Source organism: Acidimicrobiales bacterium (assembly GCA_035531755.1).
Taxonomy (GTDB): domain Bacteria; phylum Actinomycetota; class Acidimicrobiia; order Acidimicrobiales; family UBA8190; genus DATKSK01.
The window spans coordinates 1-40,491 of record DATKSK010000047.1 but is presented as its reverse complement, the minus strand read 5'-3'; the positions used below and the strand labels follow the sequence as shown (position 1 = coordinate 40,491).

Sequence of the window (40,491 nt, the reverse complement as noted above, 5' to 3'; positions counted from 1 at the left end):
GCTACCGGTCGTGGTGACGGTCCCTAACCACAGCTCGACGTCTCGGGCCTGGGAGGAGTCGACCGAGTTGGTGAGCTTGCTCCATGTGGCCCCGCCGCCGGAGACCGACGACACCGTGATGCTCCCCGAGGAGACCTCTACGCTAAGCACTTCCGCGTCACCGACGGCCTGAGGGGAGACCGAGAGCGTGGTCAGGCCGTTGGCGCTGTTGTGCACAAAGGAGCCGACAGCGCGGATGGAGGTGTAGGCGTACTTGTCTACTGCGTTCGTGGCGCTCGTGCCGGTCGAGCCTGCCGACGTGGTTGTCGAAGCCACGTCGCCGTAGGTGTCGTAAGTGTAGGTGGTGATGTGCCCGTCGGGGTCCTGGACCTGGGTCAGGTCACCGTTGTGGCCGTCACCGTAGGTGTACGTGGTCGTCTCAGTGGGAGAACCTCCGACCCCTTTTACGACCTTGGTCAGTGCGTTGCCATCGGCATCGTAGGTGTAAGTGGTGACGATTCCCATTGGGTCAGTAACGGTGAGCGGCTCGTTCAACGAATTGTAGGTGTCCGTCGTGGTCTTGCTCAGGGCGTCCTTGGACGTGAGGACATTACCGTTCGCATCGTAGGTGTTCGTTGTGGTGTGCCCGTTTGGGTCGGTAACGGTGGTCTGACCGGCAACGACTGGATCATACGTATACGTCGTGGTTGCCGCGATCGACGTCCCCGACGCCTTGGTGGACGAAGTGAGCAGGTTGTTAGCGAAGTGCTCGACCGTCACGTTGCCGTGCGGGTCGGTGATGGTGGTGGTACCCCCGCCGACGGAAGAGTTGACCCCTGCGTAGGCGTAGGTCGTGGTCAGTCCCGCCGGGTCCTGCTGGGTGAGGATCCGGCCACTCGAGTCATACGTGTTCGTCACGTGGGTGCCGGCGTTCGGGCCCCCGGTTTGGCCATTGGGCCGCGTGACCGTGAGCAGCAGATGTTGACCCCCAGTGTCGTAGGTGAAAGACGTCACCTTCGTAGCCGCGTCGGTGATGGAGGTCAGGTTCCCCGAGGTATAGCCCAGCGTAATGCTCCGGCTGGGGTCGGACACCCCCGTGATGAGGCTGCCCGTGTAGGTGAAGATCAGCTGGCGTCCGGCGGGATCGGTGACGGTGGAGAGCTTCCCTGAGGTGTAGCTGAGGCTCGTGACGTAGCCGTTTCGGTCGGTGATCGAGCTCAGCTGACCGGTCGACGAGAAGGCAAACTGTACGTCGTCTTGAAGCCGGGTAAAGGTGTAGGTGCCGTCGCCGTTATGCACCAAGGTGGCGGGCGCCCACGACGGGGCGAGGAACCCACCCCCGCTCTGGGCGACGAAGGGAACCGTACTGCCGTTGTCTTCGGTTACGGTCGCGTTGCCAAGGGCGTCGGTAGCCAGGCTGGCGCCGTAATTGAAGGTCCAACCCGACCCCACCGCCGAACTCTGTGCGGCCGCGAGGGAATTGTACGACATCGAGAAGCTGAGAGGTATGCCCCGCCCGGGCACGGACAAGAGGTTGTAGGTCTCCCAGAAGTCCCCCGTGGCACAGTCGATGGGGTCGCCCTGGTTGCACACTTTGACCTGCTTTGAGACCAGGTTCGCTCCTCCGTAGCTGTTCGAACCCACGCTCGGTGCGGAAGGGCCGCCGCTGATCGAGCGGACGGCGTCGTTGTAACTGTCCCCTACCAGCAAGTTGCCTTCCCCGTCCAGGGCCACGCCTTCAGGAGAATAGAGCTCCGCGGAGGTGGCGGCTCCGCCATCGCCGGTGTAGCCGTAGTTGCCGTTGCCGGCCACGGTGTAGATGTCTCCGGCGGTCATGGCCACGCCGTAGAAGCTGGCTGTGGATTCCGCCACCACACGAATGGCGTCGTTGAAGGTATCGGCGATCACCAGGTTGCCCTGGCCATCCACGGTCACCGCGTACGGCAGGCTGAGCTTTCCCGATGTCGCCGCGCCGCCGTCGCCGGAATACCCCTGGCTGCTACCGGCCACGGTATAGATGTCACCGGCGGTCATCGCCACGCCGTAGAAGCTGGCCGTGGACTCCGCGACGACCCGAATTCGACTGTTGTAAAAGTCAGCGATCACTAGGTTGCCCTTGGCGTCGAGGGCTACGCCTTCCGGGAAGTCGAGCTTGGCCGATGTCGCCGCGCCGCCGTCACCGGAGGACCCTGACGTGCCGGTGCCGGCCACCGTATAGATGTCGCCGGCGGTCATCGCCACGCCATAGAAGGTGGCCGTGGACTCCGCTACTACTCGGATCACGTTGTTGTCGGTATCGCTCATCACCAGGTTGCCATGTCCGTCGACGGCGACGTACTGTGCGTTGTGGAGCTTGGCCGATGTGGCCGACCCGCCGTCACCGGAGTACCCAAAGGTTCCCGTACCGGCGACCGTGTAGATGTCACCGGCGGTCATCGCCACGCCATAGAAGGTGGCCGTGGACTCCGCTACCACTCTGATCACGTTGTTGTTGTCGTCGGCTATCACCAGATTCCCCTGTCCGTCAATCGCTATTCCCTGGGGGAAGTCCATCTCCGCCGAGGTGGCCGTGCCGCCGTCGCCCGAATAGCCATAGGCGCCATTGCCCGCCACGGTGTAGATGTCGCCGGCGGTCATCGCCACGCCGTAGAAAGTTCCCGTGCTGTGGGCCGCAGCGCGGATGACATTGTTGTCGCCGTCGGCGATCAACACGTTGCCGTGGGCGTCAACTGCCACACCCATGGGGAACCACATCTGTGCCGAGGTGGCGGTCCCTGAGTCACCCGAATAACTCACCGTGCCGTTGCCGGCCATCGTGTAGATATCCCCGGCGGTCATGGAGATGCCGTAGAAGGTGCCGGTCGAACCGGCCACGACCCGGACCCGGTTGTTGGCAGTGTCAGCGATAACGAGATTACCGCTGCCGTCGACCCGGGCGGTCTGAGGTGACGAAAGCTTGGCCGAGATGGCCGCACCGCCATCTCCTGAATATCCAGCGGTACCGTTGCCGGCCACCGTGTAGATGTCACCGGTGGTCATGGACACTCCGTAGTAGGAGCCCGTGGCTTCGGCCACCACTCGAATCACATTGTTGCCTCTGTCGGCAACTACAAGGTTGCCGTGAGAATCCGTGGCGACATCTTCCGGGAGGTACAACTTTGCGGACGTCGCCGCACCGCCGTCGCCGGAGTACCCAGAGCTGCCCGTGCCGGCCACGGTGTAGATGTCGCCCGCAGTCATAGATTGCCCGTAGTACGTGGCGGTCGTCTCCGCCACCACGCGAATGCGGTAGTTGAATGTATCGGCGACGACGAGGTTGCCGTTAGCGTCCAACGTCACGCCCTTTGGCTGTCCCAATTCGGCCGAGGTCGCAGCACCGCCGTCTCCCGAATATCCGGCGGTACCGTTGCCTGCCACGGTGTAGATGTCGCCCAAGGTCATGGATATCCCGTAGAAGGAGCCCGTGCTCCCAGCCACGATGCGGACACGGTCATTGTAGGTGTCTGCGATGACGATGTTCCCATTGGCATCGACCGCCACCGAATAGGGGTAGCGGAGCTCTGCCGATCTGGCCGCGCCGCCGTCGCCCGAGTACCCAAGAGTGCCCGTCCCGGCCACGGTGTAGATGTCACCGGTGGTCATCGAGACCCCGTAGAAGCTCGCCGTGCTCCCGGCGACAACCCTGATCGCGTGGTCCGACGTGTCTGCGATGACCAAGTTCCCATGGGAGTCGATCGCCTGGGACTGAGGTGTCGTCATGTTCGCAGATGTCGCCGCACCTCCATCACCGAAATAGCCGGTGCCACCGTTGCCTGCCACCACTGTCTCGCTGCCACTGGCTGGATCCACCCGGCGGATGAGATTGGCGTTGGAGTCGCCCACGTAGACCCGACCACTGCTGTCGAAGGCGACGCCCAATGGTTCTTGCCCGAGCGATGTTGCCGGTCCCACTCCAGGACCACCGGCAACGGTTGAGATCGTTCCCGACGCTGATGCAAGGGTAAAATGACGCAAGGCTTTGCGCGCATTGCTCTGAGGAGAGGCCTGCAAGGGCGCGACCTGCAATGCACCCACTAGGACCGTTAGAGAGCACAGAAGGCCGACAACCCCGCGTGCCACCGAGTTGTGGCGCAGCAGAGTCCGCTCAACGTGAGATGCTCGCCGAAAGTGATTGCCTTTGGCTTTCACCTGTCTGATCCCCCGGTCTGGTGGCACAGCTCACCCGGGCGACTCTCGCGAAACCGGCGACTTGAGCTCTGAGGCTCAACTCTCCGACCAGACAGCGAGTGCTTGGATCAGCCGACTACCGCTTGATGTGGTGCTCGCGCCACTCTGTGCGTCTATTTGCTACGCGGTCAACCACCATCTCCCCAACAGAGCTAATGACTTCTCAACAGGTATCCCAACGACCCCGCCTGACTCATTGACCTCAAGGAGATTCAATCGAGCTCGAGCCAGACGCACTCCCACGTAGACGTTGCATTTGCCGGCCTCGATCTTCCGTAAAGAGAGTCCTCACACACCCTGACGAACGGCACCTGACGAACGGTCCTGACGAACGGTCTCCCGCAGGTGCCCACCCTGCCGGGCGTTCGACCTCTTGTGCGGTGCCGCCGGCCGGGCGCCGTAGAGCGCCCGGCCGGTAACGGACACCAGACATCAGGAAAGTGGGATTCCTGAAATGATCATCGGACTTTGGCCTCGAGGATCTGAGAGCCCCGAGAAACCGAGGACCACGAGCTCTCAGCTGTCGACCAAGATCCTGGTCCGTTCAGCCAGCACCAGGACACTGAGGGCCAACTCGCCGACGGCACTGGTCGCCCCGCCGGCGAAGAGCTCCCGGAGCTGGTCATGGGCGAGGAGCAGCTCGTCGAAGGCCACGGCCACAGGCCCCGTCGTCGCCCCGGACCGGGTCTTGGCCTCCTGGACCCCCATGACCGCCAAGGCGGCCTCCCCGTACGCCAAACAGGCATCGAGGCCCCCAACTTCGAGCTCACCTGCCATTTCCGCATCCTCCACCCTGGACGTCGCGCTCTCGGGGACCGGAGCGACGGTCCCCCGTCGCTCCCTACGAGCCAAAGCGCCGAGGAGGCGGTCGGGTCAAGGGACAGGCGCAGCCTGAGCGAGGGGGCCGGTCCATGCCCTCGGCACCGCCATCTCCGGGATCAGCGGCATGGAGCGGCGCCGGAGCGTGCCCTTGAGGCGACCGGGTCCTCGGTGCACACCTCACTCGACTCGGGTCCAAAGCCCCAAGGCGAAGGGGGATGCCCGAAATCGGGTCCGACGCCGCCCAGGTCAGCGGGTGACTTTTCCCAGATGAGGTCCCAGATGAGGTTTCGGATGAGGTCGGATTGTCATCGTTCGGCCAGTGAAACCAATCCGCACCCGGTTCCGGGCCGACAATATGGCAACGTCGTCGCAGGTCGGAGTACAACTTTTCGCGTGTGACGTTTCATGTGACGTTTCGTGTGACGGTCGGTCTTCATAGTGCGGCCCATGACGCCGCAAGAACCCGACACCGTGCTCGGCGATCCCCGGATCGACGACATCCTGGCCCGCATCAGCGCCCCCGGGGGCTACCAGGCCTTCGCCGAGACCGTGAAGCGAGCCGGGTGCTGCCGGCGCCCCGTCCGGCTCAAGGGCCGCATCACCAAGGTCGGGGGAGCTGTCCCGGTGGTGAGCTTCGCAACCAGGGACCTCCCCGACGGCGTGCTCCTGAAGGCCTGTGGGTCCCGACGGGAGACCCTGTGCCCCCCGTGCGCGTCTGTCTACCGCGGTGACGCCTTCCAGCTGGTGGCGGCCGGGCTCAGGGGCGGCAAGGGCGTCGCCGAGTCGGTGGCCGAGCACCCGGCCGTCTTGGTGACCCTCACGGCCCCGAGCTTCGGCGCCGTCCACCGCCGGGGCCACGACGGTCGGTGCCACCCCCGGAAGCGGCGCTGTCCGCACGGGGCCATGACCTGTGCGAAGCGTCACGGCGAACACGACGGCATCCTCGGCCAGGCCCTGTGCCCGGCCTGCTACGACTACGAAGCGGCGGTGCTCTTCAACCTGACCGTCTCCGAGCTGTGGCGGCGCACGTCGATCTACGTGCTGCGAGCCGTGGCGGAGCTGGCGAGCGTGTCGGTGCGGGAGGTGGGGCGCCTGGTGCGGCTCAGCTACGTGAAGGTCGTCGAGTTCCAGCGCCGGGGATCGGTCCACGTCCATGCCGTCATCCGCCTCGACGGGGTCGAGGGACCCGAACAGCCCGTGCCTCCCGGCTTCGACGCGCACATGCTCGGCCGGGCCGTGGCCATCGCCGTGGGCAAGGTCCACGCCCCCGTCGCCGGCGACCGCGGACCGCACGCCCGCCGGGTCCGCTGGGGGAGACAGCTCGACGTGGCCCCGATCACGGAGGTCGCCAACCGCCGGGCCCGGGCGGCGGCCTACCTGGCCAAGTACTCCACCAAGACGAGTGACGGCCGGGGCCTGCTCGACCACCGGCTCCGGGCCGGGATCCCCGAGCACATCGGCCTCCCGGCCCAGCTGCTGCGTCTGGTGGAGAGCGCCTGGACTCTCGGAGGACACGAGCGCTATCGCGAGCACCACCTGCGAGCCTGGGCCCACACGCTGGGCTTCCGGGGTCACTTCGCCACGAAGTCGCGGCGGTATTCCACGACCTTTGGGGCACTTCGCTCCGCCCGACAGGCATGGCGCGTCGCCCGGGAGGACGCCCTCGAGGCGAAGGCCGACCCCGACCCCGAGGACGAGCTCGTCGAGGTCAGGGCGTGGGAGTTCGTCGGGATGGGGTACGCCACCGAGGGTGACGCCTGGCTGGCGGAAGGCCTCGCTGACAATGCCCGGGTCGCTCGCCGGGCCATGTACGAGGACCGGGCATGCGAGTGGCGGAGGGTGGCGTCGTGACGATCGATCACCGCGACACCAACTCGAAGCACGCGGAGAGCGTCTCGGATGCCTGCACAGAGGAGACCCTAGAGTTCATCACCATCCCTGAGTGGTGTCGGCGAGTGGGATGCTCCATCGACACGGGATACCGAGTCGCCCGCCGCGACAACATTCCGGGGTTGTTCCGCATCGGGCGCCTGATGAGGGTGAACTGGTCGGCCTTCGTAGCGACGACAGATCCGGCGCAAAGGGCGCCCGAAGTCGAGGGTTTGTCACTGTGCGGTGGTCGTCCGGAAATCGAGGGACGACCGAGCCCACGCCGATAACGAGAGCCAGTCCGGCGTCAACTGCTCTTCGGCAGCGCCTCCGGAACCATGAGCTGGCCGAGTGTGGCAGCAGCCTGACGGTCCCGCTCCTGCAGCGCATGGGCGTAGACGCGCAGGGTGATCGTGGGGTCCCGATGGCCCAGTCGCCCCGCCACGATGGCCAGGTCGTAGCCGGCGGCCAGAAGATTGCTGGCCACGGCGTGGCGCAGATCATGGAAGCGCACGGTCGGATGTCCCAAGCTTTTGGCCAGGCGGCTGAAGCGATGCGTCAAGGTGTCGGGCGCCAGTGGCGTCCGACCGGTCGGATCCTCGGTAAGGATGTACCCGTCGTCACGGAGCTTCACGCGAGCGGCGGCGGCCCAGCCCTCGGCTCGGCGGCGGTGCGTGTCGATCACGGCCAGTGTCACCGGATCGAGCGAGATGCGCCGGTCCTGGTGCGTCTTGGTCGGGCCCACAACGAGCTGGCGGCGCTCCTCGGCCCGCTTGATGGCGCGCTCGACGTGGAGGAACATCCGCTCACGGTCGACGTCGGTCCATCGCAGGCCCATCAGCTCGCCCCGTCGGCAGCCCGTCAGGGCCGCCAGCATGATGGCCGCGCTGAGGACGGGGTCGGACTCGTCGGACTGCTGCACCAGCATCCGCACCGTCTCGACGTCGGGCACGGACATACGCCGATTGGGCACGGTGGGGACCGTGAGGAGCGGGGCGATCGACGCTCCCACGAGGCCCCACTTGACGGCCTGGTTGAGCGCCGCGCTCAACACCGCATGGTGGGCCTTGATCGTGGCCGGCGACATCCCGCTGTCCAGCCAACGCCTGTAGGTGTCGTCGACCTGATGAGGACGGAGCTTGTCGAGCCGCGTGGTGCCGAACGCATCGGTCAGGCGCCGAACCTTGACGGCGTAGTTGCGGATCGTGTCGGGCTGACGATGTGCCCTGACGTGCTGCATCCAACGCTCGAGGTACACGGCTACCGTCGTACCCCCGACGAGCGGAGCCGTCGGGTTCTCGGCTTCGGCGATGAACTTCGAGAGTTCGGTGTGTGCCTGTCGCCGTGTCCCGCGGAACGTCCGGGACGCCTGTCGAGGCTGGCCGTCCGGCCGGTACCCGACGACCACGCGCAACCGCCACACGCCGGACCGCGTCTCGGTCATCGTCCCCTTCACGGAGAGGATTCTAGACGCGTCCTAGTCCCGAACCCTCCAGCGGAGCGAGGCGTTCGACAAAAGCCCAGCGTATCGGGCTATTTGTCGATGGCAAATCTAGATGTCGTAGTAGAGCATGAACTCCCACGGGTGCGGCCGGAGGCGCACCGCGTCGACCTCGTTGAGCCGCTTGTAGTCGACCCACGTCTCGATCAGGTCGTCGGTGAAGACCCCGCCGGCCTTCAGGAAGTCGTGGTCGGCCTCGAGCGCGTCGAGCGCCTCGTCGAGTGACGCCGGGACCTGGGGAACCTTCTTGAGCTCCTCGGGCGGCAGGTCGTAGAGGTCCTTGTCCACCGGGTCCGGCGGCTCGATGCGGTTCTGCACACCGTCGAGCCCGGCCATGAGCATGGCCGAGAACGCCAGGTACGGGTTGCACGAGGGGTCGGGGCAGCGGAACTCGACGCGCTTGGCCTTCGGGCTCTGCGAGTACAGCGGGATGCGGCACGCCGCGGACCGGTTGCGCTGCGAGTACACCAGGTTCACCGGCGCCTCGTAGCCTGGCACGAGCCGCTTGTAGGAGTTGGTGGTCGGCGCCGCGAAGGCGAGCACGGCCTGAGCGTGCTTCAGCAGCCCACCGATGTACCAGCGGCCCATGTCCGACAGCCCGCCGTAGCCTTCGCCGTAGAACAGCGGGTTGCCGTCCTTCCACAGCGACTGGTGGCAGTGCATGCCCGAGCCGTTGTCCTGGAAGAGCGGCTTCGGCATGAACGTGGCCGTGTACCCCGCGGCGCGGGCCACGTTCTTCACCACGTACTTGTAGAGCATCAGCTTGTCGGCCATGACGAGCAGCGTGTCGAACTTCATGTCGATCTCGGCCTGGCCGGCGGTGGCGACCTCGTGGTGCTGCACCTCGATCTCGATGCCGAGCCGCTCCATGGTGAGGATCATCTCGGAGCGCAGGTCCTGGAAGTGGTCCGCCGGCGGGACGGGGAAGTACCCCTCCTTCGGCCGGATCTTGTACCCGAGGTTCGGACCCTCGTCCCTCCCCGAGTTCCAGTGCCCCTCGACCGAGTCCACCTGGTAGAAGGCGTGGCGCTGGTCCTGTGAGTAGCGCACGTCGTTGAAGATGAAGAACTCGGCCTCGGGCCCGAAGTAGCAGGTGTCGGCGAGCCCCGTCGTGCCGAGGTAGGCCTCGGCCTTGCTGGCCACGTAGCGCGGGTCGCGCGAGTAGGGCTCCAGGGTCACGGGGTCGCGCACGAAGCAGTTGACGTTCAGCGTGCGGTGCTCGCGGAAGGGGTCGATGACGGCCGTGTTGGGGTCGGGCATGAGCAGCATGTCCGACTCCTGGATCTCCTGGAAGCCACGGATCGACGAGCCGTCGAACCCGAAGCCCTCCTCGAACACGTCCTCGGTGAGCTGGTGCGTGGGGACGGAGAAGTGCTGCATGAGGCCGGGCAGGTCGACGAACCGGACGTCCACGATCTCGATGCCCTCGTCCTTCACCAAGCGGAGCACTTCCGCCGGGGTCCGCTGCTGCACTGGTCCTCCTCGTCCTCGGGTCTGCTGGTCTGGTCGGCGGCCGCCCGGCTCGAAGGCCCGGGCCCGCCACGGCGGCACCATCGTGGTGGCTGGCACGCCGACTCACAAGTCCGCGCCGGCGCGGCGACCCGGCCGAGCCCGGCACCGCCCGGCACCAGCATCCCACCGGCCGGTTTCCCCCGGTTTGCCCCTGTGTAAACGGCGTATGAACTGGTCCGCAGTCCCCGTCCACCCCTGCGACACTGGAGGGGCGGGCCGGGCCCTCCGGGGGCGGCCCGACGGACCTCGACCCACCCGGCACACGAGCCACCCAGTGGAGGCGACATGCGGAGCCAGCAGGAGTACGTGCTCAGGACGGTCGAGGAACGGGCCGTGCGCTTCGTGCAGCTGTGGTTCACCGACGTGCTGGGCACGGCCAAGACCTTCGCCATCACCCCGGCCGAGCTCGAGAACGCCCTCGAGGAGGGCATGACCTTCGACGGCTCGGCCATCGACGGGTTCTCCCGCGTGCAGGAGAGCGACGTGCTCGCCCGGCCCGACCCGAAGACCTTCCAGATCCTGCCGTGGCATCCCGACGAGGCGCCCGTGGCCCGGGTCTTCTGCGACATCTTCAACCTCGACGGCACCCCGTTCGAGGGCTGCCCCCGCCACGTGCTGCGCCGGACCCTCGACCGCGCCCGCGAGCGGGGGTTCACGTTCTTCGCCTCGCCCGAGATCGAGTACTTCTACTTCGCCAAGCCCGACGCCGGCGGCCCGCCGGTGCCCCTCGACAGCGGGTCGTACTTCGAGCTCACCGCCACCGACGTGGCCAGCACCCTGCGCAAGCGCAGCGTGCTCACCCTCGAGGAGATGGGCATCCCCGTCGAGCACGCCCAGCACGAGGACGCCCCGAGCCAGCACGAGATCGACCTGCGCTACACCGACGCCCTCACCATGGCCGACACCGTCATGACGGTGCGCCTCGTGGTCAAGGAGACCGCCCAGCACGAGGGCGTGCACGCCAGCTTCATGCCCAAGCCCCTCGCCGGCGTGCAGGGCTCGGGGATGCACACCCACCTGTCGCTGTTCGAGGGCGACACCAACGCCTTCTACGACGCGGACGACCCCTACCGCATGTCGAAGGTGGCCAAGGGGTTCACCGCCGGCCTGTTGCGCCATGCGCACGAGATCACCGCCGTGACCAACCAGTGGGTCAACTCCTACAAGCGCCTCGTGACCGGGTACGAGGCGCCCATCCACGTGTCGTGGGCCCGCAACAACCGCTCGGCCCTGGTACGCGTCCCCGTGGTGAAGCGCAACAAGCACGAATCGACCCGCGTGGAGTACCGCTCACCCGACACGGCCTGCAATCCCTACCTGGCCTTCGCGGTGATCCTGGCGGCCGGCCTGAAGGGCATCGAGGACGGCTACGACCTGCCCCGCGAGGCGGCCGCCAACCTCTTCACCATGACGGCCGAGGAGCTCGCCGCCGACGACATCCGTCCCCTGCCCGGCAGCCTCAACGAGGCCGTGGCCGAGATGGAGCGGTCCGAGCTCGTGGCCGAGACGCTGGGCGAGCACGTCTTCGAGTGGTTCATCCGCAACAAGCGGGCCGAGTGGGCCGCCTACAAGACCCACATCAGCCAGTTCGAGCTCGACCGCTACTTCCCGCTGCTGTAGCGCGGACCGGCCGGGCGCCAGGAACCGGGACGAGGACCGAGGACCGAGGACCGAGGAGAGACACGACAGCCGATGGAGCCGTTGCTGTGCTACCCCGAGCCGTTCCCGCCCGAGCTGGCGCTCGTGCTCGAGCGCGCCGGGTACCCGTGGAAGGCGGTCGCCCGGCCCGAGCACGCCGAGTCCGACGAGCCCGAGGACGGGTGGGCGGGCGCGGTGGTGTGCGCCGAGCCCGACGCCACCGGCGCCTTCGCCCTGTGCCGGCTGGTGCGCGCCCGCGACGTGCCGCTGCGGCCGTTGCTGCTCGTCGTCGGGCCCACCCAGCTCGCCGACCTGCAGCTGCGCGAGGACCACTTCGACGACTTCTGCGTGCTCCCGGCGCGCGGCGAGGAGATCGCGGCGCGCCTCGCCCACCTCTTCTTCCGCACCGGCCGGGGGTTGCGCACCGAGCTCATCGAGCACGGGCCGCTCGTGCTCAACCTCGAGACGTACCAGGCGGCCGTGGCGGGCCGGGCCCTCGACCTCACCTACATGGAATACGAGCTGCTGCGGTTCCTGGCGGCGCGACCGGGCAAGGTGTTCACGCGCGAGACGCTGCTCAGCCGGGTGTGGGGCTACGAGTACTACGGCGGGGCCCGCACCGTCGACGTCCACGTGCGGCGGCTGCGGGCCAAGCTCGGCGAGGAGCACGCCCACCTGATCGAGACGGTGCGCTCCGTCGGCTACCGCTTCGGCCACGGTTCGTGGGCGCCCTGAGGCTCATCCACTCACCGACGCACCACGCACCGGGTCACGACCCCACGGCTCTGCGAGGCTCCGGCGGTGCCGCCGGCGCCGGGGTCACCCCGGGCTGAAGGCCTCCCCGGCGTAGGCCCAGGCCTCCACCTCGACGAGCGCTCCCATGGGCAGCGCGGCGACGCCCACCACCGACCGGGCGGGGCGGTGCTGGCCGAGGGCCCCGAGGTAGACGGCGTTGAAGGCCGCGTAGTCGGCCATGTCGGCCAGGAAGACGGTGGTCTTCACCACGTTGGCCCATCCGAGGCCGCGCCCGGCGAGCAGCGCGCCCACGTTGACGAGGGCCTGGCGGGCCTGCGCGTCGAACCCGCCCTCCACCAGCTCGGGGCCGTCGTCGCCCTGGTGGATGCCGAGCTGCCCGGAACACACCAACCACTCGCCGGCGCGAAGCGCGGGCGAATAGGGACCGACGGGCGTGCTCACGTACCACCTCCTGGATCGACGGGCCACCGCGGGGCGAGCCCGGCCGCCAGCCACGCGGCCGCGGCCACGGCTGCGAAGACGGTATCCCCGGCGGGCAGCGCGGGCCGGGGATCGTCCTCCACGACGACCTCGACGGCGGGCATGTCCCGGGCGGCGATGATGCCGAAGGAGCGGATGGTGAGGTCGAGCACCGTCCCGGCGTCGTCGACGGCGATGCCCTCGGTGCGGACCCAGCCGAGCGCCTGGTGCACCGCCCCCACCGCGTAGGAGCGCAGCACCACCTCGTCGAGCACCTCGCCGGCCGCCACCGACACGTGCACCGACCCCGAGGCGTCGACGGTGGCGGTGGCCCGGGCCCCGGCCGGCGACCGCACCGTCACCGGATGGCCGGGCCCGACCGCGCCGGCGTCCCGGGCGCCGAGGGCGGCGAGGAGCACGGCGGCCTCGGCCCAACCCGCGGCCCGCAGCTGCGCCGAGACGGGCGGTCCGGTGACGGCGACCTCCTCCACCACCAGGGCGGGCGCCGCCGACGTGAGCGCCTCGACCCAGGCGCCGAGACCGGGGGACCCGGGGGTGCGGCCCACCCGCACCACGCCCGACCCGTCGGCGCGGACACCGGCGGCGACGGGGGGCCGCTTGGGCCCCAGGCGCACGACGTCCTCACGGGAGAACACGACGCGCACCGGTCGGCCGTGCTCGTCGGCCAGACGGCGCGCCGCGGCGGCCGCCACCGACGACAGCTTGCCGCCGAAGGCACCGCCGTTGGCGAGGGGCGAGGCCGGCTCCCCGCCCGGCGCGCACCACGAGGCGTCGGGCTCGAGGTACGCGGGCTCCACGAAGGTGGTCTGCAAGGTGAGCGCCCAGTCCCCGGGCGCGAGCTCCACGGGATGGCGCAGCGCCACCGTCGAGTTGCGACCCTGCACCTTGCCGGCCAGCGCCCGGGCCGCGCCCAGCGTCTCGGCCACGGCCCAGCCCCCGTCACCGTCGGGCACGGCCACCAGGGCATCGGCGGGTGCGCCGTCGTCGGCGAAGCCCCCGCCACCCTTGGCCACGTCGGTCCCCACCACCTGCGGCGTGCCGCCTTCGAGGGTCGCCCGCCGGGCGGCGGCCGTCAGGTCGCGGCCCGCTCCCCCGGCCGGTGCCAGCGCGCGGGCGGGTGCGGCCGGTGCCAGCGCGCGGGCGGGCGCATCAGGCGCGGCGGCCGCAGCCGGTGACGCGGCGTCGTACACGCGGCGCGCGGCGTCGAGGATGGTGCGCCAGCCCGTGCAGCGGCACAGGTGGGCGAGCAGGGCGCGCTCCACCGCGGCGTCGTCGGGCGAAACGTGGCGCGCCCCCAGCGCGGCCAGGCGCATGACGATCCCCGGGGTGCAGAAGCCGCACTGGCTGGCCCCCACGGCGGTGAACGCCTCGGCCCAGGCGTCCAGAACGGCGGGGTCGAGACCGTCGAGGGTGGTGACGTCGCGGCCCGCCACGCGCCGGGCCGGGGTGACGCACGCCACGCGCGGGGACCCGTCCACCCAGACGGTGCAGCACCCGCACTGGCCCTGGGGGCTGCAGCCGTCCTTCGGCGAACGGTTGCCGACGCGGTCGCGCAGGACCTCGAGGAGCGACGCTCCGTCGTCGGGAACCTCGACCTCGGAGCCGTCGAGGCGGAAGGAGAGTGTCGGCGCCGGGCCCGGCGCGAAGGGGTGGGTCAGCTGAAAGAGGAGCCGCAGCCGCAGGTGCGGGTGGCGTTGGGGTTGGAGATGTGGAACCCGGCCCCCTGCAGGCCGTCGGTGTAGTCGAGGCTGGCGCCCTTCAGCAGCTCGGCGCTGGCCGTGTCGACGGCGACCTTCACCGTGCCCTGGGTGGCCACGACGTCGTCGTCGGTCAGCTCGGAGTCGAAGAACATCTCGTAGCTGTAGCCCGAGCAGCCGCCGGGGCGGACCGCCACGCGCAGGACCAGGGAGTCGTTGCCCTCCTGGGCGATGAGGTCGGTGACCTTGGCGATAGCGCCGTCCGTCAGCGTGATCGCGCTCGGCTTCCTGCCGATGCTGACCGAGCTCGTCGTGGTCACGGCGCTGCCTCCCGTCGCTCGTCGTGGCACCCGTCGGCCACCCGTGGCCGGCGTGGCGAGCCCGCACCGGCCTCCCACCACTGTACCCGGCAGGCTGCTCCGGCAGATCCCGCCCAGGTGAACGGTAGGATCGGGGGGGTGCCCGACCCGCTCCCGCCGCCCGACGAGGAGGCGGTGCGCGTCGCCCTGCTGGGCGTGATCGACCCCGAGCTCGGCGACAACATCGTGGACCTCGGCATGGTCCGGCGGGTGGCCGTGGCCCCCACCGGGCGCGTCGAGGTGGAAGTGGCGCTCACCGTCGCCGGCTGCCCCCTGCGCACCCAGCTCCAGACGGACGTGGTGGCCCGGGTCGGGAGCCTCCCCGGTGTCGACGCCGTCGACGTGGTCATGGGGGAGATGGACGCCGACGAGCGCCGGGCCCTCATGGACCGGGCCCGCAGCAAGGCCCAACAGGACCGGGCCCTGTCGACCGACATCCCCGCCACCGCCCGGGTGCTGGCCGTGTCGTCGGGCAAGGGCGGGGTGGGCAAGTCCTCGGTGACGGTCAACCTGGCCGTGGCACTGGCACGGCGGGGGCTGACCGTGGGACTGCTCGACGCCGACATCTGGGGGTTCTCGGTGCCCCGCCTGCTCGGGATGCAGGGCGAGCTGCGCGCCGAGGGCAAGAAGATCATCCCGCTCGAGAAGCCGGTGGGGCCGGGCGTGCTCAAGGTGGTGTCGATGGGTTTCCTCGCCGACGAGGACTCCGCCATCATGTGGCGCGGCCTCATCCTCAACCGCGCCGTCCAGCAATTCCTCGAGGACGTCCGGTGGGGGGACCTCGACTACCTGCTCATCGACATGCCCCCGGGGACCGGCGACGTCCAGATGGGGTTGGCACGGATGCTGCCGCGCACCGAGGTTCTCGTGGTGACGACGCCGCCGCTCGCCGCCCAGAAGGTGGCCTCGCGCGCTGCCGACATGGCCCGCAAGGGGCATCTGCGCGTGGCGGGCGTCATCGAGAACATGTCCTCGTTCACCTGCGACCACGGCACCACCTACGCCCTGTTCGGCGAGGGCGGCGGGGCGCGCCTGTCCGCCGAGATCGGCGTGCCGCTGGTGGGCACCGTGCCCCTGCACCCCGCCATGGCCGCCGCCGGCGACGCCGGCACCCCGGTGGCGCTCGACGGGGACGTGATGGGTGCGGCCTTCGACGCCCTGGCCACCCGGGTGGCGGACGACATCGCCCCGGTGGTGGAGTTGGCGGGCTGCACCGCCCGCCTGCTCGACCGGGTGGAGGCCGCCCTCGGCGACGCCTAGCCCTTGCCTGGCCCCGGCCGTCAGATCCGGTGAGCCGTCAGGGGACGGCGGCCCAGGCGGCGGCGATGTCGGCGGGGTCGTCACCGTGGGCCCGGCCCTCGTCCCCCAGTTTCCGGAGGTGGGCCCACAGCGAGTAGCGGGCCACGGGGTAGAGGGCCTCGTGCACATCCGCGTAGACGGTCGGGACGAGCTCGTCGACGGTGGCGCGCCCGGCGGCGTCGAGAGCGCCGACCACCACCGCTTCCCGGCCCAGCCGGTGCTCGACGATGCCCTGCAGCGCCGCCGCGGGCTCCGGCAACAGCGACCCGTGGCCCGGGGCGATGGTGGCGATCGGCGGGTCGAGTGCCAACAGCCGGCGCAAGCTGGCCAGGTAGTGGGCCATGTCGCCGTCGGGGGGCGCGATCACGACGGTGGACCCCTGCATGACGTGGTCACCGGAGAAGAGCATCTGCTCCTCCACCAGGAGCCAGCACAGGTGGTTGGAGGCGTGGCCCGGGGTGTGCAGGGCGCGCAGGGTGAACCCCTCCCCGGCGAGCGTGAACCCGTCCCCCACGTCGCGGGCGGGGACGAAGCCGTCGCGCGCCGAGAAGCCCAGCACCTCGGCGCCGGTGCGCGCCGCCAGCCCGGCCGCGCCCGGCGCGTGGTCGGGGTGGGTGTGGGTGACGACGACCCAGCGGATGCGCCCGTCCCCGAGCTCGGCCAGGGCGTCGAGGTGGCCGGCGTCGTCGGGCCCGGGGTCCACGACGGCCAGCTCGGTCGTACCCACGAGGTAGGTGTTGGTCCCGGGCCCGGTCATCATCCCCGGGTTGGGGGCCGTGGCCCGCGCCACCAACGCCGACAGGGCGACGGGCCGACCCGGCTCGGGGGCGGCGGCGGGCTGGCGCGCCAGCGCGGTGGTCATCCGCCCGGCCCCGCGGGCGGGGCGACGTCTGCAGGCCCCCCGGGCCCGGTTCCGGATCCGGTCGACTCGGCGCCCGCAGGCCCGGCGGGCTGGGCCCGGTCGGCGCGGCCATCGGCCCCGACGGTGCGCACGATGGCCCCCACCTCCGACGGCGACAGCGACCGGCCGGCCTCCGACGTCGCTGCGCCCGCCCCCACCGCCTCGTCGTACCCCGGGTCGCCGGGCAGCAGGATGCGGAACCCCCGCTCGTCGGACACCACCCGGGGGAGCACCGTGGGGACGCGCTCGACGGCGGCCGCGGCGGCGAGCAGCTCGCCGCTGGTGGTGAAGCGGCTGATCGCCTCGAGGTTCTTCATGGTGGGGAAGATCAGGTCGAACTCGCCGGCGGCGGCGCGGGCCAGCGCCTCGTCGGGTCGCACCCACACGGTGGCCACCGTCTCGTAGTCGTCGTGGATGGGCTCCTGGCCCGGGGGGAGCGCGGCCACGAAGAACCGGGTGTCGTAGCGCTTCGGCGCGGGCTCGGGCGTGATCCAGTGGCTGAAGTAGTGGACCCGGTCGGTGGCCAGGCGGAGCCCGGCGTGGCGGCAGGCGTCGAGGAAGCGCACCTCCCCCGCGTTCAACGTGGCCCGCATGGCGGCCAGGCGGTCGCGTGCCGCGGGGTTGGCGGCGACGAGGGTGGCGTCGTCGCCGACGCCGTCCCCCCGGTAGGCGAGCAGGACGCCGGCCTCCTCGAAGCACTCGCGCAGCGCCGCCACCCAGAACGCCAGGCCGCCCGACGGCACGCCCAGCATGGCGCTGGCCTCGGCGTCGCTGCGCCGGGCGCACGCCTCCTCGGCCGCCACGGTGCGGTCCTCGTCGTCGACCTTCCCCCCGGGGAAGACGTAGGCGCCCCCCACGAAGTCGGAGTCCAGGTGGCGCCGGAGCATGCACACCTCGAGCGCGGGCCCCGTGTCGGCCGTGGCGTCGCGCACCAGCATGATGGTGGCGGCGTCCCGGGCCGGCACCACCGGGGGCGGCGGCGCGGTGGCCGGGTCGGCGTCGGTCACGAGACGGTGGCGGCGACCGGGGAGCGCCGGCGGGCGAGGGCGTGCTCGACCACGCCGGCGTCCACCATGGCCCGCAGCACCACGTCGGCGAGCCGCCACGGGTCGGCGATGAGCCAGCTGTGCGTCCCCGGCACCACCTCGCCGCGGACACCGGCGGCGCGGCACAGCGCGGCGAAGGCGGCATGGGGGACGAGCCGGTCGCGGTCGGACCACACGATGGTCAGGGGCACGCCCCGCGCCGCCACCGCGGCGGCCTGCCCGAGCAGGTCCGCACGGCGCGCCACATGGGCCACCCGCCACATCGCCCGCGGGTTGTGGACGAGGTTCGGCAGCGCGCCACCGAGCACGGCGGGGACGACGCGCGTCACCGCCGACAGGGCGAAGAGGTCGGCGCCGAGGTCGCGGCCCCATTCCCAGATGGGACGGTCGGCCATCGGGCGGTACTCGGGGATGCTGCCCCGATGGGGCCCGCCGACGGCGTTGCACAGCACCACGCCGCGCACGAGCTCGGGGAAGTCGTGGGCCAGCTGCAGCGCCACCCCGCCCCCGAAGGAGTGCCCCACCACCATGACGGGCTCGCGGACGCCCCCGGCGTCGAGGTGCTCGGCGGCCCAGCGGGCGTAGCCGGGGAAGGTGGTGTCGTCGGCGCCCAGGGCGGGGGTGCCGCCGAAGCCGGGCTGGGCCGGCGCCACCACGGCGCAGCCGATGTCGGCCAGGTGGCGCACGGCGCCGGTGTAGGCGAGCGGGCCGACGCCCCACCCGTGGAGGAACAGCACGGGTGAGCCCTCCCGCACCTCCCCCCCCGCGCTCCCCACGGCGAGAAATCTACGTGCCCGAGCCGGCCGGCACCATCGCCGAGCGTCGGATCCCACGAATGGTCCGTTCCCCGGGGGGCGCCTGTGAGCCCGCCCGGCGCGTGGATAGGCTGTCACCTCCTCGGTCCGGGCGTGGCGACGGCAACCGGCGCCCCGGCCGAATGCGCGGGCACCTCGACGATGGCGACAACGCAGGTCAACGGCACCGACGACCAGTCCCCCGCCGCCCCGACGCGCCATCGTCTCCCCATGGCCCTGGTCACGTGGGTCTTCGTGCTCCTGATCCTGCTGGTCGTGGTGGTGCTCCTCGTCGTGAAGGTCACCCGGGGGACGACCACGGTCACCCCGCCGCCGGTGGCGCCGGCGTCGTCGGCGGCGGTGCGCGCCGTGGTGTCGGTGCCGGCCGCGGTGTTCGACGCCGTCGGCGCCCCGGCTGCGGGCGACCCCGGGGAGGCCGTCCTGTCGGGCCAGGCCCCCCTGACCATCGGCGGCCGACCGGCGGTGGTCTTCGTGGGCGCCGAGTTCTGCCCCTACTGCGCCGCCGAGCGCTGGGCCCTCGTCGCCGCGCTGGGCCGGTTCGGGACCTTCACCCACCTGGGGGCCACGTCGTCGTCGAGCGCCGAGGTGTTCCCGGGCACGCCGACGTTCAGCTTCGAGGGCGCCACCTACCGCAGCCGCTACCTCACCCTCGCCAGCGTCGAGGAGTACAAGGGCGAGCCCTCGGGCACGGCCCCGGCCGGCTTCCCCCCGCTGCACGCGCCCACCCCGCTCGAAGCGGCCCTCGTCCGGCAGTTCGACGGGGCGCCGTTCGTCCCCGGCACGGGCACGCTGCCCTTCGTGGACGTCGCCAACCGGCTGGTGGTGTCGGGGGCGGGCATCGGGTTCTCGCCCGGCATCTTCCAGGGGTCGTCGCTCGAGCAGATCGCCCAGGGGCTCACGAGCCCCACCAGCCCCGTCACCCAGGCGGTCCTGGGCGCGGCCAACAGGCTGTCGGCGGCGATCTGCGCGGCGACGGGGGGCCGGCCCGCGGCCGTGTGCAGCTCCCCGGGCGTCGAGGCCGGGGCGCGCCGGATCGGGCTGCAGTGACCCGCTGACCAGGAGATCGTCGCGTCAGCCGGCGCGACGCTGCAGGACCTGCTTGCGCTCGTTCTCGTTCAGGCCACCCCAGATGCCGTGCGGCTCACGGATGCGGATGGCGTACTCGAGGCAGTCCTCCTGCACGGCACAGGCCGTGCAGATCTCTTTGGCCCGGTTCTCCCGCTCGACCTTGTCTTCTTTGCGCTCGGCATGCGTAGGCGGGAAGAAGACCGCGGCCTGCGGCCCCCTGCAGGCCGCCCGAGCCTGCCACGCTTCGCCCAACGTTCTTGTCGCCACTCCCCCTCCTAGGCGTGACGCTACTCCCGAGCCTCCGAGGCCGACAAGGGGTTTGACCAGGATGTTCCTCGGGTTTACCTGCCCCGGGGGCTCCTCCCGGGGCGCGGGCGGCGCCGCTGGCGGCCGGAGGGCCCGGGCACCGGGACCGTGGGCGGCGGCGAGGGGCAGGCGGATACGCTCGCCCGCACATGGACGTCGCCGCCTTCTTCCGGACGAGCCGGGTCCTGGTGGTCGCAGGCAAGGGCGGGGTCGGCAAGACCACGATCACCGCCGCCCTCGCCCGGATGGCGGCCCACGCCGGGCTGTCGGTCCTCGTGGTGGAGCTCGAGGGCAAGCCGGGCGTGCCCGCCGCCTTCGGCCGGTCCGGCGCCCTGGCCTACGACGAGTCGCTGCTTGCCGGGTTCGAGCCCGACGACGGCTCGGCTCCCGCCCCTCCCGGCCGGGGCACCGTCCGGGCGCGCCGCATCACCCCTGACGACGCCCTGCTCGAGTACCTGGCCGACCACGGCATGAAGAGGATCTCCCGCCGCCTGGTGTCCTCGGGGGCCCTCGACGTGGTGGCCACGGCGATCCCGGGGCTGCGCGACATCCTCGTCCTGGGCAAGGTGAAGAGCCTGGAGCGGGAACCCGCCGCCGACCTCATCCTGGTGGACGCCCCCGCCACCGGCCACGCCATGACCTTCCTGTCCTCGGCCCAGGGGCTCCTCGACGCCGCCCGCTCGGGCCCGGTGCGCACCCAGGCGGCCGACGTGGTGGAGATGCTCTCGGATGCCGAGCGCTGCCAGGTGGTGCTCGTGACCCTGGCCGAGGAGATGCCCGTCAACGAGGTGGTGGAGGCCGCCTACCAGCTGGAGGACCGCATCGGCATCTCGCTCGGGCCCGTGATCGTCAACGCCTGCCTGCCCGCCGACCCCCGGCTCGACCGCGACGCCGGTGAGGCGGCGGCCGAGGTCGGGGTCACCCTGACCGACGCCCAGGCCGACGCCCTGCGGGCCGCGGCGGCCTTCCGGGCGCACCGCTTCGGGCTGCAGGAGGAGCAGCGGGGGCGCCTCGCCGCCGAGCTGCCGCTCCCCCAGCTCGAAGCGCCCTTCCTGTTCAGCAGCCGCATCGGGCCCGACGAGCTCGACGACCTGGCCGCGGGCCTGGCCACGGCCGTCCTCGCCCTCCCCGACGACGCCGCCGCGGCCGCACGACGCCACCCGTCGTCCCAGGCCGCCCGCAGCGGCGACGATCGCGCCGGGGCCGATCGGACGCCGGACGACGGCGGCGGGGACGGCCACCCGGGGGGCGACGGCACCGGGGACGGGGACGGGGGCGGGGGCGACGGGAGCGGGGGCGACGGGAACCCTGGGCCCCGGGGGGCGGGCGCCCACGACGAGGTGCCGTCGTGACCGCCCCGCTCACGACGGGCGTCGTCGGGCTGGCCGAGCTCGTGGCCGAACGCTCGATCATCGTGTGCTGCGGGTCGGGCGGGGTCGGCAAGACCACGGTGTCGGCCGCCTTCGCGCTCGAGGCCGCCCGGCGCGGGCGCCGGGCGTGCGTCGTCACCATCGACCCTGCCAAGCGCCTCGCCAACGCGCTGGGCGTCGACGCGCTGGCCAACACCCCGAGCCGCATCGACGGTGACTGGCCGGGGGAGCTGTGGGCGCTCATGCTCGACCCCAAGGGCACCTTCGACGACCTCGTCGGCAAGTACGCGTCGTCGCCCGAACAGGCCGAAGGGATCTTCGCCAACCGCATCTACCGGAACCTCACCGGCGCGCTGTCGGGGACGCAGGAGTACATGGCCATGGAGAAGCTCTACGAGCTCTCCGAGGAGGGCCGCTACGACCTCGTGGTGGTGGACACGCCCCCGACGCGCAACGCCCTCGACTTCCTGGACGCCCCGCGCCGGCTCACGCGCTTCCTGGGGCACCGCCTGTTCCAGCTCCTGCTCATGCCCACCCGTGCCTACCTGCGGGCCGTGTCGGTGGCCACCCAGGCCCTGCTGCGCACCATCTCCAAGGTGGCCGGCGCCGACATCGTGCACGACGCCGTGGCCTTCTTCCAGGCCTTCGAGGGCATGGAGGAGGGGTTCCGGGTGCGCGCCGAGCACATGCGGCGGCTGCTGTCCCGGCGGACCACCGCCTTCGTCCTCGTCACCTCGCCGCGCTCGGACACCGTGGAAGAGGCCGGCTGGTTCGCCGACAAGCTCAACGAGTCGGGCCTGGCGGTGGAGGGCCTGGTGGTCAACCGGGTGCACCCCGCCTTCGGCGCCGGTGAGGAGCTGCCCGCCGCGCCGCCGGGGAGCGCCCTCGACGCGCTGGTCGACAACCTCCGGGGCTACCAGGCCGTCAACCGGCGCGAAGAGGAGGCCTTCGGCGCCCTCGTGGTCCAGGTGGCGCCGTCCCCCGTGGCCCGGGTACCGCTGCTCGACGTCGACGTGCACGACGTCCACGGCCTCGGCCTCGTGGCCGACCACGTCTTCACCGGTACGGTCGAGACCCGTTAGCCTGACGCCCGTGCGCACGATCCTGGTGGCCAGCGACGCACCGTCGGTGCGGGCCGAGGTCGTCGCCGTGGTCGGCGAGCCCGACACCGACATCGTCGAGGTGGACTCCGGCCAGGCGGTGGTGCCCGCGGTCGACGAGTACGAACCCGACCTCGTCATCGTCGACCTGCAGATGGGCAGCATGGGCGGCATGGCCGTGTGCTCCGAGCTGCGCCTCGAGGAGTCGATCGGCAACCTGGCCCACGTGCCGGTCCTGATGCTCCTCGACCGCCGCCCCGACGTCTTCCTGGCCAAGCGGTCGGGCGCCGAGGGCTGGCTGGTCAAGCCGCTCGACCCCATCCGGCTCCGACGCGCCACGACGGCGCTGACCGACGGCGGGACGTACCACGACGAGTCCTTCCAGCCGGTGCCCGTCCTGGCGGTGGCCGCCGGTGAGGATGGCGGCGGCAGTGCCCCCGCCGCCACCGGCGACTGAGGAGCACCTCCCCCGAGTGTTCCGAAAACGCGAGGGATCACCCGACGACCGCCCCCCAGGATCTCGTCACGGCCGCGGCAAGCGGCGGGAGGCGCCGGGCGAGAGCCAGGAGCAGCTGATCCTCGCCGCCCTCCACGACCTGCGCGACACGACCGTGCGCGAGGTGATGACGCCCCGGGTCGACGTGGTCGGCCTGCCGATCCCGCTCCAAGCCGCGGACGTGGCCCGGGCGGTCCGGCAGACGGGCCACAGCAGCTTCCCCGTCTACGACGACGACCTCGACCACCTCGTCGGGATCCTGTTCGTCAACGACCTGTTCCGGTCGGGCTGGGAGCTCGACGTGCGCAACGGCAACGGCGGAGGCGGCCTCGACAAGCCCACGCCGCTCGACATCTCCCGCCGGCTGCGCCAGCCCTACCTCGTCCCCGAGAGCCGCTTCGTCCTCGACGTGCTCGCCGACATGCGCCGCGACCGCCGGGCGTTCGCCGTGGTGGTCGACGAGTACGGCGGGGTGTCGGGTGTGCTCACGGTGAAGGACCTCCTCGCCGCGCTGGTGGGCGACCTGCGCGACGAGTTCGACCCCGGCGGCGAGCCCGAGATCGTCCGGGTGGACCGCACGCGCTGGCTCGTGGACGGGGGCACCAGCATCGACGACGTGCGCGACCAGCTCGGGGTGGACCTGCCCGAGGGCGAGTACGTGACCCTCGGGGGTTTCCTCTTCGACGCCTTCGGTCACATCCCCGAGGAGGGCGAGCGCCTGCGCCACAGCGGGTGGGTCCTCCGTGTGGCGGAGATGGACAAGCGCCGGGTGGCCAAGGTGGTCGTGCAGGCGGCAACCGATGCCACCGACGACGACGACGAGCCGGCCACCCCCTGAGGTCCTGTGTCGGCTGAGGTCCTGTGTCGGCTGAGGTCCTGTCGGGCCGCACCCGTGGCCCCGGCCGCAACCGTTCACCGGCGGCAGCGGGGAGCGGCCCAGCGGGCGGGGAGGGGCGCCGCTGAATGGCACTACGATCGGCGCCGTCGCCGGGGAGCCGCAGGTCTCCGGAGCCGCCGGGACACCGGCACGACGGGCTGTAGCGCAGCTTGGTTAGCGCGCCACGTTCGGGACGTGGAGGTCCCGGGTTCAAATCCCGGCAGCCCGACCACCAGGCACCGGGGAAGGGCTCAGCCCGTGGACCCCGTGTCCGCCAGCGGCCCGAAGGCAGACGCGCCGACGCTCTCGTCGACCGGGGTGGCGGGCCCCAGGCGGCCCATCTCTGTCAGCCTGACGCGTGAGCTCACGACGTGGCAGTGCTCGATGAGCGCTTCGCCGTCCTTGGCGGTGAGCGCGACGAGTGTCCCGCCGATGCGCCAGCCCGCGTCCTGCTCAGGCCGGCACGAGCGGACCGTCAGGCACACGCGGACCGTGTGCACCCCTCCGTCGACGGTGGGCAGCTCCAGCTGCAGCTCGACCTCCGCTCCCACGTCCATGCGATGGGCGCTGATCACGCCGGCGCCCGCGGGCGTGAGGTCGACGACCCGCACGACGGACCGATCGATCACCCCGGCCACCTCCACCGGCACGCGGTAGTGCCGGCGCGCCTGACGGCGACGGGTGACCCTCCACAGCGCGGTGCCGACGAGCACGAGCTCCCAGGCGGCGAAGAAGAGTCCGAGCGTCACAGCCAACCCACCGAGGCGCGGGAGTGCGACGTCGCCCGCCAGCGCCAGGGAGCGCAACCCGACCGACGCCACCAGGAGCCCGGCCATGATCAGCACCAGACGCAGCTGGCGCGCCGCGGCCCAGCCCCCGTCGTCGACGCCGTCCTTCGGCGTGACCCTGAACGCCGAGCGGAACGGATGGATCAGCACGAAGCCCGCTCGGACGAAGATCCCGGTCGTGAGCAGCATCATGTAGGAGCCGTCCCAGAGGCTGACCCGGCCCCGCGACAGCAACGCCGCGGCGGTCATCTCGAGTGCCATCCACGGCGCCCAGAAGACTGCGAACTGCCACGCCGGCGCGTGCACGGGGAGGAGTCCGCCGATCAGCATGGTGATGAGCACCAGCACCATCGCCACCCGCTGCAGGGGCACGAAATACGCCAGCAGGGACGCCAGGTAGCTCGCCCGTTGCCTGAGCGAGAGCCCGGGTGCCACGAAAGGGTTCTCCGGGGTACGCAGCACCGCCAGGTTGCCTCGCGCCCACCGGTCGCGCTGCAGCAGGAACGACGCCAGGTCGTGCGGCGCCAACCCCTGCACCAGCGTCTCGTCGTGGTAGCGGGTGTGCCATCCCTGGCTGTGGAGCCGGATCGTGGTGTGGAAGTCCTCGGCCACCGTCTCGGTGGCAATGCCGCCGATCCCTTCGAGCGCCTCGCGACGGATGACGGCCGCCGAACCACACCAGTAGGCGCCGTTGTGCCGGTCCTTGCCGGGCATGATCACCTCGAAGAACATGCTCTGGTCGTGGCGTCCCACCTTGAAGTGCTGGAACGAGTCGTGGTTCCCGAAGTCGTGCGGCGTCTGCACCAGCGCGACCGAGTCGTCGTCGAAGTAGCCGATGGTGGCGTCGAGGATGTCGGGCTGGGGCACGTGGTCGGCGTCGAGGATGAGGAGGAGCTCACCGTCGGTGCAACCGAGGGCGTTGTTGATATTGCCCGCCTTGGCGTGCTGATTGGTCGAGCGGGTCACGTAGCGTGCGCCGAGGCGGGCCGCCAGAGCGCGCACCTCGGGCCGCTGCCCGTCGTCGAGCACGTAGGTCGTGTGGGGGTAGGAGATGCAGTTGCACCCGACGAGCGTGGCCTCGAGGAGATCGAGCCCTTCGTCGTAGGTGCAGACCAGCACATCGACGGTCGGGCGCCAACCGATGACAGGACGCTCACGGCGCGGGAGGCGCCAGGCCATGAAGGAGAAGGACGCCAGCATGGCCCACCCGAAGAGCTCACAGGCGTAGAGCACGACGAACAGCCCGGGATTCGTCCCGCGCCAGGTGTCGACCAGCCGCCATCCGAGATAGACCGCGCCCCATGTGAGCGCGGCCGCGGTCACCGCACGCACCGCCCGGTCAGGGCCCTGGTACGCGGTCTGTACCTGCCCGATCACCGACGCCACCTGGGAATCATCGTCAGGGCCACCTGATCCCTGAAGCAGGGACTCTCTCCATCGGCGGCTCCTGAGCAGATCGATTGTCACGGAAACGTCACCGTCCGCTGCTGATCCCGTCACACGAGCGGCGCAGGTTGGGTATCGAGCAGTTCCTGCCAACGCGAAGACCGTGTCGCCAGGCGATGGGGGAATGACGCAGCCCCCACGCGCCTGGCGGTCACGGCCTCGCGCCTCCGGGGACAGGCTCGAGGCAGCGGGTCCCGCTCGGCCGTCGCGGCATGGCGATGGACCCGCCGGACAGTGGGGGTGCAGGCGATGCGCAACAGAATCAAGATCCTGGTGGGGGCGCTGGCCCTCGCGGTGCCGGTGGCCTGCGTGGCCGCCGTCACCGTCCCGGCACTCCAGGCCGGGGCGTCGTTGGCGCCGGCGTACCCGGTGGTGTGCAAGATGAGCGCCACCGTGACGTTCAGCCCGGCGCTCACGAAGGCGGGGGTGGACACGACCAACAAGGCCGCGGTGACGAGCACCACCATCTCCGGTGGCACCCTCTCCAGCTGCATCTCCGCCGACCCCGCCGGCGCGCCCAGCGGTGGAACCATCGCGACGACGACCATCAAGACGCCGGCCACCAAGAGCGGAAAGGTCGGAAAGGTCATGCACTACCTGATCGGGTCCTGCCCGGCGTTCGCACAGGCAGGCACGCTGAAGTCGCTGAAGAACCTCGCCCTCACCGTCAGCTGGTCCGGCGGGCAGGGGGGCTCCTCGACCTTCACCGTCAAGAAGGCCGAGCCGGCCATCAACGACTCCGGCGAGGTGGGCTTCGCCTTCTCGGGGAAGGCGGTGCTCGGCTCTTACTCCGAGAAGGCCCTGAACCAGATCACGGCGTACCTCGCTCCCCCCTCCACGTCGACCGCCCTGGCGACCGGCTGTTCGGGCAATCAGGTCGTGACCGGAGCCACCGTCGACACGTCGTTCAGCGTCGCCGTGCTGTAGCCCGGGGACGCCCCGGGGTGCCCCGGGACGGTGCCGGTGCCCGGTCAGCCCCGGAGCTCGTAGGCGTCGAGGCGCGGCGTGGCCATCTCCTGGCGGAACCGACCGAAGGGCCACGGCCAGGCGGCGGGCACGCCGCGGTCGTCGAGGTACCAGCTGCGGCACCCCGTCGCCCACACCGTCTTGCGGGCCGCCTCCACCCGGGCCGCCTCGAACTCGGCCGTCGCCGCCCGGGAGGCGCTGATCTCGCGGCAGCCGCCGGTGTGGATGCGGTCGACGAGCTGCAGGACGTAGCCCATCTGCAGCTCGGCCACGCTGATCAGCGAGAAGTTGCCCACCGGGCCGTTCGGGCCGTTCAGCATGAAGAAGTTCGGGAACTCGGGGACCGAGATCGACAGATACGCCTCGGGGCGCGCCGCCCAGGCCTCGTCGAGGGTCGTGCCGCCCCGGCCCACCAGGGTCATGGGCCGCACGAAGGCGTCCACCTTGAAACCGGTGGCGAGGACGAGGACGTCGAGCTCGTGCAGCCGGCCGTCGGCGGTGCGCACACCCCCGGCCTCGACGCGCTCGATCGACTCCGTGACGAGCGACGCGTTCGGCTTCTGGATCGCCTCGTAGAAGTCGGGCGACACGATGAGCCGCTTGCAGGCGGCCCGGTAGTCCGGGCGCAGCCGCTCGCGTAGCACCGGGTCGGTGACGTTCTGCTCGAGGTTCGCCCGGCAGGCGTCTTCGATGTACTGCATCTGCGGTGACTCGGCGTCGACGATGGCGCCCGAGAAGCCGTCGAACAATTCCGACAGGCCGGCGTAGAGATCCGCGCCCTTCTTCGGGTCCTGACGGAAGGCGTCGATCTCCTCGGGCGTGTAGGCGGTGTTGGCGACGGGCATGACCCATTGGGCGGTGCGCTGGAAGAGGCTGAGGTGCGCGACGCGCCCGACGACGGCCGAAACGATCTGCACGGCGGTCGAGCCGGTGCCGACGATCCCGACGCGTGCCCCGTCGAGGGCGACGCCGTGGTCCCATCGGGCGCTGTGGAACGCCGCGCCCGCGAACGAGTCGAGGCCCTCGATGTCGGGCAGCTTGGGATGGTGGAGCACGCCCGTGGCAGCGATCACGACGTCGACCTCGTCACGGTGGCCGGCGGCCGTGCGCAGGCGCCACCGGCCGTCTACCAGCTCGCAGTGCACCACCTCGTCGCCGAAGCGCACGAAGCGCACCACGTCGCCGCGCTCGGCGACGCCCTCGAAGTAGGCCTGGATCTCCGGGCCCGGGGAGAAGGTGCGGCTCCACTCGGGGTTGAGCGCGAACGAGTAGCTGTAGAGGTGCGAGGGGACGTCGCACGACAGCCCCGGGTACGTGTTCTCACGCCACGTTCCGCCCACCCGGTCGGCCTTCTCGTAGACCGTGAAGTCATCGAAGCCCGCGTCCTTCAGCTTGATGGCGGCCAGGATGCCGGCCATCCCCGCACCGATGACGGCGAAGCGCAGACGCCGACCCGCGTCCGCACTCGAGACGTCCCGACCCTGCGCACCGTCCATGGCCCGCCATGCTGCCACGCGCCGACGGCCCGCCGAGCTGCCACGCGCCGACGGCCCGCCGATCAGGGCAGGCGGGTGGCGACGACGTAACAGCGGTCGGTGTCGTGCTCGTCGGCGTATGGAGAGCGCACTTCGACGGTCAGACCGGGCCGTCAGCGGTCCGACTGGTCCCACTCCTCCGACATGATCTGGACCTCCATGAGCGAGGCGATCTCGTCGGCGAGGTCCACGCAGCGGCACGGCTCCTCGGCCAGGTCGGCCTCGAGGACGAGCGACACCAGCCGGTCCACCACGCGCTGCTGGCCGTGCTCGATGAGCCGGGCGGTGAACGGGGGGAGGTGGAGCACGAGCGCCCGCTCCGCCTCGGCGTGGTGCACGAACGCCTCGAGGAGGGCCGAGGCTTCGTCGCTCAGGCGGCCGTGGTCGCCCTTGTTGGCGATCGGGCCGAGCTCGTGCGCCATGTCGAGGAGGAGTCGGTGGGCCGAGAAGTCGTCGCCGTCCCAGGCGGGCACCGGTTCGAGGGTCATGGGATGGTCTCTTCCTGGTGGGAGCGCAGGTACCGCCAGCATCCTCCCCCTCGTGCCGATCTGCAAGGGGAAATGGCCCAACGGCCGGCGTGCCCCCCGAGCGGCTCGCCGAAGATGGGCAATACGGCCCTGTCCGGGCAGGGGGCCGCTCCGTACGATGCCCAGAGGGTCACCCGTATCGGTGCCAGAGGAGCGGTTGGCCCCGGCAGTGAGGCCTCACGACCGCCAGGCCGGAGGCAGGGGGCCCGGGAGGTCGCCGGGTCATCGGGGGAGGTCGCCATGGCGTTAGCGACAGCACCGGCACCGGCTCCAGTCCCGCAGGGCCCGGCCCCCAGGTCCCGCAGCGGTCTGCGCAACGCCCTGTGGACCCGCCAGCTCACCCACTACCCCACGAGCGGCCCCCGCATGGGCTACCTCGGGATCGTGGTGCTGACGACGATCGTCCTCTACTACCTCTACTACGTGGAGGGCGCCGTCACCCCGCTGATGCTGCCCTACTACCACATGTCGTTTCTGTACTTCCTCTACCTGCTGGTGGTGTCGAACGCCATCGGCGCCTTCACGGCGTTCATCGGCGGGCTGTCGGACAAGATCGGCCGCGCCAACCTGACGATCTACGGCACCCTCACCGTCGGCCTGATCCAGCTGATCGCCGTCCCCAACATCCACTCCAAGTTCGGCTTCGCCGTGGCCTACTGCGTCATCGGCTTCGTCGAGGGCATCATCCTGGTGTCGACCCCGGCCCTCATCCGCGACTTCTCGCCGCAGATGGGCCGGGCGTCGGCCATGGGCTTCTGGGCGCTCGGGCCCACCGTGGGAAGCCTGGCCGCCAGCCTGGTGGCGACGCACACGCTGCCGCACCTGCACCCGTGGCAGGACCAGTTCGTCATCTCGGGCTTCGTGTGCCTGGCGGTCGTGGTGATCGCCTTCATCGGCCTGCGAGAGCTGTCCCCGCAGCTGCGCGACCAGCTGATGGTGTCGGACAACGAGCGCGCCCTGGTGGAGGCGCGCGCCCGGGGCATCGACGTGGAGAAGGCCACGCGCCACCCCCTGCGCTCGATGCTCCGCCCCGACCTGGTGGCGTCGTCGGTGGGCATCTCGCTGTTCCTGCTGATCTACTTCGCGTCCGTCAGCGTGCTCACCCTGTACTGGGTGGTCGTGTTCAACCGCACCACCGCCGACGCCAACGGCATCAACACGTGGTACTGGACGGTCGACGCCGTGATGCTGGTCGTGATCGGGATCCTGTCGGACCGCCTCCGGGTCCGCAAGCCCTTCATGGTGGTGGGCGCGGTGGGCGCCTTCGTCATGACCATCGTCCTGCTGATGCAGGTCGACCACCCCACGACCGGCTACTACTCCAACGTCTTCGTCGTGATCATGTTGGGTGTGTTCATCGGCACGGCCTACACGCCGTGGATGGCCGCCTACACCGAGGCGGTCGAGGCCCACAACCCCGCCCTGTCGGCGTCGGGCCTGGCGGTGTGGGGATGGATCCTGCGCATCGTGGTGGCGGCGTCGTTCGTGGTGCTGCCCATGGTGATCACGACGTCCACCACGCTCGTCGACAACCAGGGCGCGGCGGTCAACCTCCAGACCTTCCAAGCCGCGCAGCCGTATGTCCCCGCGGCCGGGAACCTCAACCCGCCCGCGGCGCCGGCGAGCGTCATCGCGTCGCTGCAGGGCATGACGCCGGCAGGTCCCGGCCAGGCCCTGGCCGCGCTGCTGGAGAACTTCGGGACGAGCCACAACATCTTGACCGCCATGGCGGCGGTACCTGACCCGCTCAAGGCGCAGGTGTCGGGGTTGCTCAGCTTCTCGCCGCTGGCCTCGTCGATCCAGGCCGGGCACCCCGTGACCGCCGCCCAGATCGCCGGCGTGCAGGCCAACTCGCCCCAGCTGGCCTCGCTCCTGCGGGTCGAGCAGAAGATCGTCCCCGCCCAGAAGGCCTCGGGCAACGAATGGAAGCGGTGGTGGTGGGTGTGCGCCGCCGGGCAGCTCGTCTTCCTGGGGCTCGTCTTCGTGATGCGGGGACGCTGGAGCCCGCGGGCGGCGAAGCGCGACTTCGAGGAGCACGAGCAGATCGTCATGGCCGAGCTCGCCAAGCTACGCCAGGCGGCGGCGCCCGCCGGGGTGGGCGCACCCGCGGCGACCTCCGACCAGGCCCTACCGTCGGCCGAGGGCGTCATGCCCTGGAACGGGGCTCGCACCGCCTGACGGTCGGGCCCGGCGACCGCCGTCACAGGGCAGGCCGTCACCGAGCGCGAGGTCGTGCCATAACCACACCAGTCACTTTGTCAACATGAGGCTGGTGGCACGCCGGGTACGTGGCCAGGGCAACGGCAAGGCTTGCCTGTGCCCGACGGGCCTTGCTAAGCAGTAGTCCCATTGTGACTGACGTCGAGCTTTCCTCGACGGTTCCGTCAAGCCATTCGACACGGTGGCCGAAGCGCGCCGCCGTCCTTGCCGGAGCTGTCGTCACAGTGCTCTCCTCCGCCCTCGTGGCGACCTCGCGCCCGGCCATGGCCGACCCGCTGGCGAGCGCCCGGGCCCAGGCGACGCAGATCACCAACCAGCTGGCCGCCGACCAGCAGCACCTCGACGCCCTCTCCCAGCAGTACGACGCCGCTCAGCAGCAGGTGCAGCAGCTGGGCCAGCAGGTCACCCAGATCCGCGGCACCATCGCCCAGGACCGCACCGAGGTCACCCAGGACCAGGGGAACCTGCGCGCCGCCGCCGTCAGCGCCTACATGTCGGGCACCACCGACAGCAGCCTGTCGACCCTGTTCGCCTCGGGTGGCGCCGAGGCGTCGGTGGCGGCCGAGTACCGGTCGGTGTCGAGCGGCAAGGTCGCCGGGGCCATCGACTCGCTGAACGTGGCCCAGACCCACCTCGCCACCCAGCAGAGCCAGCTCGAGTCGGCCCAGGCCCAGGCCCAGACGGCCGTCGACCAGGCGGGCGCCGCCCGCCGGGCCGCCGAAGCCACGATGGCCGACCAGCAGGCCACCCTCGGCCGGGTGAAGGGCCAGATCGCCAGCCTCGTTGCCCAGCAGCAGGCCGCCGCCCAGGCGGCCGCCCACGCGGCCTTCCTCGCCCGGGTGAACGCCGCGCCCGCCCCGACGAAGGCCACGGGCTCCTCCTCGGTCGGGGCCACCCTGGTCAACCTGCCCGTGGCGAGCGGTGCCGCCGGGGCCGTGGCGGCGGCCGAGAGCCAGCTCGGCGTGCCCTACCGCTGGGGCGGCGAGACCCCCGGCGTCGGCTTCGACTGCTCGGGCCTGACCCAGTGGGCGTGGCGCCAGGCGGGCGTGAGCCTGCCCCGCACCGCCGCGGCCCAGTACGGCGCCATCGCCCACATCCCGCTGTCGGACCTGCAACCGGGCGACCTCGTCTTCTGGGGGTACGGGGGCATCGACCACGTCGGGATGTACGTGGGGGGCGGCTCCGTCGTCCACGCGCCGTCGACCGGCGACGTGGTCCGCATCCAGGGCATCTGGGGCAACGGCCTCGTGGGGGCCGGGCGCCCCTGACGCCCCGGCGCGCCCGCGCCGGCGGACACGTCGGTGACATGACCCCGTAGGCTCGGGGCCTTCGCCACCACGTCTGTCGTCACGCCGACAAGGAGCCGCTGCCATGGAGATGGAGTACCGCCGACTGGGCCGATCGGGCCTCAACGTGAGCGTCCTGTCGTTCGGATCGTGGGTCACCTTCGGGCCCCAGCTCGACGAGGGCCTGGCCTCGGACTGCCTGGCGGCCGCCCACGACGCCGGCGTCAACTTCTTCGACAACGCCGAGTCGTACTCCGGCGGCGAGTCCGAGCGCATCATGGGCAAGGCCATCGCCCGGCTGGGCTGGCCGCGTCACAGCTACGTCGTGTCCACCAAGATCTTCTGGGGCATCCACGACGAGGTGAACATGCGCAACACCCTCAACCGCAAGTACCTCCTGCAGGCGATCGAGGGCTCGCTGGAGCGGTTCGACCTCGACTTCGTGGACCTGCTGTTCTGCCACCGGGCCGACCCCAACACGCCCATCGAGGAGACGGTGTGGGCCATGTCCGACATCGTGAGCTCGGGCCGGGCGCTGTACTGGGGCACGTCGGAGTGGACCGCCGACGAGATCCGGGCGGCCTGGGAGATCGCCGAGCGCCACCATCTGCACAAGCCGGTGATGGAGCAGCCGCAGTACAACATCCTCGAGCGCCGCAAGGTCGAGTGGGAGTACGCCCGCCTCTACAACGACATCGGCCTCGGGCTCACCATCTGGAGCCCGCTGGCGTCGGGACTGCTCACCGGCAAGTACGCGGAGGGGATCCCCGAGGGGAGCCGGGCGGCGCTCCCCGGCTACGAATGGCTCCAGGGGATGCTCACCGACCCCAAACGCAACGCCAAGGTGGTCAAGCTGAAGGCGGTCGCCGACGAGCTGGGGTGCAGCCTGGCGCAGCTGGCGCTGGCGTGGTGCACCAAGAATCCCCATGTGTCCACGGTGATCACGGGGGCGAGCCGCGTGGAGCAGGTCCAGGAGAACATGAAGGCGCTCGACGTCATCCCCCTCCTCGGCGACGACGTCATGAAGCGGATCGACGAGATCACCTTCTCGCGCTGACAGCGCTGGCCGCGGCGCCCCCACCCGCGCGCGGGGGGTCGGTCGGTGCGCCGGCTGAGCTCGCCGTGCTGCGGGCTCAGCCGGCCCGTTCCACCAGCAGCGTGCGCAGCCGTTCGGCCTCGGCGCCGACACCGAGGGCCCGGGCCAGCCCGTCGAAGGTCCCGTGGTCCTGGCGCACGCCGGCCAGGAACCCGGCCATGGCGTCGGGCTGCACCGACAGGATGACCGGCGCGTAGCGCTCGACCACCTCGGTGGCGTCGGGGTACTCGCGCCGCAGCCCTTCCAGGATCCGGGTCATGGGCACCGCGCTGAGCGCGTAGTCGTCGACGATGTCGGCGTCGTGCGCCCCGAGCACACCGAGGATCACGGCGGCGAGCACGCCGGTCCGGTCCTTGCCCACGCTGCAGTGGAACACGGCCGGGAGGTTGGCGGGCTCCGCGAGCAGCCGCAGCGCCTGGGCCACCGAACCGGCGCCCTCCGTCAGCATTCCCCGGTAGCGGGCCGTCACGAAGTCGGCGGCGCCCCACTCGGGGGCGTCCTCCTCGCCCGGCAGCGTGTCGGTCAGCGGCAGATGGTGGAGGCGAACCCCGTCGACCCCGGCGGGGAACCGCCCCCGGACCTCGGCCTCGAGCGGGGTGCGCAGGTCGATGACGGTGACCACGCCCAGCTCGCCCAGGACCACGAGGTCCTCCTCGGTCAGCCGGGCCAGGCCGTCGGCCCGGAAGAGGGTGCGCCAGCGGGTGTGCCCGCCGCCGGCCACCGGGTACCCGCCTAGGTCGCGGAAGTTGTGGCAGCCCGCCAGGTCCAACTGCCGCGTGGCCGCGGGCCCGGCGCCGCGGGGCCCGGCGGCGCGGGAATCGGCGTCCACCGGTCAGGCCTCGGCGGCGATGACAGCGGCCAACGCCTGGGCGCCCGGACCGCCGATCGGGAGGTGCGTGCCGTCCGCGTAGAACCACTCGGGGTGCTGGCGCGCCACGGCCTGCCAGTCGGCCAGCACCGCGGTGGGGTGGCGGGCCACGCCGCGGGCGAGGACGGCGTTCACCTGGTCCTGCCAGGGCCGGTCGACGTGCACGGTCACGAAGACGACGCGGGCGGCGCGCTGCAGGACCGTCATCATGGCGTCGAAGTCGGCGTCGGTCACCGGTCCGTTCGTGCCGAGACCGACGACGACCACCGCGGGCGGCGCCGCCTGGGCCATCACCTGGTGCAGGAGCACCTCGCCGTCGGACCACTGGCGGCTCACCGACGCGTCCACGACGGTGCCGGGCAGGCATCCCGCCAGGGCCTGCTGGGCGTCGACCATGACGGAGTCGCCGACCGCGTAGGCGCCCCCGGCAACCACCGCCGGTGTGCACGGTGGCGGGCCGCCCGCCGGGAGCGTGGTCGTGGTCGTGGAGGTCGTGGAGGTCGTTGTCGGCGGCGCCGCCGCCGTCGCCGTCGCGCCGGTGCGGCCCCGGCCCACCGCGTGGACCGTCCCGGGATCGAGCAGCGTGGCCACCACGGCCGCCGTGGCCGCCACCGTCATGACCGCGGCCACCGGGCCCGACCCGCGGGTACCCGCCAGGAGCGCGCCGGCGCGACGGGACCGGTGGTGGGGGGCCCGGGCAGCGGTGGGGTCGGGGGCGTCGGGCATCGAGTCGGGCGCGCGGCGTGAGCGGCGGAGGCCGGGCGGGCGCGGTGCCCGGATCCGGCGCTCTTCGGATGCAACGCTACCGGGGCGGCGCGGCCCGCCGGACCGGGGGCGTCAGCCCGTGCTGGTGATGCTCGCCACGACCGGGCTGAAGGCGCCGGCCAGGCCGGCGTCGAGACCGACCGGCGCCGGGTCGATGCCCAACCCCCACCGGAGCTGGGCGACGACGGTGTGGTCGATCAGCGGCCACGGCTCGGGGGGGACGACGTCCGGGGAGCTGCACCCGTCGGTGGCGATGGACCGAAAGCTCGCCGGCAGGGGGATCTCGTGGATGAACGCCACCAGCCCGCCCTGGGCGGCACCGATGGTGCAGACGTCGTCGAAGGCGTTGTGGCCCGCGCCGTCGATCAGCACCAGGCGCTTGGGCCCCTTCAGCCGCGCGTACAGCCGCTGCGTGTCCCCCGCCGGCACGACCTTGTCCGCGGTGCCCTGGATGATCATGCCGGGCTTGCCCGCCGGCGGCGGCGTCCCCGCCGCGGGCGCCAGGCCGATGTAGGTGCGCACGGCGCGGTCCCCGGCGAAGGTGATGGCGGCCCCGCCCCCCGCCGAGTGCCCGAGGGCGGCCACCCGGGTCAGGTCGAGCTTGCCGTGGAGCAGGCCGCCGACATCGTGGTCCATCGTCGTCACCAGGGTCAGCGCATCCCGCAGGTCCTGCACGTCGCTCTGCCCCGTGCCGACGGTCCCGCCCGCGACCGACTTCAGGTCGCGCGAGCGGTGGTCGGGGGCGGCCACCACGAAGCCCCACGTGGCCAGATGGTCGGTGAGGAAGCTCGACTGCTCGGGGTAGCCCCCGAAGCCGTGGCTGAACATCACCACCGGGAAGGGGCCGTGGCTGCTCACCGGCACGTTCATGTAGGCGTCGGTGGCGAGGGTCGTCGGCAGGTTCGACGGCAGGCCCGCCGGGATCGGCGCGGTCGGGGAGCCGAGGAACCAACGGATCAGGTTGACCGTGTAGGTGGGCTTGCCCACGGTGCGGTCCGCGTCGACGGGGTAGTACACGACGACGGAGTCGCCCGCCGGCGTCGTCTCGAAGGCCACGCCGGCACGGTAGGGGCCGTTCCCGGTGAAGGCGGTGTCCTGGTGGGTGGTGGGCGCCGGTGGCAGGCCGTCGGGCACCGACGCGTGCGCTCTGGCACTCGAGCAGGCGCCGAGGGCGATGCCGGCGGCCACCAGCAACGCGGCGAGCGTCGGCGTCCGCCGCCGTCTCCCACCGGTTCTCGGCACGGCCGGCACGCTACCGGAGAACGGCGGCCACGCCGGGGCGACCGGACCACGCCGTCGTAACCTTCGGAGATGACCACCGACTGGGTCACCATCTCGTCGTTCGCCACCGCCGGGGGCACGCTGGTGCTGGCGGTGGCCACGTTCGCATCGGTCCGGTCGGCCAACCAGGCGGCGCGCACGGCCCAGCAGGCCCTGCAGGTCAACCTCCGGCCCGTGCTCACGTCGTCGCGGCTGCAGGACCCCACCGTGAAGGTGGGTTGGATGGACGAGCACTGGGCGGCCGTCGGCGGCGGTCGGGCCGTCGCCGAGTACGTGGACGGCAACATCTACCTCGCCATGTCGCTGCGCAACGTCGGGTCGGGCCTCGCCGTGATCCACGGGTGGCACCCGTCGGGGGCCGCGACCGCGGGCGGCCGAGACCATGCCGACCCCGACGCGTTCCGGATGCAGACCCGTGACCTGTACGTGCCGCCCGCGGACAACAGCTTCTGGCAGGGCGCCATCCGGGACACGGCCGACCCCGACCACGCCTGGCTGGCCGAGGCCATCACGGCGCGGCGGCGCTTCACGATCGAGCTGCTCTACGGCGACCACGAGGGCGGCCAGCGGACGATCAGCCGGTTCGGCATCATCCCCCGCGAGGACGCCGACGACCAGGAGTGGATGTGCACCGTGTCGCTGCACTGGAACCTCGACCGGCCGGACCCCCGCTGAGGCGGCGCCGCCGCAGCAGCCCGGGCTCGTCCCGGGCACCGGGGGCGCACGGGCAGTAGCGTCCGGGGACGTGCGGGGGACACGGCGGCGCCCATCCGGCCCGCTCAGGGCCGGCCCGATGGCACGGTGGACGACGGTCGCGGTCGCGCTCAGCGCGGTCGCGCTCGTGCTCGTCACCCCGGCCCGGCCGGCGGCGGCCGTCGCCCGTCGCACGCTGTCGTTCTCCGGGTACACCTGGACCGTGAAGTCCAACGCGCACCGCCTCGGACCCGGGCCGAACTACTTCTCGAAGAAGAACGCATGGGTCGACAGCCTCGGGCGCCTCCATCTGGTCATCACCAAGGCCAAGCGCCACTGGACCGTCGGCGAGGTGGTCAACACCCGCAGCCTCGGCTACGGCACGTACACCTGGGTGCTCGACTCGCGCGTCGACGACCTCGACCCCGACATGGTCCTGGGCCTCTTCACCTACGACTGGACCAGCCCGCAGTTCAACTACCGGGAGATCGACATCGAGGCATCGCGCTGGGGGGACCCCTTCGACCCCACCAACGCCCAGTTCGTGGTGCAGCCCTATGCCCACACCGGCAATCTGACCCGGGTCACGCTGGGCTCGTCACTGCCCACCACGCTGTCGTTCCACTGGACGGCGAGCGGCCTGTCCTTCTCCGCACCGGGGGCGTCCCCGTCGTCATGGACCTACACCGGCGCCGACCGGCCGCCGGCCGGTGGCGAGGTCCCCGACATCAACTTCTGGCTCCGCGGCGGGCACGCGCCCATGAACGGGCACGGTGCCGAGGTCGTGGTCCGGTCGTTCACGTTCACGCCGGGATAGGGAATCCCCGAGGGGAAATCACCAAATCTTGCGATGGCACGGCCGGGGTGCCCAGACTAAGACAGCGGGGAACCAGGTGGCACTGGCACGACCTGTTCGCGCGCCGGGGGTGGTCGGAGCGGGAACGTCACACCGTCCGGTGTGACCGGAGGAGTCGGGGGGCAGGGCCGCCCTCCACTCCGGGATGCGGGGGAACGATGCGAAAAGACGACGGTTCGCCGTCGGCGGGGCACGTGCCCCGGCGACGCCTGGCATGGGCGCTCGGCGTCGCCGCCTTGTCGGCCGCCACGGTGACCGGCGCGACCGCCGGGACCGCAGCCGCCGGCACCGCGGCCGGTTCGCAGGGCTCGGGGGCGATCGGGCTGTCCGACCCGACCGGTGGCGGCCACGCCTACCGGCACGGCGCCCTCCCTCTCCGGACCGGGGCCGGGCACCTCGGGGCGGCGGCCGTCGCGGCACCCTCCTCCACCAGCCCCCAGGGTGCCGGGCAGGGGTCGAGGGGGCCACTGCGCTACCGGGGCGGCCCTGTGGTCACCGGCTCCCCCCGGGTGTACCTGGTGTTCTGGGGCTCGCAATGGGGCACCCCGAGCACCGGCGCCGGCGGTTACCAGCACTTCTCCGGCGACCCCGACGGCCTCGCCCCCGATCTGCAGGCCTTCTTCGCCGGGCTCGGCACCGACGGCGAACTGTGGAGCGCCACCGTGACGCAGTACTGCCGGGGGACGACCACGGGAGCCAAGGCCTGCCCGGTGGCCCCCGGAGCCGACCACGTCGCCTTCCCCGGGGCGGGCGTCCTCGGCGGCGTGTGGGAGGACACGTCGATCACGCCGCCCCAGGGCGCTTTCGCCGGGGATTCGAGCGTCGGGGGCGTGGACGGCACCCAGCTGGCCCAGGAGGCCGCCGACGCCGCCGTGCATTTCGGCGACTCGTCGAGCCAGGCGCAATTCGTCATCGTGTCGCCCCCGCTGACCAACCCCGATGGATGGCTCGACCCCCGCAACGGGTACTGCGCCTACCACGACAACAGCGGCGACCCCTTCTTCGCCGGCCACGTGACCGGGCCGGCGGTGGCGTACACCAACTTCCCCTACATCCCCGACGCGGGGGTGGGTGGGTGCGCCTCGACGGGGATGAACGGGGTCCTCGACGGCGTCAACGAGACGGCCAGCCACGAGTACGCCGAGACCCTCACCGACCCCGACGCCTCGACGGGCTGGCTGGACCGGCGGGGCAACGAGATCGCCGACAAGTGCGACTACGTCAGCCCGGGCCTGCCCGGGGCGGCCGTCTACCTCACGTTGGCGACCGGCACGTTCGACGTCCAGGGCCTGTGGGCCAACGACTCCGGGAGGAGCGGCGGCTGTGAGGTCGCCCACTCGGCGGTCCTCGTCACGGCCCCCGGCAACGAGCGGTCGGTGACCGGCGCCCCGGTGTCGGTGCCGATGACCGCCGTCGACGTGCGCGGCCAGACGCTCGGCTACGCAGCCGTGGGCCTGCCGGCCGGTCTGTCCATCAACCCGACGTCGGGCGTCGTCTCGGGGATCCCCATGATCCGCGGGCGCACCACGGTCACGGTCACCGTGTCGGACACGTCGTCGACGGCATCGGTCAGATTCAAGTGGGTGGTGTCGAAGCACTGACGCGTCGCCTGCGGTCGGGGATGCCGATCGGCCCGACCGCGCAACCCGCCCGCCGTGGCCACGTATCCTGTCGGTGGGCCCCCGTGCGGGCCACGGGGACGTAGCTCAGCTGGTAGAGCACCTGCTTTGCAAGCAGGGGGTCGTGGGTTCGAGTCCCATCGTCTCCACTGTATGGTCTTCACTGAAGGCTGCTCCCATCTTCACATAAGGGTGTGTTGTTCTCATGCAAGGCCGGACCCCGGGTCCTCGATCGGTCGGTGAGGTCCAGGTGTGGGCCTCGACTCCAGGCGTCACGATCGGATTATCGGATGAGCGAGGATTGAAGCGCGTCGAACAGGACTGCACCACGGCCAAGGCTCAGCGCGCCTCAGCCGGTGTCGAAGCGCCCCGTGGAGACGATGTCGTCGTGGACCGGCAGCTGTGCCAGTTGAAGACGCCGACGACG

33 protein-coding genes and 2 tRNA genes are annotated in these 40,491 nt (G+C 71.4%); 18 read left to right on the top strand and 17 right to left on the bottom strand.

Features of this window, described 5'->3' with window-relative positions; translation table 11 throughout:
• Together VMV22_09970 and VMV22_09965 are read right to left on the bottom strand one after the other, a co-directional pair.
• Positions 1 to 3,897, bottom strand: a 3,897-nt coding sequence (locus tag VMV22_09970) for a DUF6531 domain-containing protein (protein ID HUY22655.1), incomplete at its 3' end; no start/stop codon positions are given.
• An 825-nt stretch (positions 3,898 to 4,722) separates the two neighbouring features.
• Positions 4,723 to 4,983 carry a hypothetical protein gene (locus VMV22_09965; protein HUY22654.1) on the bottom strand — a complete coding sequence of 87 codons (261 nt, stop codon included), beginning with the start codon at positions 4,981 to 4,983 and terminating at the stop codon, positions 4,723 to 4,725.
• Between the two features lie 492 nt (positions 4,984 to 5,475).
• Here VMV22_09965 and VMV22_09960 point away from each other — a divergent pair, with 492 nt between their 5' ends.
• Positions 5,476 to 6,879, top strand: coding sequence for a replication initiator (locus VMV22_09960; protein ID HUY22653.1), 1,404 nt, complete (start codon positions 5,476 to 5,478; stop codon positions 6,877 to 6,879).
• Positions 6,880 to 7,204: 325 nt separating this feature from the next.
• On the opposite strand, the gene VMV22_09955 is transcribed toward VMV22_09960, so the two are convergent.
• Positions 7,205 to 8,353 (bottom strand): site-specific integrase, encoded by a 1,149-nt coding sequence (locus tag VMV22_09955; protein ID HUY22652.1) that lies wholly within the window; start codon positions 8,351 to 8,353, stop codon positions 7,205 to 7,207.
• Between the two features lie 96 nt (positions 8,354 to 8,449).
• Positions 8,450 to 9,871 (bottom strand): type I glutamate--ammonia ligase, encoded by a 1,422-nt coding sequence (gene glnA, locus VMV22_09950; protein ID HUY22651.1) that lies wholly within the window; start codon positions 9,869 to 9,871, stop codon positions 8,450 to 8,452.
• 324 nt (positions 9,872 to 10,195) lie between these two features.
• Between glnA and VMV22_09945 the strand changes: the two genes are divergently transcribed.
• Positions 10,196 to 11,530 (top strand): glutamine synthetase family protein, encoded by a 1,335-nt coding sequence (locus tag VMV22_09945; protein HUY22650.1) that lies wholly within the window; start codon positions 10,196 to 10,198, stop codon positions 11,528 to 11,530.
• A 72-nt stretch (positions 11,531 to 11,602) separates the two neighbouring features.
• Positions 11,603 to 12,283 (top strand): response regulator transcription factor, encoded by a 681-nt coding sequence (locus VMV22_09940; GenBank protein HUY22649.1) that lies wholly within the window; start codon positions 11,603 to 11,605, stop codon positions 12,281 to 12,283.
• 84 nt (positions 12,284 to 12,367) lie between these two features.
• Here the strand turns inward: VMV22_09940 and VMV22_09935 are convergent, their stop codons facing one another.
• From VMV22_09935 to erpA, 3 genes are all read right to left on the bottom strand, one after another.
• Entirely contained in the window at positions 12,368 to 12,745 is a 378-nt protein-coding gene (locus VMV22_09935) for a Rid family hydrolase (GenBank protein ID HUY22648.1), read from the bottom strand.
• Positions 12,742 to 14,262: a 2Fe-2S iron-sulfur cluster-binding protein gene (locus VMV22_09930; protein ID HUY22647.1), complete on the bottom strand. Its 1,521-nt coding sequence runs from the start codon at positions 14,260 to 14,262 to the stop codon at positions 12,742 to 12,744. The genes VMV22_09935 and VMV22_09930 overlap by 4 nt, the downstream gene beginning before the upstream one ends.
• Before the next feature lie 176 nt (positions 14,263 to 14,438).
• On the bottom strand, positions 14,439 to 14,801 hold the full coding sequence (gene erpA / locus VMV22_09925) for an iron-sulfur cluster insertion protein ErpA (GenBank protein ID HUY22646.1): 363 nt from the start codon (positions 14,799 to 14,801) through the stop codon (positions 14,439 to 14,441).
• Between the two features lie 138 nt (positions 14,802 to 14,939).
• Here erpA and VMV22_09920 point away from each other — a divergent pair, with 138 nt between their 5' ends.
• A complete protein-coding gene (locus VMV22_09920; GenBank protein HUY22645.1) occupies positions 14,940 to 16,100 on the top strand; it encodes a P-loop NTPase in 1,161 nt (386 codons plus the stop codon).
• Positions 16,101 to 16,137: 37 nt separating this feature from the next.
• Here the strand turns inward: VMV22_09920 and VMV22_09915 are convergent, their stop codons facing one another.
• The 3 genes from VMV22_09915 to VMV22_09905 are packed head-to-tail and all read right to left on the bottom strand — an operon-like array spanning position 16,138 to position 18,862.
• Complete coding sequence (locus tag VMV22_09915) at positions 16,138 to 17,001, bottom strand: MBL fold metallo-hydrolase (protein ID HUY22644.1); 864 nt, start codon at positions 16,999 to 17,001, stop codon at positions 16,138 to 16,140.
• On the bottom strand, positions 16,998 to 18,047 hold the full coding sequence (locus VMV22_09910) for a hypothetical protein (protein HUY22643.1): 1,050 nt from the start codon (positions 18,045 to 18,047) through the stop codon (positions 16,998 to 17,000). Before VMV22_09910 ends, VMV22_09915 begins: the two co-directional genes overlap by 4 nt.
• On the bottom strand, positions 18,044 to 18,862 hold the full coding sequence (locus VMV22_09905) for an alpha/beta fold hydrolase (GenBank protein HUY22642.1): 819 nt from the start codon (positions 18,860 to 18,862) through the stop codon (positions 18,044 to 18,046). The genes VMV22_09910 and VMV22_09905 overlap by 4 nt, the downstream gene beginning before the upstream one ends.
• A gap of 180 nt (positions 18,863 to 19,042) precedes the next feature.
• On the opposite strand from VMV22_09905, the gene VMV22_09900 reads away from it, so the two are divergent.
• Positions 19,043 to 19,948 carry a DUF929 family protein gene (locus tag VMV22_09900; GenBank protein HUY22641.1) on the top strand — a complete coding sequence of 302 codons (906 nt, stop codon included), beginning with the start codon at positions 19,043 to 19,045 and terminating at the stop codon, positions 19,946 to 19,948.
• A gap of 24 nt (positions 19,949 to 19,972) precedes the next feature.
• On the opposite strand, the gene VMV22_09895 is transcribed toward VMV22_09900, so the two are convergent.
• Complete coding sequence (locus VMV22_09895) at positions 19,973 to 20,236, bottom strand: WhiB family transcriptional regulator (protein HUY22640.1); 264 nt, start codon at positions 20,234 to 20,236, stop codon at positions 19,973 to 19,975.
• 188 nt (positions 20,237 to 20,424) lie between these two features.
• Between VMV22_09895 and VMV22_09890 the strand changes: the two genes are divergently transcribed.
• The 5 genes from VMV22_09890 (at position 20,425) to VMV22_09870 (ending at position 24,350) form a co-directional block, all read left to right on the top strand.
• Complete coding sequence (locus tag VMV22_09890) at positions 20,425 to 21,627, top strand: ArsA-related P-loop ATPase (protein HUY22639.1); 1,203 nt, start codon at positions 20,425 to 20,427, stop codon at positions 21,625 to 21,627.
• Complete coding sequence (locus VMV22_09885) at positions 21,624 to 22,727, top strand: ArsA family ATPase (GenBank protein HUY22638.1); 1,104 nt, start codon at positions 21,624 to 21,626, stop codon at positions 22,725 to 22,727. The genes VMV22_09890 and VMV22_09885 overlap by 4 nt, the downstream gene beginning before the upstream one ends.
• A 10-nt stretch (positions 22,728 to 22,737) precedes the next feature.
• Complete coding sequence (locus tag VMV22_09880; protein ID HUY22637.1) at positions 22,738 to 23,202, top strand: response regulator; 465 nt, start codon at positions 22,738 to 22,740, stop codon at positions 23,200 to 23,202.
• Positions 23,203 to 23,218: 16 nt separating this feature from the next.
• Positions 23,219 to 24,079, top strand: a complete 861-nt coding sequence (locus VMV22_09875; GenBank protein ID HUY22636.1) for a hemolysin family protein — start codon at positions 23,219 to 23,221, stop codon at positions 24,077 to 24,079.
• Positions 24,080 to 24,272: 193 nt separating this feature from the next.
• A tRNA-Pro gene (locus tag VMV22_09870) sits at positions 24,273 to 24,350 on the top strand.
• Positions 24,351 to 24,369: 19 nt separating this feature from the next.
• On the opposite strand, the gene VMV22_09865 is transcribed toward VMV22_09870, so the two are convergent.
• Positions 24,370 to 26,292, bottom strand: a complete 1,923-nt coding sequence (locus tag VMV22_09865) for a glycosyltransferase family 2 protein (protein HUY22635.1) — start codon at positions 26,290 to 26,292, stop codon at positions 24,370 to 24,372.
• Positions 26,293 to 26,601: 309 nt separating this feature from the next.
• Between VMV22_09865 and VMV22_09860 the strand changes: the two genes are divergently transcribed.
• Positions 26,602 to 27,279, top strand: coding sequence for a hypothetical protein (locus tag VMV22_09860; GenBank protein HUY22634.1), 678 nt, complete (start codon positions 26,602 to 26,604; stop codon positions 27,277 to 27,279).
• Positions 27,280 to 27,323: 44 nt separating this feature from the next.
• On the opposite strand, the gene VMV22_09855 is transcribed toward VMV22_09860, so the two are convergent.
• Together VMV22_09855 and VMV22_09850 are read right to left on the bottom strand one after the other, a co-directional pair.
• Complete coding sequence (locus tag VMV22_09855) at positions 27,324 to 28,814, bottom strand: NAD(P)/FAD-dependent oxidoreductase (GenBank protein ID HUY22633.1); 1,491 nt, start codon at positions 28,812 to 28,814, stop codon at positions 27,324 to 27,326.
• Positions 28,815 to 28,966: 152 nt separating this feature from the next.
• Positions 28,967 to 29,341, bottom strand: coding sequence for a hypothetical protein (locus VMV22_09850; protein HUY22632.1), 375 nt, complete (start codon positions 29,339 to 29,341; stop codon positions 28,967 to 28,969).
• Between the two features lie 3 nt (positions 29,342 to 29,344).
• Here VMV22_09850 and VMV22_09845 point away from each other — a divergent pair, with 3 nt between their 5' ends.
• From VMV22_09845 to VMV22_09835, 3 genes are all read left to right on the top strand, one after another.
• The gene (locus tag VMV22_09845) at positions 29,345 to 31,558 is read left to right on the top strand and encodes an MFS transporter (GenBank protein ID HUY22631.1); all 2,214 of its coding nucleotides are present in this window, start codon (positions 29,345 to 29,347) and stop codon (positions 31,556 to 31,558) included.
• Positions 31,559 to 31,842: 284 nt separating this feature from the next.
• Complete coding sequence (locus VMV22_09840; protein HUY22630.1) at positions 31,843 to 32,868, top strand: C40 family peptidase; 1,026 nt, start codon at positions 31,843 to 31,845, stop codon at positions 32,866 to 32,868.
• 103 nt (positions 32,869 to 32,971) lie between these two features.
• Positions 32,972 to 33,943, top strand: a complete 972-nt coding sequence (locus tag VMV22_09835) for an aldo/keto reductase (GenBank protein HUY22629.1) — start codon at positions 32,972 to 32,974, stop codon at positions 33,941 to 33,943.
• Positions 33,944 to 34,019: 76 nt separating this feature from the next.
• On the opposite strand, the gene VMV22_09830 is transcribed toward VMV22_09835, so the two are convergent.
• The 3 genes from VMV22_09830 to VMV22_09820 all read right to left on the bottom strand — a co-directional run bounded on the left by VMV22_09830 (position 34,020) and on the right by VMV22_09820 (position 36,857).
• Positions 34,020 to 34,811, bottom strand: coding sequence for a tyrosine-protein phosphatase (locus tag VMV22_09830; protein HUY22628.1), 792 nt, complete (start codon positions 34,809 to 34,811; stop codon positions 34,020 to 34,022).
• Positions 34,812 to 34,814: 3 nt separating this feature from the next.
• The gene (locus tag VMV22_09825) at positions 34,815 to 35,576 is read right to left on the bottom strand and encodes a hypothetical protein (protein HUY22627.1); all 762 of its coding nucleotides are present in this window, start codon (positions 35,574 to 35,576) and stop codon (positions 34,815 to 34,817) included.
• Between the two features lie 111 nt (positions 35,577 to 35,687).
• Positions 35,688 to 36,857, bottom strand: coding sequence for a dienelactone hydrolase family protein (locus VMV22_09820; protein HUY22626.1), 1,170 nt, complete (start codon positions 36,855 to 36,857; stop codon positions 35,688 to 35,690).
• 69 nt (positions 36,858 to 36,926) lie between these two features.
• Between VMV22_09820 and VMV22_09815 the strand changes: the two genes are divergently transcribed.
• The 4 genes from VMV22_09815 (at position 36,927) to VMV22_09800 (ending at position 40,213) form a co-directional block, all read left to right on the top strand.
• Positions 36,927 to 37,571, top strand: a complete 645-nt coding sequence (locus VMV22_09815; protein ID HUY22625.1) for a hypothetical protein — start codon at positions 36,927 to 36,929, stop codon at positions 37,569 to 37,571.
• A gap of 118 nt (positions 37,572 to 37,689) precedes the next feature.
• Positions 37,690 to 38,406 (top strand): hypothetical protein, encoded by a 717-nt coding sequence (locus tag VMV22_09810; GenBank protein ID HUY22624.1) that lies wholly within the window; start codon positions 37,690 to 37,692, stop codon positions 38,404 to 38,406.
• Between the two features lie 197 nt (positions 38,407 to 38,603).
• Complete coding sequence (locus tag VMV22_09805; protein ID HUY22623.1) at positions 38,604 to 40,046, top strand: putative Ig domain-containing protein; 1,443 nt, start codon at positions 38,604 to 38,606, stop codon at positions 40,044 to 40,046.
• A gap of 94 nt (positions 40,047 to 40,140) precedes the next feature.
• Positions 40,141 to 40,213, top strand: a tRNA-Ala gene (locus VMV22_09800).
• Positions 40,214 to 40,491: the final 278 nt, after the last annotated feature.

Bases quoted from the DNA above. Each gene is read 5' to 3' on its own strand.
- VMV22_09965 (HUY22654.1), bottom strand. From the start codon at position 4,983: ATGGCAGGTGAGCTCGAAGTTGGGGGCCTCGATGCCTGTTTGGCGTAC.
- VMV22_09960 (HUY22653.1), top strand. From the start codon at position 5,476: ATGACGCCGCAAGAACCCGACACCGTGCTCGGCGATCCCCGGATCGAC.
- VMV22_09945 (HUY22650.1), top strand. From the start codon at position 10,196: ATGCGGAGCCAGCAGGAGTACGTGCTCAGGACGGTCGAGGAACGGGCC.
- VMV22_09940 (HUY22649.1), top strand. From the start codon at position 11,603: ATGGAGCCGTTGCTGTGCTACCCCGAGCCGTTCCCGCCCGAGCTGGCG.
- VMV22_09915 (HUY22644.1), bottom strand. From the start codon at position 17,001: ATGACCACCGCGCTGGCGCGCCAGCCCGCCGCCGCCCCCGAGCCGGGT.
- VMV22_09900 (HUY22641.1), top strand. From the start codon at position 19,043: ATGGCGACAACGCAGGTCAACGGCACCGACGACCAGTCCCCCGCCGCC.
- VMV22_09890 (HUY22639.1), top strand. From the start codon at position 20,425: ATGGACGTCGCCGCCTTCTTCCGGACGAGCCGGGTCCTGGTGGTCGCA.
- VMV22_09860 (HUY22634.1), top strand. From the start codon at position 26,602: ATGCGCAACAGAATCAAGATCCTGGTGGGGGCGCTGGCCCTCGCGGTG.
- VMV22_09855 (HUY22633.1), bottom strand. From the start codon at position 28,814: ATGGACGGTGCGCAGGGTCGGGACGTCTCGAGTGCGGACGCGGGTCGG.
- VMV22_09850 (HUY22632.1), bottom strand. From the start codon at position 29,341: ATGACCCTCGAACCGGTGCCCGCCTGGGACGGCGACGACTTCTCGGCC.
- VMV22_09845 (HUY22631.1), top strand. From the start codon at position 29,345: ATGGTCTCTTCCTGGTGGGAGCGCAGGTACCGCCAGCATCCTCCCCCT.
- VMV22_09835 (HUY22629.1), top strand. From the start codon at position 32,972: ATGGAGATGGAGTACCGCCGACTGGGCCGATCGGGCCTCAACGTGAGC.
- VMV22_09825 (HUY22627.1), bottom strand. From the start codon at position 35,576: ATGCCCGACGCCCCCGACCCCACCGCTGCCCGGGCCCCCCACCACCGG.
- VMV22_09815 (HUY22625.1), top strand. From the start codon at position 36,927: ATGACCACCGACTGGGTCACCATCTCGTCGTTCGCCACCGCCGGGGGC.
- VMV22_09810 (HUY22624.1), top strand. From the start codon at position 37,690: ATGGCACGGTGGACGACGGTCGCGGTCGCGCTCAGCGCGGTCGCGCTC.
- VMV22_09805 (HUY22623.1), top strand. From the start codon at position 38,604: ATGCGAAAAGACGACGGTTCGCCGTCGGCGGGGCACGTGCCCCGGCGA.